This is a genomic window from Aromatoleum toluolicum, assembly GCF_012911005.2.
Lineage (GTDB): Bacteria > Pseudomonadota > Gammaproteobacteria > Burkholderiales > Rhodocyclaceae > Aromatoleum > Aromatoleum toluolicum.
In genome coordinates this window covers 1-54,335 of sequence record NZ_WTVS01000034.1, presented here as the reverse complement: position 1 = coordinate 54,335, position 54,335 = coordinate 1, and the positions used below count along the sequence as shown (strand labels likewise).

General features: G+C 66.8%; 61 protein-coding genes, 1 tRNA gene and 1 pseudogene (1 of these 63 running past the window's edge). 44 read left to right on the top strand and 19 right to left on the bottom strand.

Features of this window, described 5'->3' with window-relative positions; genetic code table 11:
* Together GPA27_RS16330 and GPA27_RS16325 are read right to left on the bottom strand one after the other, a co-directional pair.
* Positions 1-595, bottom strand: partial view of a transketolase family protein gene (locus GPA27_RS16330; protein ID WP_169141618.1) — the 5' portion only. Its footprint begins 407 nt before the window's first position; the window shows 595 of its 1,002 coding nt (coding positions 1-595); it begins with the start codon at positions 593-595; the stop codon falls past the left edge of the window.
* Positions 592-1,437 (bottom strand): transketolase, encoded by an 846-nt coding sequence (locus GPA27_RS16325; RefSeq protein WP_169141617.1) that lies wholly within the window; start codon positions 1,435-1,437, stop codon positions 592-594. Before GPA27_RS16325 ends, GPA27_RS16330 begins: the two co-directional genes overlap by 4 nt.
* A gap of 200 nt (positions 1,438-1,637) precedes the next feature.
* Here GPA27_RS16325 and gcvA point away from each other — a divergent pair, with 200 nt between their 5' ends.
* The 3 genes from gcvA (at position 1,638) to GPA27_RS16310 (ending at position 4,338) form a co-directional block, all read left to right on the top strand.
* Positions 1,638-2,537 (top strand): transcriptional regulator GcvA, encoded by a 900-nt coding sequence (gene gcvA / locus GPA27_RS16320; RefSeq protein ID WP_211165039.1) that lies wholly within the window; start codon positions 1,638-1,640, stop codon positions 2,535-2,537.
* Between the two features lie 171 nt (positions 2,538-2,708).
* Positions 2,709-3,260, top strand: coding sequence for a hypothetical protein (locus GPA27_RS16315; protein WP_169141615.1), 552 nt, complete (start codon positions 2,709-2,711; stop codon positions 3,258-3,260).
* A 67-nt stretch (positions 3,261-3,327) separates the two neighbouring features.
* On the top strand, positions 3,328-4,338 hold the full coding sequence (locus GPA27_RS16310) for a nucleoid-associated protein (protein WP_169141614.1): 1,011 nt from the start codon (positions 3,328-3,330) through the stop codon (positions 4,336-4,338).
* Between the two features lie 21 nt (positions 4,339-4,359).
* Here the strand turns inward: GPA27_RS16310 and GPA27_RS16305 are convergent, their stop codons facing one another.
* The 3 genes from GPA27_RS16305 to GPA27_RS16295 all read right to left on the bottom strand — a co-directional run bounded on the left by GPA27_RS16305 (position 4,360) and on the right by GPA27_RS16295 (position 6,686).
* Positions 4,360-5,511, bottom strand: a complete 1,152-nt coding sequence (locus tag GPA27_RS16305; protein WP_169141613.1) for a methyltransferase — start codon at positions 5,509-5,511, stop codon at positions 4,360-4,362.
* A gap of 48 nt (positions 5,512-5,559) precedes the next feature.
* A complete protein-coding gene (locus tag GPA27_RS16300) occupies positions 5,560-6,051 on the bottom strand; it encodes an acyl-CoA thioesterase (protein ID WP_169141612.1) in 492 nt (163 codons plus the stop codon).
* A gap of 149 nt (positions 6,052-6,200) precedes the next feature.
* Positions 6,201-6,686: a bacteriohemerythrin gene (locus tag GPA27_RS16295; protein ID WP_169141611.1), complete on the bottom strand. Its 486-nt coding sequence runs from the start codon at positions 6,684-6,686 to the stop codon at positions 6,201-6,203.
* A 247-nt stretch (positions 6,687-6,933) separates the two neighbouring features.
* On the opposite strand from GPA27_RS16295, the gene otnI reads away from it, so the two are divergent.
* The 3 genes from otnI (at position 6,934) to GPA27_RS16280 (ending at position 9,511) form a co-directional block, all read left to right on the top strand.
* Positions 6,934-7,713, top strand: coding sequence for a 2-oxo-tetronate isomerase (gene otnI, locus GPA27_RS16290; RefSeq protein ID WP_169141610.1), 780 nt, complete (start codon positions 6,934-6,936; stop codon positions 7,711-7,713).
* Positions 7,714-7,972: 259 nt separating this feature from the next.
* Positions 7,973-8,305 (top strand): hypothetical protein, encoded by a 333-nt coding sequence (locus GPA27_RS16285; protein WP_169141609.1) that lies wholly within the window; start codon positions 7,973-7,975, stop codon positions 8,303-8,305.
* 177 nt (positions 8,306-8,482) lie between these two features.
* Positions 8,483-9,511: a type I glyceraldehyde-3-phosphate dehydrogenase gene (locus GPA27_RS16280; RefSeq protein ID WP_169141608.1), complete on the top strand. Its 1,029-nt coding sequence runs from the start codon at positions 8,483-8,485 to the stop codon at positions 9,509-9,511.
* 64 nt (positions 9,512-9,575) lie between these two features.
* Here the strand turns inward: GPA27_RS16280 and GPA27_RS16275 are convergent, their stop codons facing one another.
* Complete coding sequence (locus tag GPA27_RS16275) at positions 9,576-10,343, bottom strand: transglutaminase-like domain-containing protein (protein WP_256222997.1); 768 nt, start codon at positions 10,341-10,343, stop codon at positions 9,576-9,578.
* A 201-nt stretch (positions 10,344-10,544) separates the two neighbouring features.
* On the opposite strand from GPA27_RS16275, the gene GPA27_RS16270 reads away from it, so the two are divergent.
* A complete protein-coding gene (locus GPA27_RS16270) occupies positions 10,545-10,943 on the top strand; it encodes a Rid family detoxifying hydrolase (protein WP_169141607.1) in 399 nt (132 codons plus the stop codon).
* 60 nt (positions 10,944-11,003) lie between these two features.
* Here GPA27_RS16270 and GPA27_RS16265 read toward each other — a convergent pair whose 3' ends face one another.
* Positions 11,004-12,203, bottom strand: a complete 1,200-nt coding sequence (locus GPA27_RS16265; protein ID WP_169141606.1) for a CaiB/BaiF CoA transferase family protein — start codon at positions 12,201-12,203, stop codon at positions 11,004-11,006.
* Between the two features lie 86 nt (positions 12,204-12,289).
* Between GPA27_RS16265 and GPA27_RS16260 the strand changes: the two are divergent.
* Positions 12,290-12,436 (top strand): annotated as a pseudogene (locus GPA27_RS16260) (transposase); the annotation flags it as partial.
* 16 nt (positions 12,437-12,452) lie between these two features.
* Here the strand turns inward: GPA27_RS16260 and GPA27_RS16255 are convergent.
* The gene (locus tag GPA27_RS16255) at positions 12,453-12,680 is read right to left on the bottom strand and encodes a DUF1127 domain-containing protein (protein ID WP_169141605.1); all 228 of its coding nucleotides are present in this window, start codon (positions 12,678-12,680) and stop codon (positions 12,453-12,455) included.
* Between the two features lie 120 nt (positions 12,681-12,800).
* Positions 12,801-13,634, bottom strand: coding sequence for a class I SAM-dependent methyltransferase (locus GPA27_RS16250; RefSeq protein ID WP_169141604.1), 834 nt, complete (start codon positions 13,632-13,634; stop codon positions 12,801-12,803).
* A 243-nt stretch (positions 13,635-13,877) separates the two neighbouring features.
* Here GPA27_RS16250 and GPA27_RS16245 point away from each other — a divergent pair, with 243 nt between their 5' ends.
* Positions 13,878-15,461 (top strand): winged helix-turn-helix domain-containing tetratricopeptide repeat protein, encoded by a 1,584-nt coding sequence (locus GPA27_RS16245; RefSeq protein WP_256222995.1) that lies wholly within the window; start codon positions 13,878-13,880, stop codon positions 15,459-15,461.
* Between the two features lie 391 nt (positions 15,462-15,852).
* Here GPA27_RS16245 and GPA27_RS16240 read toward each other — a convergent pair.
* Positions 15,853-15,929: transfer RNA gene (locus GPA27_RS16240), tRNA-Met, on the bottom strand.
* Between the two features lie 55 nt (positions 15,930-15,984).
* Here GPA27_RS16240 and miaB point away from each other — a divergent pair.
* The 11 genes from miaB to GPA27_RS16185 all read left to right on the top strand — a co-directional run bounded on the left by miaB (position 15,985) and on the right by GPA27_RS16185 (position 28,755).
* Positions 15,985-17,322: a tRNA (N6-isopentenyl adenosine(37)-C2)-methylthiotransferase MiaB gene (gene miaB / locus GPA27_RS16235; protein WP_169141602.1), complete on the top strand. Its 1,338-nt coding sequence runs from the start codon at positions 15,985-15,987 to the stop codon at positions 17,320-17,322.
* Entirely contained in the window at positions 17,323-18,306 is a 984-nt protein-coding gene (locus GPA27_RS16230; protein WP_169141601.1) for a PhoH family protein, read from the top strand.
* Positions 18,303-18,797 (top strand): rRNA maturation RNase YbeY, encoded by a 495-nt coding sequence (gene ybeY, locus GPA27_RS16225; RefSeq protein WP_169141600.1) that lies wholly within the window; start codon positions 18,303-18,305, stop codon positions 18,795-18,797. The genes GPA27_RS16230 and ybeY overlap by 4 nt, the downstream gene beginning before the upstream one ends.
* A gap of 12 nt (positions 18,798-18,809) precedes the next feature.
* On the top strand, positions 18,810-19,643 hold the full coding sequence (locus GPA27_RS16220) for a CorC family transporter (protein ID WP_169141599.1): 834 nt from the start codon (positions 18,810-18,812) through the stop codon (positions 19,641-19,643).
* Positions 19,640-21,184 carry an apolipoprotein N-acyltransferase gene (lnt, locus tag GPA27_RS16215; protein ID WP_256222993.1) on the top strand — a complete coding sequence of 515 codons (1,545 nt, stop codon included), beginning with the start codon at positions 19,640-19,642 and terminating at the stop codon, positions 21,182-21,184. Before GPA27_RS16220 ends, lnt begins: the two co-directional genes overlap by 4 nt.
* A gap of 130 nt (positions 21,185-21,314) precedes the next feature.
* Positions 21,315-22,238, top strand: coding sequence for a glycine--tRNA ligase subunit alpha (glyQ, locus tag GPA27_RS16210; protein WP_169141598.1), 924 nt, complete (start codon positions 21,315-21,317; stop codon positions 22,236-22,238).
* Positions 22,235-24,322: a glycine--tRNA ligase subunit beta gene (gene glyS / locus GPA27_RS16205; protein ID WP_169141597.1), complete on the top strand. Its 2,088-nt coding sequence runs from the start codon at positions 22,235-22,237 to the stop codon at positions 24,320-24,322. Before glyQ ends, glyS begins: the two co-directional genes overlap by 4 nt.
* A gap of 13 nt (positions 24,323-24,335) precedes the next feature.
* The gene (gene gmhB / locus GPA27_RS16200) at positions 24,336-24,875 is read left to right on the top strand and encodes a D-glycero-beta-D-manno-heptose 1,7-bisphosphate 7-phosphatase (RefSeq protein ID WP_169141596.1); all 540 of its coding nucleotides are present in this window, start codon (positions 24,336-24,338) and stop codon (positions 24,873-24,875) included.
* Positions 24,876-24,883: 8 nt separating this feature from the next.
* Positions 24,884-25,654: a lysophospholipid acyltransferase family protein gene (locus tag GPA27_RS16195; RefSeq protein WP_169141595.1), complete on the top strand. Its 771-nt coding sequence runs from the start codon at positions 24,884-24,886 to the stop codon at positions 25,652-25,654.
* Between the two features lie 53 nt (positions 25,655-25,707).
* Positions 25,708-27,417, top strand: coding sequence for a sensor histidine kinase (locus tag GPA27_RS16190; protein WP_169141594.1), 1,710 nt, complete (start codon positions 25,708-25,710; stop codon positions 27,415-27,417).
* A 126-nt stretch (positions 27,418-27,543) separates the two neighbouring features.
* The gene (locus GPA27_RS16185) at positions 27,544-28,755 is read left to right on the top strand and encodes a PilT/PilU family type 4a pilus ATPase (RefSeq protein WP_169141593.1); all 1,212 of its coding nucleotides are present in this window, start codon (positions 27,544-27,546) and stop codon (positions 28,753-28,755) included.
* A 251-nt stretch (positions 28,756-29,006) separates the two neighbouring features.
* Here GPA27_RS16185 and GPA27_RS16180 read toward each other — a convergent pair whose 3' ends face one another.
* The 5 genes from GPA27_RS16180 to GPA27_RS16160 form a co-directional block, all read right to left on the bottom strand.
* Positions 29,007-29,573 carry a phasin family protein gene (locus GPA27_RS16180; protein WP_169141592.1) on the bottom strand — a complete coding sequence of 189 codons (567 nt, stop codon included), beginning with the start codon at positions 29,571-29,573 and terminating at the stop codon, positions 29,007-29,009.
* Between the two features lie 329 nt (positions 29,574-29,902).
* Positions 29,903-30,679, bottom strand: coding sequence for an enoyl-CoA hydratase (locus GPA27_RS16175; RefSeq protein WP_169141591.1), 777 nt, complete (start codon positions 30,677-30,679; stop codon positions 29,903-29,905).
* 29 nt (positions 30,680-30,708) lie between these two features.
* On the bottom strand, positions 30,709-31,257 hold the full coding sequence (gene lptA / locus GPA27_RS16170) for a lipopolysaccharide transport periplasmic protein LptA (RefSeq protein ID WP_373322767.1): 549 nt from the start codon (positions 31,255-31,257) through the stop codon (positions 30,709-30,711).
* A complete protein-coding gene (lptC, locus tag GPA27_RS16165; RefSeq protein WP_169141590.1) occupies positions 31,254-31,835 on the bottom strand; it encodes an LPS export ABC transporter periplasmic protein LptC in 582 nt (193 codons plus the stop codon). Before lptC ends, lptA begins: the two co-directional genes overlap by 4 nt.
* A 51-nt stretch (positions 31,836-31,886) precedes the next feature.
* Positions 31,887-32,882, bottom strand: a complete 996-nt coding sequence (locus GPA27_RS16160; RefSeq protein WP_169141589.1) for a KpsF/GutQ family sugar-phosphate isomerase — start codon at positions 32,880-32,882, stop codon at positions 31,887-31,889.
* A 145-nt stretch (positions 32,883-33,027) separates the two neighbouring features.
* On the opposite strand from GPA27_RS16160, the gene GPA27_RS16155 reads away from it, so the two are divergent.
* From GPA27_RS16155 to murA, 11 genes are all read left to right on the top strand, one after another.
* Positions 33,028-34,998, top strand: coding sequence for a monovalent cation:proton antiporter family protein (locus GPA27_RS16155; RefSeq protein ID WP_169141588.1), 1,971 nt, complete (start codon positions 33,028-33,030; stop codon positions 34,996-34,998).
* Positions 34,999-35,157: 159 nt separating this feature from the next.
* Positions 35,158-35,976, top strand: a complete 819-nt coding sequence (locus tag GPA27_RS16150; protein WP_169141587.1) for an ABC transporter ATP-binding protein — start codon at positions 35,158-35,160, stop codon at positions 35,974-35,976.
* Positions 35,973-36,767 carry a lipid asymmetry maintenance ABC transporter permease subunit MlaE gene (mlaE, locus tag GPA27_RS16145; protein WP_169141586.1) on the top strand — a complete coding sequence of 265 codons (795 nt, stop codon included), beginning with the start codon at positions 35,973-35,975 and terminating at the stop codon, positions 36,765-36,767. Before GPA27_RS16150 ends, mlaE begins: the two co-directional genes overlap by 4 nt.
* Positions 36,764-37,237, top strand: coding sequence for an outer membrane lipid asymmetry maintenance protein MlaD (gene mlaD, locus GPA27_RS16140; RefSeq protein WP_169141585.1), 474 nt, complete (start codon positions 36,764-36,766; stop codon positions 37,235-37,237). The genes mlaE and mlaD overlap by 4 nt, the downstream gene beginning before the upstream one ends.
* A gap of 28 nt (positions 37,238-37,265) precedes the next feature.
* Complete coding sequence (locus GPA27_RS16135) at positions 37,266-38,042, top strand: MlaA family lipoprotein (RefSeq protein WP_169141584.1); 777 nt, start codon at positions 37,266-37,268, stop codon at positions 38,040-38,042.
* A 57-nt stretch (positions 38,043-38,099) separates the two neighbouring features.
* Positions 38,100-38,720 (top strand): MlaC/ttg2D family ABC transporter substrate-binding protein, encoded by a 621-nt coding sequence (locus GPA27_RS16130; protein ID WP_169141626.1) that lies wholly within the window; start codon positions 38,100-38,102, stop codon positions 38,718-38,720.
* Positions 38,717-39,001, top strand: a complete 285-nt coding sequence (locus GPA27_RS16125) for an STAS domain-containing protein (RefSeq protein WP_169141583.1) — start codon at positions 38,717-38,719, stop codon at positions 38,999-39,001. Before GPA27_RS16130 ends, GPA27_RS16125 begins: the two co-directional genes overlap by 4 nt.
* 13 nt (positions 39,002-39,014) lie before the next feature.
* The gene (locus GPA27_RS16120) at positions 39,015-39,911 is read left to right on the top strand and encodes an ABC transporter ATP-binding protein (protein ID WP_169141582.1); all 897 of its coding nucleotides are present in this window, start codon (positions 39,015-39,017) and stop codon (positions 39,909-39,911) included.
* Positions 39,904-40,671: an ABC transporter permease gene (locus GPA27_RS16115; protein ID WP_169141581.1), complete on the top strand. Its 768-nt coding sequence runs from the start codon at positions 39,904-39,906 to the stop codon at positions 40,669-40,671. Before GPA27_RS16120 ends, GPA27_RS16115 begins: the two co-directional genes overlap by 8 nt.
* An 11-nt stretch (positions 40,672-40,682) precedes the next feature.
* A complete protein-coding gene (locus GPA27_RS16110; protein WP_169141580.1) occupies positions 40,683-40,940 on the top strand; it encodes a BolA family protein in 258 nt (85 codons plus the stop codon).
* 10 nt (positions 40,941-40,950) lie between these two features.
* The gene (gene murA / locus GPA27_RS16105; RefSeq protein ID WP_169141579.1) at positions 40,951-42,213 is read left to right on the top strand and encodes a UDP-N-acetylglucosamine 1-carboxyvinyltransferase; all 1,263 of its coding nucleotides are present in this window, start codon (positions 40,951-40,953) and stop codon (positions 42,211-42,213) included.
* Positions 42,214-42,253: 40 nt separating this feature from the next.
* Here the strand turns inward: murA and rnk are convergent, their stop codons facing one another.
* Positions 42,254-42,661 (bottom strand): nucleoside diphosphate kinase regulator, encoded by a 408-nt coding sequence (gene rnk, locus GPA27_RS16100; protein WP_169141578.1) that lies wholly within the window; start codon positions 42,659-42,661, stop codon positions 42,254-42,256.
* 132 nt (positions 42,662-42,793) lie between these two features.
* Between rnk and hisG the strand changes: the two genes are divergently transcribed.
* On the top strand, positions 42,794-43,435 hold the full coding sequence (gene hisG, locus GPA27_RS16095) for an ATP phosphoribosyltransferase (protein ID WP_169141577.1): 642 nt from the start codon (positions 42,794-42,796) through the stop codon (positions 43,433-43,435).
* The gene (hisD, locus tag GPA27_RS16090; RefSeq protein WP_169141576.1) at positions 43,432-44,745 is read left to right on the top strand and encodes a histidinol dehydrogenase; all 1,314 of its coding nucleotides are present in this window, start codon (positions 43,432-43,434) and stop codon (positions 44,743-44,745) included. The genes hisG and hisD overlap by 4 nt, the downstream gene beginning before the upstream one ends.
* A gap of 62 nt (positions 44,746-44,807) precedes the next feature.
* Here hisD and hisC read toward each other — a convergent pair whose 3' ends face one another.
* Positions 44,808-45,878 carry a histidinol-phosphate transaminase gene (gene hisC, locus GPA27_RS16085; RefSeq protein ID WP_169141575.1) on the bottom strand — a complete coding sequence of 357 codons (1,071 nt, stop codon included), beginning with the start codon at positions 45,876-45,878 and terminating at the stop codon, positions 44,808-44,810.
* Between the two features lie 151 nt (positions 45,879-46,029).
* On the opposite strand from hisC, the gene hisB reads away from it, so the two are divergent.
* The 10 genes from hisB to tatC all read left to right on the top strand — a co-directional run bounded on the left by hisB (position 46,030) and on the right by tatC (position 51,555).
* Complete coding sequence (gene hisB / locus GPA27_RS16080; protein WP_169141574.1) at positions 46,030-46,617, top strand: imidazoleglycerol-phosphate dehydratase HisB; 588 nt, start codon at positions 46,030-46,032, stop codon at positions 46,615-46,617.
* Positions 46,618-46,671: 54 nt separating this feature from the next.
* Positions 46,672-47,310: an imidazole glycerol phosphate synthase subunit HisH gene (gene hisH / locus GPA27_RS16075; protein ID WP_169141573.1), complete on the top strand. Its 639-nt coding sequence runs from the start codon at positions 46,672-46,674 to the stop codon at positions 47,308-47,310.
* Positions 47,311-47,373: 63 nt separating this feature from the next.
* The gene (gene hisA, locus GPA27_RS16070; protein WP_169141572.1) at positions 47,374-48,123 is read left to right on the top strand and encodes a 1-(5-phosphoribosyl)-5-[(5-phosphoribosylamino)methylideneamino]imidazole-4-carboxamide isomerase; all 750 of its coding nucleotides are present in this window, start codon (positions 47,374-47,376) and stop codon (positions 48,121-48,123) included.
* Positions 48,123-48,881 carry an imidazole glycerol phosphate synthase subunit HisF gene (gene hisF, locus GPA27_RS16065; RefSeq protein WP_169141571.1) on the top strand — a complete coding sequence of 253 codons (759 nt, stop codon included), beginning with the start codon at positions 48,123-48,125 and terminating at the stop codon, positions 48,879-48,881. Before hisA ends, hisF begins: the two co-directional genes overlap by 1 nt.
* Complete coding sequence (hisI, locus tag GPA27_RS16060) at positions 48,878-49,279, top strand: phosphoribosyl-AMP cyclohydrolase (RefSeq protein WP_284440136.1); 402 nt, start codon at positions 48,878-48,880, stop codon at positions 49,277-49,279. Before hisF ends, hisI begins: the two co-directional genes overlap by 4 nt.
* Positions 49,276-49,602 (top strand): phosphoribosyl-ATP diphosphatase, encoded by a 327-nt coding sequence (locus tag GPA27_RS16055; protein ID WP_050414577.1) that lies wholly within the window; start codon positions 49,276-49,278, stop codon positions 49,600-49,602. Before hisI ends, GPA27_RS16055 begins: the two co-directional genes overlap by 4 nt.
* 7 nt (positions 49,603-49,609) lie before the next feature.
* Positions 49,610-49,957, top strand: coding sequence for a histidine triad nucleotide-binding protein (locus GPA27_RS16050; RefSeq protein WP_169141570.1), 348 nt, complete (start codon positions 49,610-49,612; stop codon positions 49,955-49,957).
* Between the two features lie 10 nt (positions 49,958-49,967).
* Positions 49,968-50,192: a Sec-independent protein translocase subunit TatA gene (tatA, locus tag GPA27_RS16045; RefSeq protein ID WP_050414578.1), complete on the top strand. Its 225-nt coding sequence runs from the start codon at positions 49,968-49,970 to the stop codon at positions 50,190-50,192.
* A gap of 104 nt (positions 50,193-50,296) precedes the next feature.
* Positions 50,297-50,797: a Sec-independent protein translocase protein TatB gene (tatB, locus tag GPA27_RS16040; RefSeq protein WP_169141624.1), complete on the top strand. Its 501-nt coding sequence runs from the start codon at positions 50,297-50,299 to the stop codon at positions 50,795-50,797.
* Positions 50,794-51,555, top strand: a complete 762-nt coding sequence (gene tatC / locus GPA27_RS16035) for a twin-arginine translocase subunit TatC (protein ID WP_169141569.1) — start codon at positions 50,794-50,796, stop codon at positions 51,553-51,555. Before tatB ends, tatC begins: the two co-directional genes overlap by 4 nt.
* A 19-nt stretch (positions 51,556-51,574) precedes the next feature.
* On the opposite strand, the gene GPA27_RS16030 is transcribed toward tatC, so the two are convergent.
* Positions 51,575-52,738, bottom strand: coding sequence for a Do family serine endopeptidase (locus GPA27_RS16030; protein ID WP_169141623.1), 1,164 nt, complete (start codon positions 52,736-52,738; stop codon positions 51,575-51,577).
* Positions 52,739-52,811: 73 nt separating this feature from the next.
* On the opposite strand from GPA27_RS16030, the gene GPA27_RS16025 reads away from it, so the two are divergent.
* A complete protein-coding gene (locus GPA27_RS16025; RefSeq protein ID WP_169141568.1) occupies positions 52,812-53,558 on the top strand; it encodes a Nif3-like dinuclear metal center hexameric protein in 747 nt (248 codons plus the stop codon).
* Positions 53,559-53,592: 34 nt separating this feature from the next.
* On the opposite strand, the gene GPA27_RS16020 is transcribed toward GPA27_RS16025, so the two are convergent.
* Positions 53,593-54,335: type IV pilus assembly protein FimV (locus tag GPA27_RS16020; protein WP_373322766.1), on the bottom strand; the 743-nt coding region annotated here is incomplete at its 5' end.

The window sequence follows — 54,335 nt, the reverse complement described above, 5'->3', positions numbered from 1 at the left end:
ACTTGTAGTCGTACTCGTCGAGCACCAGCGGCACCTGGCCGCGCAAGAGGCGCATGTACACCGGCCCCTTGTGTTCGGCCACCGCCGGCACCATCTGTTCGATGTCGAGTGCGTCGCACGGGTCGATCACGGTCATGCCGGGCATCGCGCGCATCAGCGCGAGGTCCTCGGCCGCCTGGTGGCTCGGGCCGTAGCCGGTCGTGAGGCCGGGCAGCGCGCAGGCGATCTTCACGTTGAGGTCGTCCTCGGCGATCGTCTGGTGCATGAAGTCGTAGGCGCGGCGCGTCGCGAACACCGCGTAGGTCGTCACGAAGGGCATCGCGCCTTCATGTGCGAAGCCGGCCGCGGCGCCCATCAGCAACTGCTCGGCCATCCCCATCTGGTAGAAGCGCTCGGGGTAGGCCTGCGCGAAGATGTGCAGGTCGGTGTATTTCGCGAGGTCGGCGGTCATGCCGACGATCTCGGGCCGCTCTGCGGCGAGCTTCACGAGCGCGTGGCCGAAGGGCGCGGCCTGGGTGCGCTGGCCCTCGCCGGCGATTGAGGCGATCATCGCCGAGGTCTTCAGCTTGGGCTTTTGTGCGGTAACGGTGCTCATGCTTTCCTCCCGGCGTCCAGCGCTTCGAGGGCCAGCTGCCACTCGTTCGGCTCGACGCGGATGAAGTGGTTCTTCTCGCGCGCTTCGAGGAAGGGCACGCCGCAGCCCATCAGGGTGTCGGCGATGATCATGCGGGGCTCGGGGCCGGGGTGGTTGCGCGCGGCGTCGAAGGCGGCGATCACGGCGTCTAGGTCGTTGCCGTCGATGCGCTGGGTGAACCAGCCGAAGGCCCGCATCTTCTCGGTGAGCGGCTCGAAGGCCATCACCTGCGACGAGGGGCCGTCGGCCTGCTGGTTATTGACGTCGACGATCGCGATCAGGTTGTCGAGCTTGTGGTGTGCGGCCGACATCAGGCCTTCCCACACGGCGCCCTCGTCGAGTTCGCCGTCCGAGAACAGCGTATACACGAAGGACTTCGAGCCCTTACGCTTCAGGCCCAGGCCGCGGCCGACGGCGATCGTCAGACCCTGGCCGAGCGAGCCGCCCGACATTTCCATGCCCGGCGTGTAGCTCGCCATGCCGGACATCGGCAGGCGGCTGTCGTCGCTGCCGTAGGTCTCCAGTTCTTCCTCGGGGACGATGCCGGCCTCGATCAGCGCCGCATACAGCGCGATCGCGTAGTGGCCGTTCGACAGCAGGAAGCGGTCGCGCTCTTCCCACGCCGGGTCTTCCGGCCGGTAGCGCATCGCATGAAAGTAGGCCGTCGCCAGCACGTCGGCGATGTCCAGCGCCTGGGCGATGTAGCCCTGGCCTTGAACTTCGCCCATCCGCAGCGCGTTGCGGCGGATGCGGTAGGCGTGCTCGGCGATCTTGGCGCGGGGGGCAGTAACGCTGGTATCCACGCAGTTCTCCTTGGTTGGGTCCGCTGCCCTGGGGGCGTTGGGACGAATCGTTGCTCTCTGTCAGGAGAGGGGGCTCTCCGCCTTCGCTCGGGCTGTCTGCACAACGTCCGGCGAGTGGGAGAAAGCGTATTCCCTTGATCGGTGTCGCTCAAACGAATAAATTAGCCTTATAGGTGAATTCAATTCATGTGGGTTTTGCGATGCAGCATCGAGTCCCTCTCAAGGCCATACAAGCGTTCGAGGCCGCCGCGCGGCTGTCGTCTTTCGCGCTTGCAGCAGAAGAACTGTTCGTGACCCCCTCGGCGGTGAGCCACCAGATCAAGCTGCTGGAGGACCAATTCGGGGTGCAGCTCTTCCATCGCGTGCATCGCGCGGTGGTGCTGACGGACTCGGGCCGGCGCTACGCGGAGGAGGTGTCGGCGGCCTTCGCGCGCATCGACCTCGCGACGCGCGAACTCGGGCGCACGGAAAAGAGCGACATCCTCACGGTGCATGCGACGCCCAGCTTCGCGACGCAGTGGCTGATGCCGCGCCTCGCGCGCTTCAGCTCGCTCAACCCCGACGTCGACGTGCGCCTCAACGCGTCGACCGATACCGTCGATCTGGTCGCGGAGACCGTGGATATCGATATCCGTTACGGCATGAAGCGGCTGCAGCCGGCCGGCACGATGGTGCTGACCTTCCCGCCCGAGACCATCGTGCCGATGTGCTCGCCGGCGTTGATGAACGGCCCGCACCCGATCCGCACGCCCGACGATTTGGTCCACCACACGCTGATCCACAGCGAGGTGTGCCTCGTCGGCTGGCGCGACTGGATGCGCCAGCACCGCAAGGTCAAGCTCGACATCTCGCGCGGCCTGCGCTTCGACCGCTCCTTCATGGCGCTCAGCGCGGCCGTGGACGGCCTCGGCGTGTGTCTGGAAAGCCTGCTGCTCGCGCAGCGCGAGCTCGAAACCGGACGGCTCGTCGCGCCGCTCGGGCTCGACGGGCCGAAGGTGCAGGGCTACACCTTCAATCTGCTGAAAGCGCGCGCCGAGCTGCCCAAGATCCGCAATTTCCAGGACTGGCTCTTCGGCGAACTGGAGAAGGCGTCCGCGTGAGCGGATGTCTGGCCCGGCCCGCTGGCGTGTCCTATTAATGAATGGGGGACTGCCCGGATGAGGAGGTTCCCGATGGCAAGGGAAGGCGCGGATTCAGGGGGCGAGGCGGCCGGGCCTTCAGGCGGCCGCCCGTCGCCGCGGGAACGTGGATCGAGGTTGGGAGCATGGATCATGTTCGACAAGGAGCGATTCATCCAGGACTGCACGCAGGCCGTGGCCGAAGGGCCGGCAGCCGTGCGCGAACTGGTGGCCGAGGCGGTCTCGGACGGCGCGGCGATCGTCGCGCAACTCGGTGAACCGAAGCACGCGGGCATCAACGCGCTGTACCGTTCGCCGGAACTCACGATCATCAACTTCGTATGGGCGCCGTGCATGAGCCTGATGCCGCACAACCACCAGATGTTCTCGGTGGTCGGGATCTACGCCGGGCGTGAGGACAACGTGTTCTGGCGGCGGACCGCGGGCAGCATCGAGGCGATCGGCGCAAGCTCGCTGGGCGTGGGCGACGTCACCGCGCTCGAACGCGACGCGATCCATTCGGTGCTCAACCCGATCGGCAAGATGAGTTGCGCGATCCACGTGTACGGCGGCGATTTCTTCGCCCCGCCGCAGCCGCGCAGCCTGTGGGACCACGAGACGCTGGCCGAGCAGGCGTGGGAAGTGGAGAAGGTGAAGGTGCTGTTCGAGCAGGCGGAAGCGCGCTTCAACGCTTGGCATCAGTGACGCGAAGGCGGTCCCGGGCGGGCCGGGGCGTGCGAGAATCGCGCCCCCGTCTGCACGAGATGCCGCCATGAGCCAGGTCCAGCACACCATCACCCACCTCGTCGTCCACAAGCTCCACCGCACCGGCGAGGGCCCCGCGAGCGCCGAGTTGCGCGACGGCGCCTGCCGCGTCGACGATGCCGCAGTGCGCCTGGTCGAACGCCTGTGCGGCCACTACGCGGACCGCAGCAGCCGGGGCTACGGGCGATTCGCGGAGGAGGGGGAGGCCGACTCGCCGCTGCCGCGTCTGGTGCGCGAGCACGTCGTCGACAAGAGTCTCGACTTCGCCGCGCTGTCGCTGCGCATGATGGACGCGCTGCGTCTGTGCGCGGACGAGGAAGGCGCGGAAGTGTCCGGCTACGTCGTGATCGCGCGCATCCTCGAAGGCGCGAACGACTGCCTGTGGATCGCCGTGGTCGGTGAGGCGGTCGGCAGCGCCGTCACCGGCGCGCTCGACATCGTCGACTGCCTGCATCTGGATTTCGCGGCGCTGCCCGCGGCCGGGCGCATCGACCTCACCGGCTGGCAGCGCGGCGACGAGCGCTACGTGAGCTTCCTCAAGGGGCGCAGCGACGTCGCGCCATGGTTCAAGCGCTTTCTCGGCTGCGGCGACGTCGTGATCGCGCTGAAGGAAACGAAGAAGCTCGTGCAGCGCCTGTCGGACTTCGCCGAGACGCAGCGCCTGGAGGCGCCTGCGCGCGACGCGATGCTCGAGCGCGCGCACGGCTACCTTGACGAACTCGGCGAGGCCGGCTCGCCGCTCGCGCTCGACGAGATCGCGCGCAAGGTGTGGCCCGAGCAGCCCGAACGCCTCGACGCGGCCCTCGCGTCAGGCGAGGCGCCGCTCGCCGGTGGCTTCGTCCCCGACCGCCGCGCGATCCGCCCGCTGGTGCGCTTCCGCGCCGCCGGCGAGCAGTGGAAACTGGAATTCGATCGCGCGAGCCTGCATTCGGGCGCCGTGCACTACGATCGCGCGAGCGACACGCTGGTACTGTCGGGCCTGCCCGAATACCTCAAGAAGCTGCTGCAGGAGGAATGACGCGCCGGCGCGCGCCGCCCCTCAACGTGCCGCGAGGCGCCACAGCGACGTGACTTCCGCGGCCCGCGCCGTGTGCAGTGGATCCTCCGCGTCGCTCGCCTTGCCATGCCGGGGACGGGCGTCTAGCCGCCCGAGCACCTGCAGGCCGCCGGCGTCGATCGCCGCGAGCAGCTCCTCGCGCGTGCGCAGGCCCAGATGTTCCGCGAGATCCGACAGGATCAGCCAGCCTTCGCCGCCGGGGGCGAGATGCGCCGCGAGGCCGCCGAGAAAGGCGTGCAGCATGCGGCTGTCCGGGTCGTAGACAGCGTACTCGACGGGCGAGCTCGGGCGCGCCGGCACCCACGGCGGATTGCACACGACCAGCGCGGCGCGGCCCTCCGGGAACATGTCGGCCTGTACCACCTCGACCTGCCCCGCATAGCCGAGGCGCGCGATGTTCTCGCTCGCGCAGGCCAGTGCGCGCGGATCCTGGTCGGTCGCGACGATGTGCGCGACCCCGCGGCGCGCAAGCACCGCCGCGATCACGCCCGTGCCGGTCCCCACGTCGAAGGCCGTCGCATCGCCTGCCAAGGCTGCGGGCAGGGGCGCCTGGGCGACGAGATCGACGTATTCGCCGCGCACCGGCGAGAACACGCCGTAATGCGGGTGGATCGCCGCGCCCAGCGCCGCGACCGGAACCCCTTTCTTGCGCCACTCGTGCGCGCCGATCAGGCCCAGCAGTTCGCGCAGCGACGCGACATACGGTTCGTCGGCGGCGCCGTAGGCTTCCATGCAGGCCTGCCGCACGTCCGGCGCGCGGCGCAGCGGCAGACCGTGATCGGCATCGAAGGGCAGCAGGAGCATGCCCAGCACCCGCGCGCGCTGCGCCTGCGCCTGGCGGTGCAGGTGGAAGGTCTCGGTCGCACTTTTCGCCGCGCCGGGCTTGGCGGGGCGGCGCGGCTTGCGGTCGATGCGCCGCGCCATCGCCTGCAGCAGCTGCTTCGCGTTGTGGAAGTCGCCGCGGTACAGCAGCGCCGTGCCTTCGCACGCGAGCCGGTAGGCCAGGTCGGCAGGCGTCTGGTCGTCGGCGAGCACGACCCGCCTGGGCGGCGGGCTGCCGCTTTCCGAGCGCCAGCGGGCCGAATGGGTGGCGCCGCTCTCGTCCTGCCAGACGATTTGCGGGTGATCTTGCATGCGGTTTCCTTTGAATGACTGCGCCACCCGCGGGGCGCAGGGGCGGGATCAGGCCTTGTCGGCCGAACCGTGGGTCTCGGCGAAGCGCCGTTCGTGTTCCAGCCGCAGCGTCTTGCGCGCCTCGGCCGCCTCGAAGCGCTGCTTCTCCTTCGGGCTGAAGGGGCGCAGCGCCGGCACCGCGACCGGCTTGCCGTCGTCGTCGACAGCGACCATCGTGAAGAAGCAGCTGTTGGCGTGGCGCACTTCCTGGGTGCGGATGTTCTCCGCAACGACCTTGATGCCCACTTCCATCGACGACTTGCCGGTGTAGTTCACGCTTGCGAGGAAGGTCACGAGTTCGCCCACCATGATCGGCTGGCGGAACATCACCTGATCCACCGACAGGGTGACGACATAGCGCGCGGCGTAGCGGCTCGCGCAGGCGTAGGCGACCTGGTCGAGCAGCTTGAGCACGGCGCCGCCGTGCACCTTGCCGGAGAAGTTCGCCATGTCCGGTGTCATCAGCACCGTCATCGTGAGTTGGTGTGCGGGAAGATCCATCTGTGTTCTCGTCGGGGGGAGATTCGGGAGGTTCGGGGGCGTGCCCTGTGTGCAGGGTCTGTCGGCGCGTTGGCGCTACCGGCGATTCTGAGCGCTCGCGCCGGGCGACGCAAACCCGTGCGTTTCCCCGTCTCCCCGCGACGCGCCGCTCACCAGAACTTCCACCACCACTTCTTTTTCTTCATCGTCGTCTTCACCTCTTCGGACCATTCCGAATAGCCCTTCAGGTCGGTGTTGCGGACGAAGTGGTTGCCGAAGCGCTTGTCGCTTTCGTTGATGTGTTTAGTAAGCCACACCTGCAGGAAGTGCAGCAACTCGAAGCTGATCGATGCCTGGCCGCTGTCGAGCTTGTCCTGCAGCGACCTGACCTGGGCGATAAGGTCTTCGTGCTGTTGCTTGTGCACGTCAAGGCCGGGGTAGTGCGATACGCGCATCAGGCTCTCTTCCAGCAGGAAGTGGGTGCGCGTGTATTCGGCCAGCTGGTCGAGGATCGCGCGACAGGCCTGACTGCCCTTGTGGTCGCGGATCGCGGCGTGCAACTGGTTGAGCAGGTCGACCAGGATGCGATGCTGTTCGTCGATTTCCTGGATGCCGACGTTGAAGCTGTCGGACCATTCGAACAGGACTTGGCTCATCGGTGTTCTCCGTGCGACTTTGGAACTGGTATGCGGTACCGGCCGCCGCCGGGGCGCGCTGCGGGTACCGGATTGGCATCGCCCGATTATGCGCCGCGGAAAGGTGCCTGTCATGACGCGGGTGGCGGCAGGGCTGCGACGCCGATGCTGGCGCGGTGCGGGGAAGTCCGCGACAATCGCCGGGCCGCGGGGCGCTCGCCCCGGTACCCGCTCTCACCTCATTCCGCCGTCCCGCGAGGAAGCCGCGATGCCCAAGTTTGCCGCCAACCTGACGATGATGTTCAACGAGCACCCGTTTCCGCTGCGTTTCGCCGCGGCGGCGCAAGCCGGGTTCAGGGCCGTCGAATTCCTGTTCCCGTACGAGCACGCGCCGGCGGAGGTCGCCGGGTGGCTGAAGGCGCACGGGCTCGTTAACGTCCTCTTCAACATGCCGCCGGGCGACTGGGCCGCGGGCGAGCGCGGCCTTGCAGCGCTGCCGGGGCGCGAGGCGGAATTCCGTGCGGGCGTCGTCCGTGCCCTGGAGTATGCGCAGGCGCTGGGAACCCCGCGCCTGCACGTGATGGCCGGCCTCGTCGTGCCCGGAGCGGCGCCCGGCATGCAGCGCGCCCTGTACGTCGACAACCTGCGGCACGCGGCTCGCGCGGCTGCGCAGCATGGCGTCACGGTGCTGATCGAGCCGATCAACACGCGCGACATGCCCGGCTACTTCCTCAGCACGCAGGCCGAGGCGCACGCGATCCGCGAGGAAGTCGGCGCGCCCAACCTGCTGGTGCAGATGGACCTCTATCACGCGCAGATCATGGAAGGCGACATCACCACCAAGCTGCGCCGCTACCTCCGTCACGTCGGTCACATACAGATCGCGGGCGTGCCGGCGCGCAACGAACCGGACGACGGCGAACTCGACTACCGTTACCTGTTCCGCCTGCTGGACGAACTCGGTTACGCCGGTTGGATCGGCTGCGAATACCGGCCCCGTGGCAGGACGGAGGACGGCCTGGCGTGGCTGAGGGAATTTGGGGCCTGACAGGCGGGGGCTGGTTGATATCCCCCATGCGGGTGGGGGGAATCGCGCAGCAGAGGGACGATGGGACGGCTGCCGGCGTGCGTCGCGGCGCCGCTCGAGATTGCTTTTGATTAAATAAAACAGGCTCTTGGCGACTGCTCGTCGGTGCGGCGACGGGCTGGCACATGCAGTGCATGTAGGGCGTGTCGGGCCGAACTCGACGACGTCAGACCGTACTGGGCGTTCCGGCCCGCGCCCCAACCCCGACAGGAGAAGCCAAATGAAAACCTTTCCCCGCAAGCTCGCCGCAGCGATCATCGTCCTCGGCTTTGCGACCTCCGCGAGCTACGCCGCCACCGTGTCCACGGCGGCGTCGCCGCAAGGCAGCCAGGAAGATGTGCCGGTAACGATGCTGGCCAAGAAGGGGGCCGACGATCCCAAGCCGCACCCCCGTCCCGACGACACCGGGTGCGACGACCATGGCACCGACATCTGCCGCTCGATCGTTGCCAAGAAGGGGGCCGACGACCCCCGTCCGGAGCCCGAGTCCGACGACGTCGGCTGCGATGACCACGGCAGCGACCGTTGCCGCGCGACGGTGAAGCAGGTCTGAAGTCCGCTTTCCCCCCCCCTTGCCGGAAGTGTCTCGCCCCAGTGCGGGCGCGTCCGGTGAGGGGGCAATGATTCTCGAACGGCGAGGCGGATCGGGCGAACGCGACGGGAGCCCCTATCTCCGGCTATGCTTCGGTCTGAACATTCAACCGCATGGCCATCCGTCCCGCTTCCCTGAATGAGCTTCCGCATCGTACTCAACGGCTACGGCCGCATCGGCCGCTGCTTCCTGCGCGCCCTCCACGAATCGCCGCTGCGCAATTCGCTGTCCATCGTCGCCATCAACGAACCGGCGGACATCGAGAGCATGGCCTATCTCACCCGCTTCGATTCGATCCACGGCTGTTTCCCCGGCACCGTCGGCATCCGTGACGGTCGCCTGCACATCGACGACCAGGACATCGCGGTCACCCATGCGACAACGCCCGACGGCGTCGACTGGCGGGCCCTCGATGCCGACCTCCTCGTCGAAGCTTCGGGGCGCTACCGTTACCGGCACGAACTCGAAGCCTTCCTCGACGCCGGCTGTCCGCGTCTGCTGCTGTCGCACCCCGGCCACAGCGCCGCCGACGTCGATCGCACCGTCGTGTTCGGGATGAACCACGACACGCTCGACGGCAGCGAACGCATCGTCTCGGCCGCCTCCTGCACCACCAACGCCGTCGTGCCCATCCTCGCGATCCTCGAACAGACGTTCGGCATCGAGCATGCGCTGACGACGACGCTGCACTCGGTGATGAACGACCAGCCCGTGATCGACGGCTACCACGCCACCGACCTGCGCATGACCCGCTCGGCGATGCAGTCGATGATCCCGGTACAGACCGGCCTGGCGAAGGGCATTTCCCGTCTGCTGCCGGCGCTCGAAGGGCGCATCGTGGCGAAGGCGATCCGCGTCCCGGTACCGAACGTCTCGGCCATCGACCTGACGGTGACGCTCCGGCGCAACGCCACGGTCGAGACCATCAACCGCCTCATGCGCCGCGTCGCCGAGGAGGACCGCCACGGCGTGCTCGCGTACTCGGACGGCCCGCACGCGTCGGTGGACTTCAACCACAACGGCTTCTCGGCCATCGTCGACGGCAGCCAGACTCACGCCAGCGGCGAGCGCCTGATCAACCTGATGCTGTGGTTCGACAACGAATGGGCCTTCTCGCGGCGCATGCTGGACGTCGCGGCGTTCTGGGCCGGACGCCTGCGGCGGTGAGCCGGCGCAGGCACTTCGGGCTGCGAGGCATCTCCGCAGCCCGGAGTTCCGTCAAATGTCGGCCTTACGCCTGAGGCTGAAGCTCGTCGATGAAGGCTTTCGCCCCGGCGTAATAACTTTCGTCGAGCATTCGCGGACTGTGAGTCCGCCAGGTCGCGACGATCGCGTCGAACGGGACATCGGCGTATTGGCCGCGGTCGAGCACATACTCCATGTGCTTGCGATTGCGCTGGTCATAGGGGTGAAAGACCGAGTCATCGCGGCCATCGAACCGCAGCGGCTGGATTTCCGCCCGTTCGCATAGCGCAAGGTCGAACGCCGGGGTCGCCTTCACCCATTTCCCGTCGAGATGCAGTTCCGCGTAGGCGTGCCAGCGGAAGACGTCGCCGTCGTTGGCCTCGAGCAGGCGCCGTGATGCCAGATGATTGCGCACATCGGCGAATCCCAATCGCCCCGGAATCCCCAGCGCCCGCGCGCAGGCAACCAGGAGCGCAGCCTTCGGGATGCAAAAACCGCGGCCGCGTGCGAGTGCACGCTTTGCCGAACAGGACTCCGCGTGCCCGAGCCGGTCATAGGGGTCGTAGGCGATGCGGTCCCGCACGGCTTCATACAGCGACACCGCCCGGCCGATATCGTCCGTAGCGGGGCCGGCGGCCTGTCGCGCGAAGGCGACGATCTCCGGTGCGTCGCTTTCGATACCGCGTCCGGGGTTCAGATACTGGTCAGCAATCACGGCGTCTCCTGCGAGGTTCGAGTCCTGTTGATGGTCGCGATAGGTGCGAAATGCGCTTTTCATCGTAAACGAAATATCGCCGGCGGCGCGGTTCTGCAAGACTGCCTGCATGAAGGCTCCCGCAGTAGGTGCCTATACTGCAGGGAAGCGTGCCCGGGGCGCAGCGACTTCCGTATGTGACAGGGGAATACGGGGTGCGGCTGCGTCGTGAGCTGCGGATGCATCGACCGGTGGGACGAATGGGGGGCGACCGGCATCAGCCGGGGTATGCTGGAACGCAATGTCACTGCGGAGGTGTGCATGAGCAAGCGGATCGTCCTCATCAAGGACGCACCCCTTCCTGTCGGCCCGTGTTCGCAGGGTGTCGTGATGGATGGGTGGGTGTGGACGTCCGGGCAACTGGGCCTGGATACCGCGACCGGCTCGCTGGTCGGTCCGGATGCCGTGACGCAGGCCAATCAAGCGCTGCACAACATCGAGGTGATTCTGCGATCGGCCGGATCCGCACTCAATCAGGTCGTCCGCGTCACCGTCTTCCTGACTGACATGGATGACTTGTCAGCCGTGGATGCGGTCTATGCCAACTACTTCCCGAATGACTTTCCGGCGCGCTCGTGCGTGGAGGTGACCCGGCTGCCGCTCGATGCGCGGATCGAGATCGACGCCGTGGCGAGGGTGAATCGCCTCGCTTCCCGTTAGGGCGTGACGCGACCTCCGGACCGGGCGCGTGCCACCCCTTGACGGTACGCCGGCAGCGTTTCAGATCGCACCGCCCTCCCTTAGCGCCTGGATCGCCGTCGCGTCGTATCCGAGCGCACCAAGCACCGCATCGGTGTGCGCGCCCAACGCGGGGCCGAGTGACTCCGCCGCGCCCGGCGTGAGCGAGAGCTTGGGCATGATGCCGGGCATGCGGCACGAGCGCCCGTCGGGCAAGGTCACCGTCTGCAACATCTCCCGCGCGAGGAACTGCGGATCCGCGAACATGTCCGCGACCGAATAGATGCGTGACGCCGGCACCTCGGCCGTGGCGAGCGCCTCCAGTACGGCAGCCTCGTCGTGATCGGCGACCCAGGCGTCGATCAGCGCGTAGATCTCCTCGCGCCGCGCGTCCCGCCCGGCGTTGTCGGCAAGCGCGGGGTCTTCGGCGAGATCGTTGCGGCCCATGGCCTGCATCAGCCGGCGGAAGATCGCATCCCCGTTCGCGCCGATTGCCACGTGCTTGCCGTCCTTCGTGGTGTGGGTGTTCGACGGCGTGATGCCGGGCATGATGTTGCCGGTGCGCTCGCGCACGAAACCGAACACGTCGAACTCCGGCACCAGCGATTCCATCATCGCGAACACCGCCTCGTACAGCGCCACGTCCACCACCTGCCCGCGGCCGCCATTCACCTCCTTGTGGCGCAATGCCATTAGCGCACCGAGCGCCCCCCACAACGCGGCAATCGAATCGCCGATCGAGATGCCGGTCTTCACCGGCGGCCGGTCCGGAAAACCGGTCACGTAGCGCAGCCCGCCCATCGACTCTCCGATCGCGCCGAAGCCCGGTTGCTGGGCCATCGGCCCGGTCTGACCGAAACCCGACAGGCGCAGCATGACGAGGCCGGGATTGATTGCCGACAGCGCCTCCCAGCCGAGGCCGAGCTTCTCGAGCACGCCGGGGCGAAAATTCTCGACCACGATGTCGGCTCCGGCCACCAGTTTGCGCACCACCTCCACGCCGTCGGGGTGCTTGAGGTTCACCGTCACCGACTTCTTGTTGCGCGACTGCAGGTACCACCACAACGAGGTCCCTTCGTACAGCTTGCGCCACTTGCGCAGTGGATCGCCGCCGTCGGGCGATTCGATCTTGATCACCTCCGCGCCGAACTCGCCAAGAATCCGCGCCGCGAAGGGGCCGGCGATCAGCGTGCCGAGCTCGATGACCTTGATGCCGGCGAGGGGTTTAGTGGTGGCGCTCATGGTGGCGTTCCTCATTTGTTGGCCCACAGGGTCGGGCGAGCGCGAAGGGTAACCCCATCTGGTAATGCTGGGTTTGGTCCAAGGTCGCCTCGCACCCGCTGCGCAAGCTTCGGGTGCTGGTCGATGCGGTGCTCGCTTCGATGGACGCCGAGTTCGATGCGAGCTACGCACGTGTGAGGCGTCCTTCGGTGCCGCCGGAGTGGCTGCTCAAGGTGCTGTTGCTGCAAATCCTCACCGTAAGCCGTGGCGTTACGGTTGCCAGAACGGCTTGCTTGCCTCGAAGTTGGCGTTGGCGCGCGCGACGCCAAGGTCGCGAAGCATCGCGTCATCGAGTTCGGCCAGCTCGCCGCGGGTGCGACTGCGACGCGCCCAAGCCCTAAGCGTAGCGATTGCCCGCGCCGCAAGACCGGCTGCGACGGCACGAACCGTATCGATGCGGACCCGTTCGGTGCCCGTTGAGCGTACTAGCGTGTTCATGGCGCCCTCCTAACCATTGATGGCGGCAACAACAACTTCAAAGTGACCCGCCTAGGCGTGATTCAGCAATCGAACGTCTTGGCCTGGCGGGTCGTTTCATTTCGTGTGCGGCGTCAAGTTTCAGCACCGCTCGATCACGATCTCCAGGTAGGCCGAGGGCGCGACCATGGTCCCGTCATCGGCGGTGTTGTAGCGGTCGATCAGACCCATCAGATCCGAGTGGAGGCCAGCCTGCCGCTCGCCGTCGAGCGCGGCGAAGGCCTTGTGGACCGGGCCGTAGTACGCGCGGAAGATTTCCATGAAGTGCTGCGGCGAGCGGTAGCGAAAGACGAAGTCCTTTTCCGTCACGCGGATCTCCCGCGCGCCAGCGCCGAACAAGACGTCCAGGTGTTCCCGCGTGCCCCACAGGGCCGGCGACTTCACGCCCTGCGGTGGCGGCAGGTAGCGACCGATGGCCTTGAAGATGCCCCCCACGAAACTATCCGGCGTCCAGTTGGCCAGCCCGATCCGGCCACCCGGGCGGCACACGCGCAGCATCTCGGCAGCGGCTTTTTCCTGATTGGGGGTAAACATCACCCCGTAGGTGGAGGCCACCACGTCGAACATGGCGTCGGTGAAGGGCAGATCCTCGGCGTCGGCGAAGTGGAAGGTCACCGGCAGGCGGTCGGCCTTCGCACGCTCGGCGCCACGCTCCAGCAGCGCAGGCACATAGTCGGTTGAAGTTACCTCTGCCCAGCGGCGGGCCGCGGCGAGGGTGAAGTTGCCGTTGCCGGCAGCGACGTCGAGCACCGACTGGCCAGCGCGCAAGTCCAACGCCTCGGCGAGCTGCTCGCCGACGATCTGCAGGGTGGTACCAACGATGGCGTAGTCGCCGGACGACCAGGCCGCGTTCTGCTTTGTCTTGATGGCTTCGAAATCGGGTGTTTCGGCGATGAGGGCAGCAGGGGTGTTCATGATGATCTCCTGTGGTGGGGTCGGGGTCCTGTGTCGCGCCTGTGTCGGCACGGCCTTTCGACCTGGGTCCAGCTTGCGCGCCATCGCTCCGCGATACTTGCAGGAACGCTGCATAAATCCTGCATATTCGCCGGTCAATGCCTGGAGGATGAGCGACACCTGCCGTCCGGGTGGTGACAGATTGGCGCCAGCGCGCGTACATTCGAGCCACGGAGGCACGATGTCTTGCGCGAAGGCGACCGCATGATTTTTCGTTTTGACGACATCGAGTTGGATACCGACCGCTATGAGCTGCGCTGCGGCGGCGTAGTGCGCCCCGTGGAACCACAGGTGTTCGCGCTGCTCGAATTGCTCGTCGCCAACCCCGACCGGCTGATCACAAAAGACGAGCTGAACGAGCGCATCTGGAACGGCCGGGTGGTGTCCGAGGCGGTGGTCAACAGCCGCATCCGCTCTGCGCGACAGGCAATCGGCGATGACGGCAAGGCCCAGCGCCGGATCAGGACGGTGCACCGACGGGGCTTCCGTTTCCTCGGCACGCCCGCAGTAGAGCATCCCAATGTGGTACAGGCCGTCGTCTGTGACCCCGCCGAAGCGCCACACCCCCGAGCAAGCACTGCCGCCCCACCGACCGAATCCGGCGGCCCGCCCTCGATCGCCGTGCTGCCGTTCCAGTGGCTGTCCGGCGACGGCGTCCGGGCCACGCTGGCGGACGCGGTCGCGCACGAGCTGATCGTGGAACTCTCGCGCCTGCACTGGTTGATCGTGATCGCGCGCGGCTCGTCCTTCCAGTTCCGGGATCCCGGGGTGGATCTGACAGCCGTCGGCGAACGGCTCGGCGCCCGCTACCTCCTTACCGGCACGGTCGCCGTCGACGGAAAGCGCAGCGCAGTCACCGTGGAACTGGTCCGCGCCGCCGACCAGCACCTGCTCTGGGCGGACCGCTTCGAAGGCCCGGTAGAAGACCTGCTCGGCCTGCGCTCGACCATGGCGCGCGACATCGTCAGCACCATCGACTACCGCATCCCCGTCGCCGAGGCCACGCGCGCGGTCACCGTGCCGACCGAGAGCCTCGACGCCTGGGCCGCCTACCACCGCGGCCTGTGGCACATGTACCGCTTCAGCGCCCACGACAACACCCAGGCCCAGCAACTCTTCGAACGCGCCGTTGCAGTCGATCCGCACTTCGCCCGGGCCCATGCGGCGCTGTCCTTCACCCACTTCCAGAACGCCTTTGTCGGCTACCGGAAGGACACGGCGGCTGAGCGCCGGTTGGCGCGCCAATTTGCCGAGAAGGGCCTCGCCCTTGACCCCCTCGACCCCTTCAGCAATCTGTGCATGGGGCGCGCGGACTGGTTGGACGGCGATATGGAGCGGGCCTTCCCCTGGTACGACCGTTGTATCGAGCTGAACCCCAACTACGCCCTTGCCCACTACAACCGGGCCTTGGCCGACGTGATCGCGCGCAGTGGCGAGCAGTGTGACGCCGGTGTCGACAAGGCCATGTCCCTCAGCCCGATCGACCCGCTGCGCTACGCTCATCTGGCTACGCGGGGTTTCGCGTGCCTGGTGCAGGGAGACTACGCCGCGGCCTGCGACTGGGCCGAGCGGGGCGCCCGCGCGCCGAACGCGCATGTGCACATCTTCGTCATCGCGGCGCTGGTCAACGAGCTCGCCGGCAACCACTCGGCCGCCGAGGTTTGGGCCACCGAGGTTCGGAAGCGCATGAGCACGTACCGGCAGGACCTCTTCTTCAAAGCGTTCCCGTTCCGGGACACCGGCACTCGCGACACGATCTGCAGAGCCCTGGATCGGCTGGGGATCTGAGGCCTGCGCGGAGCTTCACCGTGAGGACCGATCGTTTGCTAACGCTGCTCATGGCCGCGACGGTGCAAGCGATCGATACTGTCTGCGACAGTAAAAGTCAGAACATCCGCCGATCTATCAAGCGCTCGCCGCTGTCCGCATCGTGTCGGTGCTTGCGTTCGCCGAAGTGAGAATCAAGGCTGAACGACAGGTACGCAAAGCATTTGCCGCCCGATTTTGCGCAACACGCCAACGGCAGCAGGGGCCGACGGGCGATCGCTGACGTTTCGCGGGGAGGATTGGCGCGGTTCCGGATCTGGCAGCCGTGCTGGACTCGATCGCCCGGTGACCAGACATCGACCAGAAAGCAAAAAGCCCAGCCGGTGAAGACTGGGCTTTCGCTTGGAAATACTGGTGGTGATGGGCAGAATCGAACTGCCGACCTATGGGTTATGAATCCATCGCTCTAACCGTCTGAGCTACATCACCGCTCGAGCCTGCTAATATAGCGGTTTGGGAAACCGCGCGTCAACACCGAGTAACGATGAAGAAGCTTTACATTCGCACCTTCGGGTGCCAGATGAACGAGTACGACTCCGACAAGATGGCGGACGTGCTCGGCGCGACCGAGGAACTGGTCAAGACCGACAACCCGGAAGAGGCCGACGTGATCCTCTTCAACACCTGTTCGGTGCGCGAGAAGGCGCAGGAGCGGGTGTTCCACGACCTCGGGCGGGTGAAGCACCTGAAGCAGGCGAATCCGAACCTCATCATCGGCGTCGGCGGCTGCGTCGCGAGCCAGGAGGGGGAGGCGATCGTCGCGCGCGCGCCCTACGTCGACGTCGTGTTCGGGCCGCAGACCCTGCATCGCCTGCCGCAGCTCATCGCCGAGCGGCGCTACAGCGGCAAGTCGCAGGTCGACATTTCGTTCCCGGAGATCGAGAAGTTCGACAACCTGCCGCCCGCGCGCGTCGAAGGGGCGAGCGCCTTCGTGTCGATCATGGAAGGCTGTTCCAAGTACTGCACCTTCTGCGTCGTGCCCTACACGCGCGGCGAAGAGGTGTCGCGGCCGCTCGACGACATCCTGACCGAAGTCGCCGGCCTAGCCGACCAGGGTGTCAAGGAAGTGACGCTGCTGGGCCAGAACGTCAATGCGTGGCGCGGGCCGATCACGCGGAACAGCGCTGAGTTGGGCGACTTCGCCTTCCTGCTCGAATGCGTCGCCGAGATCCCGGGCATCGAGCGCATGCGCTACACCACTTCGCACCCGCGCGAGATGACGCAGCGCGTGTTCGATGCCTACGCCAACATCCCGAAACTCGTGAGCCATCTGCACCTGCCCGTGCAGTCGGGCTCGGACCGCATCCTCGCGGCGATGAAGCGCGGCTACTCGGTGCTGGAGTTCAAGTCGGTGGTGCGCAAGCTGCGCCCCGCCCGCCCCGATCTGTCGCTGTCCTCGGACTTCATCGTCGGCTTCCCCGGCGAAACCGAGGAGGACTTCGAGAAGACGATGAAGCTGATCGACGAGGTCGGTTTCGATGCGTCCTTCAGCTTCGTCTACAGTCCGCGCCCGGGCACGCCGGCCGCGGACCTGGAAGACCCGGTGCCGCAGGAGACCAAGCTGCGCTGGCTCGCCCGCCTGCAGAAGCGCATCGACGAGCAGGCGCAGGTGATCAGCCAGGCGATGGTCGGCCGAGTCGAGCGGGTGCTCGTCGAAGGGCTCTCGCGCAAGGACGGGAGCGAGCTCGCCGGACGCACCGACAACAACCGTGTCGTGAACTTCGCCGGCAATCCGCGCCTGATCGGGCAGTTCGTCGACGTGACGATCACCGCCGCCCTGCCGCACAGCCTGCGCGGCGAAATCGTGACGAGAGAAATCTGAATGGGCCGACCCACCGAAGTGGTGCTGGAGCCGCTGGACAATCAGCGACTCGCGAACCTGTGCGGCGTGCTCGACGAGAACCTGCGCCAGATCGAGACCGCATACGACGTGACGATCGCCCGTCGCGGCGAGCGCTTCACGCTGCAGGGCGCGGCCGCGCAGGCGGCGCTCGCGGCGAAGGCGCTGCGCGAATTCTACGAGCAGGCCAGCGAGCACCTCAGCGTCGATGACGTGCAATTGGGCCTGATCGAGATCGCCAACCGGCGCCAGTCCGACCAGGCCGCGCCGGCGCTGATGACGCGCAAGACCGAGCTGCACGGCCGCACGCCGCGCCAAGTCGAGTACCTGCGCCACATCCAGGCGCACGACATCACCTTCGGCATCGGCCCGGCGGGTACCGGCAAGACCTATCTCGCGGTCGCCAGCGCAGTCGATGCCTTCGAGCGCCAGCTCGTCGAGCGCATCATCCTGACGCGCCCCGCGGTCGAGGCGGGCGAACGCCTCGGCTTCCTGCCGGGCGATCTCGCGCAGAAGGTCGATCCGTACCTCCGCCCGCTCTACGACGCCCTCTATGACCTGATGGGGTTCGATCGCGTCGCCAAACTCTTCGAGCGCGGCAGCATCGAGATCGCGCCGCTCGCCTTCATGCGCGGGCGCACGCTCAACCACGCCTTCATCATCCTCGACGAGGCGCAGAACACCACGCCCGAGCAGATGAAGATGTTCCTCACCCGCATCGGCATCGGCGCGAAGGCCGTCGTCACCGGCGACCTCACGCAGGTCGACCTTCCGCGCGGCCATCGCAGCGGCCTGCTGGAGGCGCGCGAAGTGCTCGCCGCCGTGCGCGGCATCGCCTTCACCGAGTTCCAGAAGGAAGACGTCGTGCGTCATCCGCTGGTCGCGCGCATCGTCGAGGCCTACGACAACCAGGCGACGCGCGCGGCGATGCAGGCCGCGCTCGCCAAGAAGGATCAGGCGTCATGATCGACTCCCTCCCGCATCTCGCGCTGACCATCCAGAAGGCCATCGGCAAGGAGAATCGCGAGAACGCGCCGTCCTCCGGCGACATGCGCCGCTGGGCGCAGGCCGCCCTGCTGGGCAGCGATGCCGAAGTCACGGTGCGCCTCGTCGGCGCGACCGAGGGGCGCGAACTCAACCGCGACTTCCGCGGCAAGGACTACGCGACCAATGTCCTGACCTTCGTCTATGGTGAAGGCGAGGGCATGCCGGATCGGGATGGCGACGCGCCGCTCGCCGGCGATCTCGTGCTGTGCGTGCCGGTCGTCGTGCGCGAGGCCGCCGAGCAGGGCAAGCCGCTAGCCGCGCATTTCGCGCACCTCATCGTGCATGGCATGCTGCACCTGCAGGGCTACGACCACGAGGATAGCGACGAGGCCGAGGAAATGGAGGCGCTGGAAACACGGATTCTCGCCGAACTGGGCTATCCTGATCCCTACGCCGAACGCTCCGCCTGACCCGCCCGACATATGGACCCCGCATCACCCCGACCTAGTCTGCTCGAACGCCTCTCCGCGCTGCTGTCGCGCGAACCCGAGGACCGCGAGGAACTCCTGGCCCTGCTGCACGCGGCCTTCGAGCGCAACCTGCTCGATGCCGATGCGCTGGCGATCATCGAGGGCGCGCTGCAGATGTCCGAACTGCAGGTCGGCGACGTCATGATCCCGCGCGCGCAGATGGACATCATCCGCCTCGACGACCCGGTCGACAGCATCGCCGCGCACGTCGTTGACACCGGCCATTCGCGCTTTCCGGTCGGCAACAGCAAGGACGACATCGTCGGCATCTTCCTCGCCAAGGACCTGCTGCGCTACTACGCGGGTCGCGACTTCGACATGCCCTCGCTGCTGCGTCCGGCCGTATTCGTGCCCGAGTCGAAGCGCCTCAACGTGCTGCTGCGCGACTTCCGTGTCAGCCGCAACCACATGGCCATCGTCGTCGACGAGTACGGCAGCGTCGCCGGCCTCGTTACGATCGAGGACGTGCTCGAGCAGATCGTCGGTGACATCGAGGACGAGTTCGACCGGCTCGAGCCCAGCGACAACATCCAGCTCGACGCGGACGGCCGCTACCGCGTCCGCGCGACGACCGAAATCGGCGAATTCAATGCCGCCTTCGGCGCCGACTTCAGCGACGCCGAGGTCGACACCGTGGGTGGCCTGCTCATTTGCCAACTCGGCCGCCTGCCGCGGCGCGGCGAAGTGGTGATGCTCGGCAAGCTGCGCGTCACCGCGCTGCGTGTCGATGGCCGGCGCGTGCATACCCTGCTCGTGCAGCCTGTCGCCGGAACGGCCGAAGCGTGACCGACCGCGTGCGGGACTCGGGCGCCGCGCGGGCGCGCGGGCGGTTGGGCGGCGTGCTGGCGACGCTGGTCGCCGGCGGCGCATCGGTCTTCGCCTTCTCGCCCTTCGGGATCTTTCCGCTGGCGATGCTCAGCCTCGCCGTGCTGGCGGGCCTCGCCGCGCGCGAATCCCGCGCCCGTGGCGGGTTTGCGCTCGGATTCGCGTGGGGTCTGGGCGCTTTCCTGGCCGGCGTGTCGTGGCTCTATGTCGCCCTGAACCGCTACGGTGGCATGCCGATGCCGCTTGCCGCGTTTGCGATCCTGCTCTTCAGCGCCTATCTCGCGCTCTTCCCGGCCGCGGTCGGGGCGCTGTTCGTGCGCTTCGGCCGTGGCGCCGCGTGGCGGCGCGCGCTGCTCTTCGCCGGCCTGTGGATCGTCTCCGAGGCACTGCGCGGTTGGCTGTTCACGGGCTTTCCGTGGCTCGCGATCGGCTATTCGCAGACCCCGCCCAGCCCGCTCGCCGGGTACTTTCCCGTGCTGGGCGTGTATGGCGTCGGCGGTCTCGTCGCCTTCCTCGCGGCGCTCGTCGCCCTTGCCGCCTGGCGCCACGCGCGCGCGGCCGCGGCGACGCTCGGCGCGATCCTCGTCCTGAGCGGGCTCGGCTACGGCCTCGGCCGCATCGCCTGGACGGCGCCCGCCGGCAAGCCGATCGACGTCGCGCTGATCCAGACCAACATCGAGCAGGGGCTGAAGTGGCGCCCCGAACTCCTCTCCGACTGGCTGGAAGGCAACGCACGCCTCGTGCGCGAGCATCCCGCGGATCTCGTCGTGCTGCCCGAGACGACGCTGCCGCTGCTTGCCGACCGTCTGCCCGATGGCTACCTCGAAGAGCTCGCCGCACCGGTCACGGCGCGCGGCGGCGACCTGGTGTTCGGCGTGTTCCTGCGCGACGCCCGCGGCGCAATCTACAACGCCGCGCTGAGCCTCGGCGCCTCGCCCTCGCAGACCTACGCGAAGCAGCACCTCGTGCCCTTCGGCGAATACTCGCCGCCGCTCTTCGGCTGGTTCTACGAACTGGTCGACATCCCGATGTCCGACCAGACGCGCGGGGCGCCCGACCAGCCGCCGCTGCGCCTTGGCGACCAGCGCGTCGCGATCAACATCTGCTACGAGGACCTCTTCGGCCGCGAGCTGATCCGCAGTCTGCCGGAGGCGACGCTGATGTTGAACCTGTCGAACCTCGCGTGGTACGGCGACTCCTTCGCCCAGCCCCAGCACCTGCAGATCGCCCGCGTGCGCGCGATGGAGACCGGCCGGCCAATGCTGCGCTCGACCAACACGGGCATGACGGCTCTGGTGCAGCCCGACGGCCGCGTCGCAGAGGTGCTGCCCCCTTTCACGCAGGGGGCGCTGAGCATGTCGGTGCAGGGCTACGCAGGGCTCACCCCTTATGCGCGCTGGGGCGACTCTGGCGCGCTGCTGCTCGCCGTGCTGGCGCTCCTTGTCGCGGGGCGCCAGCACGGGAAGACGGGCGCCGGAAAGCGGCATCTGACCCCGGCGTGAGCGGCGTTTCGCCCGCGAGACGCGCAATTTCCGGCGGGGAACTTCGCCCTGTCGCCGGAATGCCATTAAAATCCACCCTTTGCGTCCGCCGCGCGGCGCCCTTGTCGTCGCCTACTGCTGTCGAGAGACCATGTCCCTGCACAAACCCACCTTCCAGCAAGTCATCCTGACGCTCCAGCAATTCTGGGGCGATCGCGGCTGCGTGCTGCTGCAGCCCTACGACCTCGAAGTCGGCGCCGGCACCTCGCACACCGCGACCTTCCTGCGCGCGATCGGCCCCGAGCCGTGGAACGCCGCCTACGTCCAGCCCTCGCGCCGCCCCAAGGACGGCCGCTACGGCGAAAATCCGAACCGCCTGCAGCACTACTACCAGTTCCAGGTCGTGCTCAAGCCTTCGCCGCTGAACATCCAGGAGCTCTACCTCGACTCGCTGCGCGCGCTGGGCATCGACACCAACGCCCACGATGTGCGCTTCGTCGAGGACGACTGGGAAAACCCCACGCTCGGCGCCTGGGGGCTCGGCTGGGAAGTGTGGCTCGACGGCATGGAGGTCACGCAGTTCACCTACTTTCAGCAGGTCGGCGGCCTCGACTGCAAGCCGGTGCTGGGCGAAATCACCTACGGCCTCGAGCGCCTCGCGATGTACCTGCAAGGGGTCGAGAACGTCTATGACCTCGTCTGGGCGGTCTACCCCGACGGTCGCAAAGTGACGTACGGCGACGTGTACCACCAGAACGAAGTCGAGCAGTCGACCTACAACTTCGAGCACGCCAACGTCGAGTTCTTCTTCTCGCTGTTCGGCAACTACGAATCCGAAGCGAAGCGCCTGATCGAAATCGGCCTCGCGCTGCCCGCCTACGAAATGGTGCTGAAGGCCGCGCACAGCTTCAACATGCTCGACGCCCGCGGTGCGATCTCCGTCACCGAGCGCGCCGCCTACATCGGCCGTATCCGCAACCTGTCGCGCGCCGTCGCGCAGGCCTATCACGACTCCCGCGAGAGCCTGGGCTTCCCGATGCTCAACACCGCTGCAACCAAGACGGAGGCCGCATGATGACCGCCTCCCTGCTCGTCGAACTGCTCACCGAAGAACTCCCGCCCAAGGCCCTGCCGCGCCTCGGTGAAACCTTTGCCGCGAAGATCTTCGAAGGCCTAAAGGCGCGCGACCTCGTCGCCGAGGACCGCGGCTTCCGCTGGTTCGCCGCGCCGCGCCGCCTGGCGATCACCGTGCCGCAGGTGCGCGCCGCCGCCCCGGCGCGCGAAGTCACCGAGAAGATCATGCCGGTGCAGGTCGCCCTCGACGCCGAAGACCGCCCGACCCCGGCGCTGCTGAAGAAGCTCGAAGCCAAGGGCATCTCGGCGGATGCCGTCGCGAGCTTCGAGCGCCGCATGGACGGCAAGGCCGAGGCGCTGTTCTACACCCGGAACGAGGACGGCGCCGCGCTCGACGCGGTGCTCGCCGAGATCGTCCAGGACGCCGTCAAGGCGCTGCCGATCCCCAAGCTGATGCGGTGGGGCGCGGGGGACGCGCAGTTCGTCCGTCCCGTGCATAAGCTGTCGATGCTGCACGGCGAGCGCGTCGTGCCGGGTCGCGTGCTCGACCTCGACTCCGACCGCGTCACGCGCGGCCACCGCTTCATGAGCCGCGGCGACATCGCGCTCGCGACCGCCGACGCCTACGAACCGACGCTGCTCGCCGAAGGTAAGGTGATGCCGGACTTTGCCGAGCGCCGTGCCGAGATCGAGCGCCAGCTCGTCGCGACCGCGGCACGCGAAGGCTCCAGCCTGGGCGAGTACGCCGACCTCCTCGACGAGGTCACCGCGCTGGTCGAGCATCCGACCGTGTACGTCGGCGAATTCGAAGCCGAATTCCTCGCCGTGCCGCAGGAATGCCTGATCCTGACGATGCGCGCGAACCAGAAGTACTTCCCGCTGTTCGACGCGGCCGGCAAGCTGCGCAACCGCTTCCTGATCGTCTCGAACATGCGCCTCGAGGACGCCTCCAACATCATCAAGGGCAACCAGCGTGTCGTGCGCCCGCGCCTGTCGGATGCGCGTTTCTTCTTCGAGCAGGACCGCAAGCACACCCTCGACAGCCGCCTGCCGCGCCTCGCGCCGGTCGTCTATCACAACAAGCTCGGCAGCCAGCTCGAACGCGTCGAACGCCTCGAGCGCCTCGCGAGCGCCATCGCCGGCAAGCTGCGCGGCGACGCCAGGGCGGCCGCACGTGCGGCGCGCCTCGCCAAGGCCGACCTCGTCACCGACATGGTCGGCGAGTTCCCCGAGCTGCAGGGCATCATGGGGCGCTACTACGCGCTCAACGACAACGAAGGCGAAGTCGTCGCCGACGCGATCCAGTCGCACTACCAGCCGCGCTTCGCCGGCGATGCGCTGCCCGCAGGCAACGTCGCCTGCGCGGTCGCGCTTGCCGACAAGCTCGACGCGCTGGTCGGCTTCTTCGGCATCGGGCAACTGCCGACCGGCGACAAGGATCCCTTCGGGCTGCGCCGCGCCGCGCTGGGCGTGCTGCGCATCCTGATCGAAACCCCGTTGCCGCTCGATCTGACCGAACTGGTCTCCGAAGCGGCCGCCGGCTTCAAGCCGGGCCTGCTGACCGCCGCCGGCTTCGAGGCGCAACTCCTCGACTTCATGTTCGAGCGCCTGAAGAACCTGCTGCGCGACGCCGGCCACGCGGTCGACGTCGTCGACGCGGTGCTCGCGCTGCGCCCGACGCGCATGGACCTCGTCCCCGCCAAGCTCGATGCTGTGCGCGTCTTCCGCGCCCTGCCCGAGGCCGAGGCGCTCGCCGCCGCGAACAAGCGTATTGTCAATATCCTCAAGAAGGTCGAAGGCGAACTGCCCGATCCGGACGTCGCGCTGCTGCAGGAAGAGGCCGAGAAGGCGCTGTTCCACCGCGTCGTCGAGGTCGCGCCGCTGGTGCGCTCGCACATGGCCAACGAGGACTACACCGACGCGCTGTGCGTGCTCGCGGGCCTGCGCGCGGCGGTCGACACCTTCTTCGACGAGGTCATGGTGATGGCCGAGGAACCGATGACGCGTCAGAACCGCCTCGCGCTGCTGCGCCAGCTCGCGGGCCTGATGAACCAGGTCGCCGACCTGTCGCGCCTGTCCGCCTGACCGAGACCCCTTCATGCCGCAGAAGCTGATCATCCTGGACCGCGACGGCGTCATCAACTTCGACTCCGACCAGTTCATCAAGTCGCCCGACGAGTGGAAGCCGATCCCCGGCTCGCTCGAAGCGATCGCGCGCCTCAACCAGTGGGGGTGGCGGGTCGTCGTCGCATCGAACCAGTCCGGCGTCGGGCGCGGGCTCTTCGGCATGGACACCCTCAACGCGATCAACGAGAAGATGGTGAAGAGCCTCGCCCAGGCCGGCGGTCGGCTCGACGCGATCTTCTTCTGCCCGCATCCGGCCGATTCCACCTGCGACTGCCGCAAGCCCAAACCGGGCCTGTTCCTGCAGATCGCCGAGCGCTTCAACGTGAATCTCGACCGCGTGCCCGTGGTCGGCGACAGCCTGCGCGACCTGCAGGCCGGCGTCGCGGTCGGCTGCAAGCCCTATCTGGTCCTCACCGGCAAGGGCATGAAGACGCGCGACGATCCCGCGCTGCCCGAAGGCACGCTCATCTACCCCGATCTCGCGGCCGTGGTCGCCGATCTCACCGCCTGAAGGTTACCGTGGTCGTCCTGCGCTCCCTGCTGTTCGCCATCATCCTGGCGATCTTCACCCCGCCGTTCGCACTGTTCGGCATCCTCGCCTATCCCCTCTCGCCGCGCACGCGTCACCGCATCGTCACGGCCTGGGCGCCGCTGATGATGTGGTTCATCCCGCGCATCCTGGGCATCCGCTACAAGGTCATCGGGCGCGAGAACATCCCCTCAGTGCCCTCCGTGATCCTCTCCAAGCACCAGTCGGCGTGGGAGACGATGGCCCTGCAGGTGATCTTCCCGCCGCTGTGCTTCGTGCTGAAACGGGAACTGCTCAAGGTGCCGTTCTTCGGCTGGGGGCTCGCGGCGATTCCCGGCATCGCGATCGATCGCGCCGCCGGCAAGGACGCGCTCGCCCAGGTCGTCGAGCAGGGGCGAGCCCGGCTGTCGGAAGGCTACTGGGTCGCGGTGTTCCCCGAGGGCACCCGCACCGCGCCCGGCGCCAAGCGCCGCTACAAGGCGGGCGGGGCGGCGCTCGCGCAGCAGGCGGGTGTGCCCGTCGTGCCCGTGGCGCATAATGCCGGGGAATTCTGGGGGCGCGACGCCTTTCTCAAGTATCCGGGCGAGATCACCGTCAGCATCGGTCCCGTGATCGATCCGACGGGGCTGGATGCCGCCGAGGTCAACCGCCGCTCTGCGGCATGGATCGAAGGCGAGATGCGCCGCCTGTTCCCGCACCACTACCGGAGCGGGCGCGACACTACCGGAGCCGTTTCCGGCGAGGTCGAAGAGGCGGAGTGAATCGGGCGGCTTCGGTCGTCCCGCAAGCCGCCCCTCGGGGCGCGGAGCGTGGAATGGAAGGGGCGGAAGAAATGCAGATGATGGATCGTCGTGGCAGGCTTTCGTCGCAGCCGGCGGAGCCGCAGGCGCGCGAAGCCGTCGGACATTTCCGCCTGATGCGCTATTTCACGCTCGCGAGCCTCGCCGCGTTCGTGATCGTCGCCATCGTGCTGTATTTCCTGCAACGCGGCGAGATCACGTTTTTCGCCCAGGTCCAGCGCGAACAGGGGGAATTCTTCGCCCGTGCCCAGACGAATCTGGCCGCGAAGCAGGACCAGGCCGCGCGCGCGAGCCTGATCTCCCTGCACGAGGCCAGCCATGTCACGCTCACCCGCGTGGTCGGCAACGTGCTGTGGGACTCCCACATCGCGCCCTTTGCCGCACGGGCGCAGGCCATTTCCGCCGCCCCCTGCCGCAGTCTGCCCGCGCCCGCGGCGGGCGAACCCGATCTGCGGCGCGCATGCTTTGCGGAGCTGGGCCGGACGATCATGGCCCTGCCGGGCTTCGCCGAGCTCGACGCCAAGGCCTACGAGACGATGCGGGCGAGCAGCGTGTTCAAGATCAAGGTCTTCGACCTGCGTGGCATCACGATCTATTCGTCGGAGCACGCACAGATCGGCGAGGACAAGGCGGACAACCAGGGCTGGAAGAACGCGGCGGCCGGCGTGCCCGCCAGCGAGATGACCCATCGCGAGCGCTTCAGCGCCTTCGAGGGCGTGGTCGAGAACCGCGATCTGATTTCGAGCTACATTCCCGTGCGCGAGCGCGGCGGCGACCGTGTCGTCGGCGTGTTCGAGATCTACTCCGACGTCACGTCCTTTCTCGAGCGCATGCAGTCGATTTCGGCCGAACTCGGCGGACTGGCGCATGCGAACCAGGAAGCGCTGGAGCGGACCCTCGCCGAGAACGAACACAAGGTGAGCGCCAGCTCGGAAGTCTTCCTGCTGATCGTCGGGGGCACCTTGGTCGTGCTCTATGGCGCCCTGTGGGCAATCGTGCGCATCGGCCAACGCATCATCGACGCGCAGGCAGCGGCGCAGGAGCGCGCGGCGGAGCGCGAAGAGCGCTGGCATCACGAGAAGATGGCCGCCCTTGCGACGATGGCAGCAAACGTCTCACACGAGGTCGGCAATCCGCTGGCAACGATTTCGATGCTCGCGCAGGAGATCCAGCTGAACAAGCAGCGCAACGGATGCGACACCTGCCAGCCGGCGCTGATTCTCGAGCAGACCCGTCGCATCGCCGGGATGACGCGCCAGATCTCGGAATTCGCCGCGGCGCGGCGCGAATCGCGCGAGCTCGTCGATATCAACGTGATGGTCAAGTCGATCCTCGATTTCCTCGGCTTCGACCGGCGTTTCCGGTCGATCCGTCTCGAATTCAGGGGCGGCGCCGATCTGCCCGCGGTCTCGGTGATCCCCGACTACCTCAACGAAGTGCTGATGAATCTGCTGCAGGCGTGCACGGAATGTCCGGCCGGCCCGGGCGGAAAGGGCGGCTCCATCGTCGTCGAGACGATTTCGAGCGGGGCCGAGCTACTCATCCGCATCAGCAGCGAATGCAAGGCCTATCCTGGCGTCTGCAGGGAGCATGTCCGTTTCGAGGACAGCCGCTTCGACGTCGTGCGACGGCGTGTCCGCAGCCTGGGCGGCCGGGTCACGCGCGAGCGTTCGTACTACGAGATCGCCCTGCCGGCCGACGTGCCGGTCGTGCCGGCCTCTTGAACCGCGGACCGATCGGCCCGCGGCACTGCATCCGGTTTCGCTGGGGATGTCCTAAAATTCCGCTTTCCGTGTCTGAATCCGGCGGTCTGGCACGCTCGCGCCGGGCCGCTCCCTGAAGGATCCCTTATGTCGTCCGTCCTGGGCATAGAAGAAGCCCGCACCTACATGCACAGGCTGCTCAACGCGATGCACCAGATGGACGGGTCCGACCTGTTCATCTCGGTGGATTTCCCTCCGACCGTGAAGGCGCATGGCACGATGAAGGCGCTCAGCCAGCAGCGGCTGACGCCCGACATCACGCGCTCGCTCGCGCTGAGCCTGATGAACGATCGCCAGCGCCAAGAGTTCGAGGCCGAGATGGAGTGCAATTTCGCAATCTCCATCCCCGGAATGTGCCGTTTCCGCGTGAACGTCTTCGTCCAGCAGCAGCACGTCGGCATGGTCATTCGCACCATCGCATCCGAGATCCCCACGCTTGCCAAGCTCGGCCTGCCGGAAGTGCTCAAGGAAATCATCCTGACCAAGCGCGGCCTCGTGCTGGTTGTGGGCGGCACGGGTTCGGGCAAGTCGACGACGCTCGCGGCAATGATCGATCACCGCAACAGCTCGGGGCCTGGCCACATCATCACCGTCGAGGATCCGGTCGAGTACGTCCATCGCAACAAGCAGTGCCTCGTCACACACCGCGAGGTCGGCGTCGATACGCATTCGTGGGAGCATGCGCTGAAGAACACGCTGCGCCAGGCTCCCGACGTGATCCTGATCGGCGAGATCCGCGACCGCGAGACGATGGAGCATGCGATCGCCTTCGCCGAGACTGGCCACCTGTGCCTGGGTACGCTGCACGCGAACAACGCGAACCAGACGATAGACCGGATCGTGAACTTCTTCCCCGAGGAGCGGCGCAACCAGCTGCTCATGGATCTGTCGTCGAACCTGCGCGCGATCGTGTCGCAGCGCCTGATCCGCACCGAGGATGGCAAGGGGCGCAAGGCAGCGATCGAGATCCTGCTCAACACGCCGACGATCGCCGAGATGATATTCAAGGGACAGTTCCAGTCCATCAAGGAGATCATGGCGAAGTCGCGCGAGCTGGGTATGTGCACTTTCGACCAGGCGCTGTTCGACCTCTACGACGCCGGATTCGTCAGCTACGAGGAGGCAATCCGCAACGCCGACTCGACCAACGAGCTGCGCCTGCAGATCAAGCTGAAGGCCGAGCGCGGCCAGCCGAAGACCTCTGCGGCCGCGGAGCTGAGCCTGTCGATCGAGGAGGAGAAGGGCGAGGAAGATGAGACGGAGGGGGCGGCCGTTCCGGGCGCCAAGGTCGCCGGCTAGGCGGGGAGTGGTCAATCCAGCAACCCGTACCGTTTGTGCTGAGCCTGCCGTGGCACTGCCACTGTCCTTCGCCGAGTTCAGCGCGAACAGTTGTCCCTAATGGATTGTCGGCGTGATGGTTCGCGGCCGCACGGACCTCCGCCCGCACGATTTCTGCCGTAAAGCAAAAAGCCCCGCAGATCGCTCTGCGGGGCTTTTTGTTGCCGCGCCGCCCCGAGCGGGGCTGGCGCGTCGATTCGATCAGACGGCGATCAGGCAGCCTTCTTCGACGAGGTCTTGGCGGTGGCGCTCACTGCCTTGACGGTGGCGTTGGTCGCTGCAGCGACGTTCGCTTCGGCGATCTCGGCGACCTGCTTGGCAGCCTTGCTGACGCTGTCGTAGGCGCTGTTGGCGGCGGCGATGGCCGACTTGACGGCGGCAACGGCGACGTCCGAACCGGCCGGAGCCGACTTGGCAGCCTTGTCGAGGGCAGCGGCCAGGCTCTTGTTCAGCTCGGCGATCTGGGCTTCGACCAGCTTCGAGACTTCTTCCTGACCTTGCGAAGCGATTTCATAGACGCTGCGGTTGTAGGCCACGGCCTTCTCGACCAGCGGCTGAACCAGCGCGGCCTGCAGACCCAGGAATTCCTGGGCGTCCTTGGCGCCGAGAAGGGCCTTGGAGTTGGCCAAGCCGTCTTCGAGGATCGAACGGGCGGTGTTCAGGTTCAGGGCGGCGAAACGCTCGGCGCTGGCGAAGGCGTTGTTGGCCAGGGTCAGCAGGGTCTCGACGTTGGCTTTGTTGGTGGCGGCGAACTGCTCGGGAGTTGCAAACATTTTCATCTCCTGATGAAGGTTACGTTTGGATTCGGTTTGCTTCGCAACGGCCGGAGTGCTTGGTGCGTCGCAGCATGGATTCGATTATAGGTGCACGCAACTGCGTGTCAAGCGGTTTTGTGCGTCGCACAATAAAATTTTTACAAATCGTGCGGATGTCTCTGGCTGTTCTATGTAGCTGTTTTTTATTTGTTTCATTATGAAACAAATGCCGAACGGAATATTGCAGCTCCGTGCCATTGGCATCAATGCCGCTACGCAGCATGCGCCGCGAAGGTTACACGAAAATTACCGGGGGAGGGCGTCGCCGCAGGATTGCGGCGACGCAAAAAGCATCAGCGATGCTTGAAGACCGGCTTGCGCTTCTCGACGAAGGCGGCCATGCCTTCCTTCTGGTCTTCCAGGCCGAAGGCCGAATGGAAGGTGCGGCGTTCGAACAGCAGGCCCTCGCTGAGGGGGCTTTCGAACGCGCGGTTGACCGATTCCTTGATCATTATGATGATCGGCAGCGAGAAGCCGGCGATGACCGCGGCGGCCTCGATCGCCTCGTCGACGAGCCGGTCCGCTGGAACGATGCGCGCAACGAGGCCGGCACGTTCGGCCTCGGCGGCGTCCATCATGCGTGCTGTGAGGCACATGTCCATCGCCTTCGCCTTGCCGATCGCGCGCGGCAGGCGCTGCGTGCCGCCGGCGCCGGGCAGGATGCCGAGCTTGACCTCGGGCTGGCCGAACTTCGCGGTGTCGGCGGCGAAGATCATGTCGCACATCATCGCCAGTTCGCATCCGCCGCCCAGCGCGAAGCCGGCGACCGCCGCGATGATCGGCTTGCGGCAGCTCTTCAGGCGCTCCCAGTTGCGCGTGATGTAGTCGCCCTTGTAGGCGTCCATGTGCGAGTAGTTGGCCATCGCGCCGATGTCCGCACCTGCGGCGAACGCCTTTTCCGAGCCGGTGATGACGATCGCGCCGATGCCCTCGTCCTTCTCGAAGGCGTCGAGCGCGTCGCCGACTTCATCGATCAACTGGTCGTTGAGGGCGTTCATCGCCTTCGGGCGATTGAGCGTTATCAGTCCGACTCGTCCGCGCGTTTCGACGATGATGTTGCTGTACTCCATGCAGTCTCCTCCGTAGCAGGGTGAAGCGGTCAGTTGGACTTCTCGGTGCCGGAATTCTTGGGCTGGATCACCGCGCGCACGCGCCCGTCGCCGGTTGCGCGCGTCTCGGTCTTGCCGGGCTGGTTTGTGACCAGATAGTTCTCGCTCAGCGAGTCGTACTCGATGTAGTGGCCGCGCACTTCGTCGGCGCCGGACTTCACGTGGGCCTGGTTGAACAGGCGGGCCCGTTCGGCGCGGCTGTCGTACTCGATACGCTCGGCCTCGCCTTCGACGTATTCGTTGCTGCCTTCGCGCTTCTGGCGGAAGTTCGCGAGCCGTTTCTCGCTGCCGGTCGCGACGCCCGACTGGAAGCCGTCCGGGCCTTGGGTCACGACCAGCTTTGCGCCCTTGATCACCAGGGTGCCCTGGGTCAGGACGACATCGCCTTCGAAGACGTGGACCTTGTTGCGGTCGTCGACGGTGACGCGGTTGGCCTCGATGTTGACGGGCTGGTCACGGTCGGCGCGCTCGGCGAGTACGGGTTGCGACAGCAGGCCGAGAGCGAGCGCCAGCAGGGCGGGGAGGGAGGTGCGCATCATGGTGGGTTCCGGTTGGAGCGCGGGATATGCACGCGCGCATTGCCGATGAGTTCGAGCGAGCCGAAGATGTTGTCGGATTTCATGCCGTTCGCGTGGGCCGTGCTCGCGCCCTGGGTGATCGCGACCGGGTCGGACGTCGCGGCACGTTCCTCTTCGGGCCAGATCGTGAGCGAGGCGGACGCGAGGGTCATTTCCGGGCTGCCTGCGACCGCATCGCGCCGCGCACGCACGTCGCCGGCCAGGCGTACCTCGTCGCCCTCGCGGAGCACTTCGCCCTGTTGCGAACTGAGGTGCAGTTCGCGCCCGTCGACCTCGTAGCGCAGGCGGGGGCGCTCGAGCGCCGTGGCATCCGTCTGCGGGTGGTGTGTGATCTTGTCTGCGAGCAGTTCGTAGTGCTGGCGCCCGTTGCGGTCGAAGGCGATGAGGCGCGTCTGTTCGGCGACGAAGTCCGGTTCCTGGCGCGTCCGCGACGACGGGCGGGTCTCGTCGTCAGTGGTGACCCGCTCCAGCCAGAGCGACGCACCGGCCACGATGATCAGGCCGGCGAGGGGATAGAGTTGCTGGATGGACGGTTTCACGGCTGGGGCGTCAGACGGTGCAGGTCGTACGGGCGGGCAGGGCGGCGCGCATCAGATCACCTTCGCCAGCATGAGGTCGTGGGTCGTCAACGCCCCGGCGAGGGCGCCGTGATGATCCACCACGAGCAGTTGGTTGATGCGTTGCCGTTCCATCACCTCCGCGGCCGCCGCGGCGAGCGCGTCCGGGCCGATGCTGCGCGGGTTGCGCGTCATCACCTCGGCGATCGTGGCGCTGCGCGCGTCGCAGCCGCGTTCCAGCGCCCGGCGCAGGTCGCCGTCGGTGAAGATGCCGATTGGGCGGCCGTCGGCGCCGACCACGGCGGTCATGCCCATGCCGCCGCGCGACATCTCGATCAGCGCGGCCATCATCGAGGCGTCTTCGGATACCTGCGGCACGCCCTCGCGCGGGCGCATCACGTCGCTGACGTGAGTCAGCAGGCGGCGGCCCAGGCTGCCGCCCGGATGCGAGCGTGCGAAATCGTCCGCGCCGAAGCCGCGCGCGTCGAGCAGCGCCACCGCAAGGGCGTCGCCGAGCGCGAGCGCCGCGGTGGTGCTCGCCGTCGGGGCAAGGTTCAGCGGGCAGGCTTCCTCGGCCACGGCGGCGTCGAGATGCACGTCGGCCTCGCGTGCGAGCGGCGATTCCGGCCGGCCGGTGATCGAGATGAGCTTTGCGCCCTGGCGCTTGACCAGCGGCACGATGGTGAGCACTTCCTCGCTCGCGCCCGAGTTCGACAGCGCGATCACGATGTCTTCGGGCGTGATCATCCCGAGGTCGCCGTGCGCGGCTTCCGCCGCATGCACGAAATAGGCCGGGGTGCCGGTGCTGGCGAGGGTGGCCGCGAGCTTGCGGCCGATGTGGCCCGACTTGCCGATGCCGGTGACGATGACGCGCCCGCGGCGCTGCAGGATCAGGTCCACCGCCTGCTCGAATTCGGCGCCGAGACGGTCAGCGAGGGCGATGACAGCATCGGCCTCGATGCGCAGCACGCGCCGCGCGAGGGAGATGGCGCCGGCGTCCCGCGCGGATTTGGGCAGGGGTGGGTTCATGGCGTTCGGAGCGGTTACACTTTTCTTTTATAGATGGCGCTGCGCAGTATGAGTCGTCGATAATCGGGCGACGCTGCAGCGCACCAAGGCGGATGAGTATACCTGAAGCGGGGTCCGCCGAACCCGATGCACAACGCGGAGCCCCATGCCGAATACCCTGGAGTTGGTTCTCCTCCTGCTGGCCGCGGCGGTCGTCACGGTGGCGATCTTCCGCAGCCTGAATCTGCCGCCCGTGCTCGGTTATCTGCTGGTCGGCGCGGCGGTGGGGCCGCACGCGCTGAAGCTGGTGCCGGCCTCGGACGGTGCGAGCCATCTCGCCGAGTTCGGTGTCGTGTTCCTGATGTTCTCGATCGGTCTCGAATTCTCGCTGCCGCGCTTGCTGGCGATGAAACGGACGGTGTTCGGGCTCGGCTCTGCCCAGGTGCTCGGTTGCATCGCGCTGGTGATGTCGGTGGGGCACCTGTTCGGTCTCGGCTGGGGGGCCTCCCTCGCACTGGGTGGCACGCTGGCGATGTCGTCGACCGCGATCCTGTCCAAGCTCCTTTCCGACCGGATGGAGCTCGACAGCAAGCACGGGCGCGAGACCATGGGTGTGCTGTTGTTTCAGGACATTGCCGTGGTGCCGCTGCTGATCCTGATCCCGGCGCTGTCGCAGCCGGCCGAGGCGCTGGCGGAAACGCTTGGGATCGCGGCCCTGAAGGCCGTCGTTCTGCTCACCTTGGTGCTCGGCTTCGGCCAGCGGCTGATGCGCGCGTGGTTCACCATCGTCGCGCGGCGCCGCTCGGGCGAACTCTTCATGCTCAATGTGCTGCTGATCACGCTGGGGCTGGCATGGCTCTCGCAACTGGTCGGTCTGTCGCTCGCCCTCGGTGCCTTTCTTGCCGGCATGCTGATTTCCGAGACCGAGTTCCGCTATCAGGTCGAGGAGGACATCAAGCCTTTCCGCGACGTGCTGCTGGGGCTGTTCTTCGTCACGGTCGGCATGTTCCTCGATGTCCATGTGATCGCGAGCCACCTGTTCGCGGTGCTGGGCATGGTCGCAGCGCTGCTGGTCGTGAAGTGCGCGATCGTGTTCGCGGCCTCGCGCGCCTTCGGCTCCTCCGCCGGGACGGCGCTGCGCACCGGCCTGTGGCTGTGCGCGGGTGGCGAATTCGGCTTCGTGCTGGTGTCGCAGATCGACGGTCTCGGCCTGGTGGCGCCGGAGCTGCTGCAGACCACGGTCGCCGCACTGGTCGTGTCGATGCTGCTCGCGCCCCTGGTCGTGCAGGCGAGCGACCGGATCGTGCTGCGCTTCGTCGCGTCCGAATGGCTGCTGCGCTCGATGGAGCTGACGCGCGTCGCGGCGCAGTCGATGAATACCAGCAAGCACATCATCGTCTGCGGCTACGGGCGCAGTGGGCAGTACATGGCGCGCTTCCTCGAGCAGGAGGACGTCAGCTACGTCGCGCTGGATCTCGACCCCGAGCGTGTGCGCGAGGCAGCGGCGGCCGGCGACACGGTGGTCTACGGCGACGCTTCGCGCCACGAGACGCTGATGGCTGCCGGCATCATGCGCGCGAGCGCGCTGGTGATCTCCTTCGGCGAGGTCGAGGCTGCGTTGCGCGTGCTCCATCGCGCGCTCGCGCTGCGGCCGGACCTGCCCGTCGTCACGCGCGCCTCGGACGAGAAGGACATGGATCGGCTGTCGCAGGGCGGCGCTGCCGAAGTCGTGCCGGAGGCGTTCGAGGGCAGCATCATGCTTGCGTCGCACGCCCTCGCGCTCGTTGGCGTGCCCCTCAATCGCGTCGTGCGGCGCATCCGCGACGTGCGCAACCAGCGCTACGCGCTCATGCGCGGCTTCTTCCATGGCACTTCCGATGCTGCGGATGGTCCCGAGTCGCGCCAGGTGCGGCTGCATCCGGTGACGCTGCCGGCCGGTGCGCACGCGGTCGGTCGCACCCTGGGGGCGATGTCGCTCGACGAGTTCGGCGTGACCGTGTCGGCCGTGCGCCGACGCAACATCCGCGGTCTCGCGCCGAGTGCGGAAACGCTGATGCAGGCGGGCGATGTCGTCGTCCTGATGGGCGTGCCCGCCGACCTCGAGCAGGCCGAAGGGCGGTTGCTGCGGGGGCGGTGAGCCGCAGCGGCTCCGCAGCCGGCGTCCGCGCCCGCGATGTGCAGTGAAGCGCAACACTGTGTTCGTGTATTCGTTCCGCGTCCGGTCGGTGCCGATGGCTGCCGATTCCGGCCCGTCTGCTAAACTAACCGGTTTTGAAGATCCCCGAGGGGCGTCGACTTGGTTTCCGAAACCGACAATCTGCTGGTGAGCCTGAAAGATGTCCGCTTCGCTTATGGCGAGCGCGAGATCCTGCGCGGCGTCAACCTGAAGGTGCCGCGGGGCAAGGTCGTTGCGATCATGGGTGGCAGCGGTTGCGGCAAGACCACCCTGTTGCGCCTGATCGGCGGCCAGCTGCGTGCGACGGCCGGTACCGTTGACGTCGCCGGCCGCGACGTCTCGTCCCTGGACACCGCCGAACTCTACGAGATGCGCCGGCGCATGGGCATGCTGTTCCAGTTCGGCGCGCTATTCACCGACATGTCGGTGTTCGACAACGTCGCTTTCCCGCTGCGCGAACACACCGATCTGCCGTTCGGCCTGATCCGCGACATGGTGCTGATGAAGCTCAACGCGGTCGGGCTGCGCGGTGCGGCGGATCTCATGCCGGCGGAGCTGTCGGGCGGCATGGCCCGCCGCGTCGCGCTGGCGCGGGCGATCGCGCTGGACCCGATGCTGATCATGTACGACGAGCCCTTCGCAGGCCTCGACCCGATCTCGCTGGGCGTCATCGGCCAGCTGATCCGCAAGCTCAACGACGCGCTCGGTGCGACGACGATCATGGTGACGCACGACATCATGGAGTCGCTGCAGATCGTCGATTACATCTATTTCGTCTCCGAAGGCGGCATCGTCGCGGAAGGCACGCCCGACGAGCTGCGCGCCTCGAAGGATCCGTGGGTGTACCAGTTCATCCACGCCGAGCCCGATGGTCCCGTGCCTTTCCACTACCCGGCCGAAGCGCTGGAAGAGAGCCTCATTGGCGGGAGGGCCGCGTGAACGGCCTGCTGAACTTCATTCGCCGCCTCGGCGCGGCGGCGGTCGAAGGCGTGTGGCGCATCGGGTTCGCCGCGCGCTTCTTCGTGCTGCTGCTGCGCCATTCGGGGCAATCGCTGACGCGCATCCACCTGACGGTGCGCGAGATCTACTTCAGCGGGGTACTCTCGCTGCTGATCATCGTCGTTTCAGGGCTCTTCGTCGGCATGGTGCTGGGTCTGCAGGGCTACGAGACGCTGCAGCGCTACGGTTCGGGCGATGCGCTCGGCGTGCTCGTGTCGCTGTCGCTGACGCGCGAGCTCGGTCCCGTCGTCGCCGGACTCCTCTTCGCCAGCCGCGCCGGCCTCGCCGTGACGGCCGAGATCGGGCTGATGAAGACCACCGAGCAGCTCGACGCGATGGACATGATGGCGGTCAATCCCATCGCCCGCGTCGTCGCGCCGCGTTTCTGGGGCGGCGTGATCTCGATGCCGCTGCTGGCGGCGCTGTTCTCCGCGATGGGTGTGTTGGGCGGCTGGCTGATCGGCGTGGTGTTCATCGGCGTCGATAACGGCGCGTTCTGGTCGCAGATGCAGGCGGCCGTGGACTTCCGTTTCGACATCATGAACGGCGTGATCAAGAGCTTCGTGTTCGGCGCCACGGTCGCGCTGATCGCCGTGTTCGAGGGCTACGACTGCACGCCGACCGCCGAGGGGCTGTCGCGTGCGATCACCCGCACCGTCGTGACCTCCGCGCTGGCGATCCTGGCGCTCGATTTCGTGCTTACATCTCTAATGTTCCGAGGGCAGTCATGAGGCGTACAACGCTCGACCTGTGGGTCGGTTTCTTCGTCATCATCGGCATGGCCGCGCTGATATTCCTCGCATTCAAGGTCGGCAACCTGGGCGCGGCGAACGGCGGGGAGACCTATGTCGTGAACGGGCAATTCGACAACATCGGCGGCCTGAAGGTGAGGGCGCCGGTCAAGAGCGCCGGCGTGGTCGTGGGGCGGGTCAAGGAGATCCGCTTCGATCCCACGACCTATCGTGCCGTCGTCGCCCTGTCGCTCGACGCGAGTTACAAGTTCCCGCGCGACACGATCGCGACCATCCTGACCTCCGGCCTGCTCGGCGAGCAGTACGTCGGGCTCGAGCCGGGGGGCGACGAGGCGATGCTGCAGACGGGCGACGCGCTGCAGATCACCCAGTCCGCGGTTGTCCTGGAGAAGCTCATCGGCCAGTTCATGTTCGACAAGGCTGCCGAAGGGTCGACGCCCGCGAACTGATCCGGTCGCACGCGATCTGAATCACAAAATGCAAAAAACTACGTCCCCCAAGATCGTCAAGGCACTCGCCGTTGTGTCCGCCTGTTTCGCGCTGGCCGGTTGCACGGCGCGCGTCGCCAATCCGGACGATCCGCTCGAAAGCTACAACCGCGCGATGTTCACCTTCAACGAGAAGGTGGACAAGGCCGCAATCGAGCCCGTTGCCAAGGCCTACGACAAGGTCACGCCGCTGCCGCTGCGCACCGGTGTCGGCAACTTCTTCGGCAACGTCGGCGACGTGTGGATCGGCGGCAACAACCTGTTGCAGGGCAAATTTAGTGATGGCCTGAGCGACCTGCTACGCTTCGCGATCAACTCGACGGTGGGCATCCTCGGCTTCTTCGACGTTGCGAGCGAACTCGATCTGGCCAAGCACGACGAGGATTTCGGCCAGACCCTGGGCTGGTGGGGCGTGGGCGAAGGGGCTTATTTCGTCGTGCCGTTCTTCGGCCCGCGCACGGTGCGCGACGCGGCGGTCCTGCCGATCGACCTGTACGGCGACGACGTGTGGGGCATCAGGGACGTCCCGACGCGCAACAGCCTTACGGCGCTGCGTCTGGTGCATGCGCGCGCCAACCTGCTCGGCATCGACAAGACGCTCGACGAAGGCACGCTGGACAAGTATGCCTATGCGCGCGACTTCTATCTGCAGCAGCGCCGCTATCGCGTGTTCGATGGCAATCCGCCGCTCGAGGAGATCGATTTCAACGGCGCCCGGCGGCAACAGGATGACGCCGATGTGGTCGCGGAAACCGGTGCGCAATAACTTTCTGACGGACAACTGGGACACCTGCATGCGTGCCGGTGCCCACGAGGAGTGATGATGAAGAAGTTCCTGCTTTCCCTGTGCCTGATGTTCGCGGTGCTGCCGGCGCTCGCCGCTGACACGTTCAAGGGGCCCGATGCGCTCGTGCGCGAAGTCAGCGACGACGTCCTGACCATCGTGCGCAAGGACAAGGCGATCCAGTCCGGCGACACGCGCCGCGTGATCGACCTGGTCGAGGAGAAGGTCCTGCCGCACTTCAACTTCCGTCGCATGACAATGCTGGCGGTCGGCAAGGACTGGCGCCAGGCCAGCCCCGAACAGCAGGGCAAGCTCGTCGAAGCCTTCCGCACCCTGCTCGTGCGCACCTACTCCAACGCACTGACGCAGTACCGCGACCAGACCATCGGCTACAAGCCCGCCAAGTTCGGCGAGGCCGATACCTCGGTGCGCGTGCAGACCGAAGTCCGTCAGGCCGGTGCGCAGCCGGTTAACATCGACTACACGCTGGAAAAGACGCCCGAGGGCTGGAAAGTCTTCGATGTGGTCGTCGCCGGCGTGAGCCTCGTCACCAACTATCGCGGCACCTTCGCGCAGGAAATTCGCGCCGGTGGCGTGGATGGACTGATCCGCTCGCTCGAGCAGAAGAACCGCGACCTCGCGGCGCCGGCCCATTCATGAACGCTGACACGGGCAAGGTCCTCGCCATCGAGGGCGAGCTGACGATGGCGACTGCCGCGCAATGGATCGAGCGCGGCCGTGCCGTGGCGCGCGCCGAGGATCTCGTCGTCGACCTGTCCGGTGTGACCGCGGCGGATTCGTCGGCCCTTGCGCTGCTGTTCGACTGGATACGCATCGCCCGGGTCAGCGGGCACAGGGTTCGCCAGGCCGGCATGCCGGCGGGGATGCGCAGCCTCGCCGCGCTCTATGGTGTCGACGAGCTGTTGCCCGCCGAAGCCTGACCCGCTGCCGTCGATGAATCCTCCCGCAATCAGGGTCGTTGCTGCGAGCAAGCGTTACGGTTCGCTCCAGGCGCTCGCCGGCGTCGACCTCGAGGTCGCGCAGGGCGAATTCTTCGGCCTGCTCGGACCGAATGGCGCGGGCAAGACGACGCTCATCTCGGCCCTCTCCGGCCTCGCGCGCCCGGACGGCGGCGTCTTCGAGATCATGGGCTACAACGTCGTCTCGGACTACCGCAAAGCCCGCCGCAACCTCGGTGTCGTGCCGCAGGAACTGGTCTTCGATCCCTTCTTCTCGGTGCGCGAGCTGCTGCGCATCCAGTCCGGCTACTTCGGCATCCGCAACAACGACGACTGGATCGACGAGATCCTCGAGAATCTGGATCTGACCGCCAAGGCCGGCGCCAACATGCGCATGCTTTCGGGTGGCATGAAGCGACGCGTGCTCGTCGCGCAGGCGCTCGTGCACCGTCCGCCGGTGATCGTGCTCGACGAGCCGACCGCCGGGGTCGACGTCGAGCTGCGCCAGGGCTTGTGGCAGTTCATCCGCAAGCTCAATCGCGACGGCCATACCATCGTGCTGACGACGCACTACCTCGAAGAAGCCGAGGCGCTGTGCGGGCGCATCGCGATGCTCAAATCCGGCAAGGTCGTCGCGCTGGACACAACCGAGAACCTGTTGCGGCGCTTCGCCAGCCATTCGCTCGCGGTGCGCCTCGATCGCCCCGAACTGGCGGCGGCCACGGGCGGCGTGCTCGCTGCCAACGGATGGGCGGAGTTTCCCCTCGATCGCTACGACGATCTGGAGCCCCTGCTCGCGCGCTTGCGCGAGGCGGGTGCGAAGATCCTCGAAATGCGCGTGGGCGAGGCCGATCTCGAGCGCGTGTTCGTGGAGGTAATGAGCCGTGCATGAGCGCCTGGTCGGGTTCCGCACCCTGCTGCAGAAGGAGGTGCTGCGCTTCTGGAAGGTGAGCTTCCAGACCGTCGGTGCGCCGGTGCTCAACGCGCTGCTGTACCTGCTGATCTTCTCGCATGTGCTCGACCGGCACGTCACGGTGTATGGCGACGTCGCCTACACGGCCTTCCTCGTGCCGGGGCTCGTGATGATGTCGCTGCTGCAGAACGCCTTTGCGAACAGCTCCTCGTCGCTGATCCAGAGCAAGATCACCGGCAATATCATCTTCGTGCTGCTGCCGCCGCTGTCCTACCGCGAGTTCTATGCCGCCTATGTGATCGCGTCGGTGCTGCGCGGGCTGTTCGTCGGCGTCGGGGTGCTGATCGTGTCCTTTCCCTTCGTCGACTTGCCGATGGCAGCACCGGGCTGGATCTTCGCGTTCGGTCTGATGGGCGGCGCGATCCTCGGCTCGCTGGGCGTGATCGCGGGCATCTGGGCGGACAAGTTCGACCAGCTCGCGGGCTTCCAGAACTTCCTGATCATGCCGCTGACGATGCTGTCCGGCGTGTTCTACTCGATCCACTCGCTGCCGGCGTTCTGGCAGAAGGTCTCGCACATCAATCCGTTCTTCTTCATGATCGACGGCTTCCGCTACGGCTTCTTCGGTCAGTCCGACGTCTCGCCGTGGCTGAGCCTTGCGGTCGTGAGTCTTTGTTTCGTGTTCCTCGCAGTGCTGACCCTGGCGATGCTCGCCCGGGGCTACAAGCTGCGGGCTTGAGGGTAGTCAAAATGTTCGAAGCAGCAGAAATCAAGCGTCTCATCGAGCAGGGCATGGCCTGCGAGTTCGTCGAGATCCAGGGCGACGACGGGGTCCATTTCACCGGCATCGTCGTCAGCGCCGAATTCGAAGGCAAGCCCAAGGTGCGCCAGCACCAGGCCGTGTATGCGACGCTCGGCAGGTTGATGGGCAACGAGATCCACGCGCTGCAGCTGCAGACCTACGCCCCTGCCAAGTGGGCCGAAGTCCGCTCCGACCTGGGCTTCTGAGCGGGACACGATGGATAAGCTTCTGATCGAAGGCGGCGCCCGCCTCACGGGCGAGACCGCCATTTCCGGTGCGAAGAACGCGGCGTTGCCCATCCTGTGCGCGGCGCTCCTGACGAGCGAGCCGGTCACGTTCACGAACGTGCCGCAACTCAACGACATCGGCACGCTGTTGAAGCTCCTCGCGCAGATGGGCGTGAAGGTCAGCCGCGGCAGCGGTAACGACGCCGATACCGTCACGCTCGACGCGTCGGCGCTCGACAACCCGGTCGCGACCTACGAAATGGTCAAGACCATGCGGGCGTCGATTCTCGTGCTCGGCCCGCTGGTCGCGCGCTGCGGCGAGGCGAAGGTGAGCCTGCCCGGCGGCTGCGCGATCGGCGCGCGGCCCGTGGATCAGCACATCAAGGGCCTGCAGGCGATGGGTGCGCAGGTCGCGGTCGAGCACGGCTACGTGCACGCGAAGGTGCCGCGCCTCAAGGGGGCGCGCCTGTTCACCGACATGGTTACCGTAACCGGCACCGAAAACCTGATGATGGCGGCCTGTCTCGCCGACGGCGAGACCGTCATCGAGAACGCGGCGCGCGAGCCCGAGGTCGTCGATCTGGCGAACTGCCTCGTCGCGATGGGCGCGCGCATCTCGGGCGCCGGCACCGACGTGATCCGCATTCGCGGCGTGGAGAGCCTGTCGGGCACGACCCACCGCATCATGCCGGACCGCATCGAGACCGGCACCTACCTGTGCGCCGCGGCCGCGACGGGCGGCGAGATCCGCCTCACGCACACCTCGTCGGCCTATCTCGACGCGGTTATTGACAAGCTGATGGACGCCGGCTGCGACATCGTCTCCGAGCGCGACGCGATCCGCCTGAAGGCGCCGCAGCGCCTCACCGCGGTGAGCATCCGCACGTCGCCGTACCCGGCCTTCCCGACGGACATGCAGGCGCAGTTCATGGCGATCAACGCGGTCGCGAACGGTGCCGCGGTGATCCGCGAGACGATCTTCGAGAACCGCTTCATGCACGCGGTCGAACTGCAGCGCCTCGGCGCCGACATCCGCATCGACGGCAACACTGCGATGGTTCAGGGTGTCGAGCGCCTGCAGGGCGCGACCGTGATGGCCACCGACCTGCGCGCGTCGGCGAGCCTCGTGATCGCCGGACTTGTCGCCGACGGCGAGACCGTGATCGAGCGCATCTACCATCTCGACCGCGGCTACGAGCGCCTCGGGCACAAGCTCGCCGACCTCGGCGCGCGGGTGCGCCGGCTCGCCTGAGTGCGAGGGGCGCCGGTCGTCGTGCCGGCGCCCTCTTCGGTCAAAGGTCGAAGCGTCCCGCAGCCTCCGGCTGCCACATGACGTCCAGCACCTCCAGCGTGATCGGCTGTCTGGTGGAGTTCCCCCAGTCGATCGTCTGGCCGACCGACAGTCCCAGCAGGGCGCTGCCGGCCGGCGTGAAGACCGAGACCTTGCCGGCGTCCGGCGCGGCGTCGCCGGGATAGACCAGCGTCAGCTCGTGCTCGCGGCCATCGGGCAGTTCGCGGAAGCGTGCGCGGCTGTTCATCGTGATGACCTTGGCCGGCATGTCATGGGGTTCGCGCACGTCCGCGCGCGCGAGCTCGTCCCGCAGGCCGTTCAGGTCGCTGCGGTTGCGTGCGGCCGGTGCGGCCAGCAGGCCCTCGAGGCGATCGAGGTCCTGCGAGGAGATCACGATTTCGGGTTTCATGGCGTTTCGACTCCCTGCGTCGGGCAAAAAGTAAAAAAGGCCGAACCGCAGCGCGGTTCAGCCAGTCGCCAAAGGCTATCAGAAGGGCGGGCAGGTTACAATGTCAGCCCGATTTTTCCCGAGGCACCCTTCGTGTCCAGCATCACCCTTGCCCTGTCCAAGGGCCGCATCTTCGAGGAAACGCTGCCGCTGCTCGCGGCCGCCGGCATCACGCCGACCGATAATCCGGAGACCTCGCGCAAGCTCATCATCGGCACGAACCGTCCCGACGTGCGCCTCGTGATTGTGCGCGCGACCGACACGCCGACCTATGTCCAGTACGGTGCGGCCGACCTCGGTATCGCGGGCAAGGACGTGCTCCTCGAGCATGGCGGGGCGGGCCTGTACCAGCCGCTGGACCTCAATATCGCGAAGTGCCGCCTGTGCGTCGCGACGCAGAAGGGGTTCGACTACGCCGCCGCAACGCGCCCCGGCGGGCGCATCCGCGTCGCGACGAAGTACATCAACAGCGCCAAGGCGCATTTCGCGGCGAAGGGCGTGCATGTCGACCTGATCAAGCTGTACGGCTCGATGGAGCTCGCGCCGCTGGTCGGCCTCGCGGATGCGATCGTGGACCTCGTCTCGAGCGGCAACACGCTGCGCGCGAACAACCTCGAGGAGGTCGAGGAGATCATGCAGATCAGCTCGCGCCTGGTCGTGAACCAGGCGTCGCTGAAGCTGAAGCGCGAACTCATCCAGCCCGTGCTGGAGGCCTTTGCCGGAGCCGTGAAATGAGCGATTCGGAACGCAGCATCCGCCGCCTTGACGCGCGCGATCCCGAGTTCCTGTCCACGCTGGACGCGCTGCTCGCCTTCGAAGGCAGCGCCGATGCGCGCATCGACGCGGCCGTCACCGAGATCCTGAGTGCCGTGCGCACCACCGGCGACGCCGCGGTGATCGAATACACGCGCCGCTTCGACCGCCTCGACGTGAAGTCGATGGCCGGGCTGGAGCTGCCGAAGTCCGAACTGAAGGCCGCACTCGACAGCCTCTCCGTCGAGCAGCGCGAAGCGCTGCGCATCGCCGCCGACCGCGTGCGCATCTACCACGAACGCCAGCGTGCCGAGTCGTGGGACTACGTCGAGGCCGACGGCACGCGCCTCGGCCAGAAGGTCACGCCGCTCGACCGCGTCGGCCTGTACGTGCCCGGCGGGCGCGCGTCCTACCCCAGCTCGGTACTGATGAACGCCGTGCCGGCCAAGGTTGCCGGCGTCGGCGAGCTGATCATGGTCGTGCCGACGCCGAACGGCGAGAAGAACCCGCTCGTGCTCGCCGCCGCCGCCATTACCGGCGTCGATCGTGTATTCACGATCGGCGGCGCGCAGGCGGTCGCCGCGCTGGCCTATGGCACGCAGACCCTGCCGCAGGTGGACAAGATCGTCGGTCCCGGCAATGCCTACGTCGCCGAGGCCAAGCGCCGCGTGTTCGGCACGGTCGGCATCGACATGGTTGCCGGGCCGTCCGAGGTGCTGATCATCTCCGACGGCAGCGGCCACTCCGACTGGGTCGCGATGGACCTCTTCGCGCAGGCCGAGCACGACGAGCTCGCGCAGTCCATCCTGCTGTGTACCGATTCCGCGTTCATCGATGCGGTGGAGGCCTCGATCGAGCGCCTGCTGCCGACCATGCCGCGGCGCGAGACGATCGCCGCCTCGCTCGCCAACCGCGGGGCGCTGATCCACGTCGAGAGTCTCGAGCAGGCCTGCACGATCGCGAACCGCATCGCGCCGGAGCACCTCGAACTGTCGCTCGATGAGCCCGAGCCGTGGATCGGTCGCATCCGTCACGCTGGTGCGATCTTCGTCGGGCACTGGTCGGTGGAGGCGCTGGGCGACTACTGCGCCGGCCCCAACCACGTGTTGCCGACGATGCGCAGCGCGCGCTTCTCGTCGCCGCTGGGCGTGTACGACTTCCAGAAGCGCACCAGCATCATCCAGATCTCGGAGGCCGGCGCGCAGACGCTGGGTCGCGTCGCCTCGACGCTCGCCCACGGCGAGGGGCTGCAGGCGCACGCGCGCTCGGCGGAGATGCGGCTGCACAAGTGAGCCGCGGCGCCGCTGGCAGGTGAATCGCGGAAGGGCGTCCCGAGCGGGCGCCCTTCCTGCGTTTACGCGAGGATCTCGCGCAGCGCGCCGATCAGGGCGCCGCACTGCTCGTCGGTGCCCACGGTGATGCGCAGGAACTGATCGATGCGCGGCTGGCGGAAGTGGCGCACGATGATCGCGCGCTTGCGCAGCTCGGCCGCGAGCTCGCCCGCGTCGCGCGTCGGGTGTGTCGTGAACACGAAGTTCGCCGCCGACGGCAGCACTTCGAAGCCGAGCGCGGACAGGTCGGAAACGAGCTGGCCGCGCGTGCGGATCACCGCCTGGCGCGTGCGCTCGAAATACTCCTCGTCCTCGATCGCCGCGACGGCGCCGACGATCGCCAGCCGGTCGAGCGGGTAGGAGTTGAAGCTGTCCTTCACGCGCACGAGCGCCTCGATGAGGTCCGGGTGGCCGATCGCGAAGCCCACGCGCAGCCCCGCGAGCGAGCGCGACTTGGACAAGGTCTGCACCACCAGCAGGTTCGGGTAGCGGGCGGTGAGCGCAATGGCGGACTCGCCGCCGAAGTCCACATAGGCCTCGTCGATGACGACCACGCACTGCGGATTGCCGGCGACGATGCGCTCGATCTCGGCGAGCGGCAGCACGCGCCCCGTCGGCGCGTTCGGATTCGGAAAAATGATGCCGCCCGCGGCCTGGTCGCCGGTCGGCAGGTAGTCGTCGGGGCGGATCGCGAGGCCTTCATCGAGCGGCACCGTCTCGAACTCGATCCCGTACAGCCCGCAATACACCGGATAGAAGCTGTACGAGATGTCCGGGAAACGCAGTGGCCGATCGTGCTTCAGCAGCGCCAGGAAGGCGTGTGCGAGCACCTCGTCGGAGCCGTTGCCGACGAACACCTGCTGCGTCGTGATGCCGTGGCGTGCGGCGATCGCGGCGCGCAGCCGTTCCGAGGTCGGGTCGGGATAGAGGCGCAGCGCGTCGGATGCCTCGGCACGGATCGCCTCGATCGCCTTCGGCGAGGGGCCGTACGGATGCTCGTTGGTGTTGAGCTTGACCAGGTTGGCGATCTTGGGCTGTTCGCCCGGAACATAAGGGGTCAGGCCGTTAACGACGGCGCTCCAGTATTGGCTCATCGGCAGATCGGATGCAGGATTGTCGGAAGGGGGCCCGCGCAGGCGCGGCGGCCGCTACGGCCGGCATTGCGGCGGGACAGTCAGGCGATGGTATCATGCCCAAGAGTGACGCCCGTGCGCGTCCGAACCCTACATTTCGAAGCAGATCCTCATGCGGCAAGCCGAAGTAACTCGCGACACCCTGGAAACCCGGATCACCGTCCGCATCGACCTGGACGGCAGCGGCAAGGCCAGTCTCGCCACGGGCGTGCCCTTCTTCGATCACATGCTCGACCAGATCGCCCGTCACGGCGCAATCGATCTCGACGTCAAGGCCGAGGGCGATACCCACATCGACGACCACCACACCGTCGAGGACGTCGGCATCACGCTGGGGCAGGCCTTCGCGAAGGCCCTCGGCGACAAGAAGGGGATCTTCCGCTACGGCCACGCCTACGTGCCGCTCGACGAAGCGCTGTCGCGTGTGGTCGTGGACTTCTCCGGCCGCCCGGGGTTGCACTACTTCGTGAATTACACGCGTGCGCGCATCGGCAATTTCGATGTGGACCTCGCGCGCGAATTCTTCCAGGGCTTCGTCAATCATGCCGGCGTAACCGTGCATATCGACAACCTGCGCGGCGACAATGCCCATCACCAGTGCGAGACCATCTTCAAGGCCTTCGGTCGCGCGTTGCGCATGGCCGCCCAGCGCGACGAGCGCGCGGCCGGCGTGATCCCCTCGACCAAGGGCGCCCTCTGAGTTTCCGCCAGACTCCCCGCCCAACCTTCTGATTTTCCAGCGAGCGATTCCGCGATGAGCGACGTAGCCATCATCGACTACGGCATGGGCAACCTGCGTTCGGTTGCCAAGGCGGTCGAACACATAGCGCCCGGCAAGACCGTGGTCGTGACCTCCGACCCCGCGGTGGTCGCGGCGGCTGGTCGGGTGGTGTTTCCGGGCCAGGGCGCGATGCCCGACTGCATGCGCGAACTGGATCTGCGCGGACTGCGCGTAGCGGTGCTCGAGGCGGCTGCGTCCAAGCCCTTCCTCGGCATCTGCATCGGCGAACAGATGCTTTTCGGTCACAGCGAGGAGGGCGACGTCCCCGGCCTCGGTATCCTCCCCGGCAATGTCGTGCGCTTTCCCGACGCGAACATGGTTGCGGCCGACGGCTCACGCCTCAAGGTGCCGCACATGGGCTGGAATCGCGTGCATCAGCGCATCGCGCACCCGTTGTGGGAAGGCATTCCCGATGGCGAACGCTTCTATTTCGTGCACAGCTATTTCGTCCGGCCGGACGTGCCGTCGCTGGTCGCGGCCGAGACCGACTACGGTTTGATGTTTACCAGTGCGGTAGCGCGGGATAACATCTTCGCGGTTCAGTTCCATCCCGAAAAGAGTGCGCAGGCGGGCCTGCGGATGCTTGCGAATTTCATTTCCTGGGCACCCTGACGAACGCCGTCCGGACCCCGTCTGTAGCTTCCCTTCCACTCCTCTGATGCCACTCATCCCCGTATGCTGCTGATTCCCGCTATCGATCTGAAGGACGGCCATTGCGTCCGCCTCAAGCAGGGCGAAATGGACGACGCCACGGTGTTTTCCCAGGACCCGGCCGCGATGGCGCGGCACTGGATCGACCTCGGCGCACGCCGCCTGCACCTTGTCGACCTCAACGGCGCCTTCGCCGGCAAGCCGAAGAACGGGGCCGCCATCCGCGCAATCGCCGATGAAGTCGGTGACGACATCCCGGTCCAGCTCGGCGGCGGCATCCGCGATCTCGACACCATCGAGCACTACCTCGACAACGGCATCACCTACGTCATCATCGGGACCGCCGCGGTGAAGAATCCGGGCTTCCTGCATGACGCGTGCGGCGCCTTCCCGGGCCACATCATCGTCGGCCTCGACGCCAAGGACGGCAAGGTCGCCGTCGACGGCTGGTCGAAGATGACCGGACACGACGTCGTGGATCTCGCGAAGAAGTACGAGGACTACGGCGTCGAAGCCGTGATCTACACCGACATCGGTCGCGACGGCATGCTCTCGGGCGTGAACATCGAAGCGACCGTGCGCCTTGCACAGGCCCTGCGCATTCCGGTCATCGCCAGCGGCGGCATCGCCACACTGACGGACATCGACGCGCTGTGTGCGGTCGAATCCGAAGGCATCACCGGCGCGATCACTGGCCGTGCGATCTACGAAGGCACGCTGGACTTCGCCGCCGCGCAGGCGCGCGCGGACGAACTCAGCGGCGAAACGGCCTGATGCTCGCCAAGCGCATCATCCCCTGTCTGGACGTGAATGCCGGGCGTGTGGTCAAGGGCGTCAATTTCGTCGAACTGCGCGACGCCGGCGATCCGGTCGAGATCGCGCGCCGCTACGACGAGCAGGGCGCCGACGAGATCACCTTCCTCGATATCACCGCGAGCTCCGATGCGCGTGACACGATCATCCACGTTGTCGAGCAGGTCGCCGAGCAGGTCTTCATTCCGCTGACGGTGGGCGGCGGCGTGCGCACGGTCGAGGATGTGCGGCGCCTCCTCAATGCCGGCGCCGACAAGGTCAGCATCAACACCGCCGCGGTGAATAACCCGCAGGTCGTCGCCGACGCGGCGGGCAAGGTCGGCAGCCAGTGCATCGTCGTCGCGATCGACGCCAAGCAGACCGCTCCCGGCAAGTGGGAAGTGTTCACGCACGGCGGGCGCAACAACACCGGACTCGATGCGATCGAGTGGGCGAAGACGGTCGCCGCGCTTGGCGCCGGCGAAATCCTGCTTACCAGCATGGACCGTGATGGCACCAAGATCGGCTTCGATCTTGCCCTCACGCGTGCGGTGTCGGATGCCGTCCCGATCCCGGTGATCGCCAGCGGCGGCGTCGGTACGCTGGAGCATCTGGCCGAAGGCGTGTCGGAAGGCCGCGCTGACGCCGTGCTCGCTGCGAGCATCTTCCATTTCGGCCAGCATACGGTGCGTGAGGCGAAGGAGCTGATGCGCAGCCGCGGCATCGAGGTACGACTGTGAGCAACGCCATTTCCGCCCGCTGGCTCAACGAGATCAGCTGGGACGACCAGGGTCTCGTGCCGGTGATCGCCCAGGAGGCCTCGACTGGCGACGTGCTGATGTTCGCGTGGATGAACCGCGACGCCCTGCAGCGCACCGCCGAGACGGGCGAGGCGATCTACTGGTCGCGCTCGCGCCGCAAGCTGTGGCACAAGGGCGAGGAGTCCGGCCACGTGCAGAAGGTGCACGAGATCCGCATCGATTGCGACAACGACGTGGTCCTGCTCAAGGTCGAGCAGGTCGGCGGTATCGCCTGCCACACCGGTCGCCACAGCTGCTTTTTCCAGCGTTATCTGAGCGCGGGTTCGTGGGAGGCCGTGGACCCCGTGCTGAAGGATCCCAAGGACATCTACAAATGATCGACATCGAAGTGCTGCACCGCGTCGCCGCGACCCTCGCGGAGCGCAAGAAGGCCGACCCCGATTCCTCCTATGTGTCCAGCCTGTACGCCAAGGGCACCGACGCGATCTGCAAGAAGGTCGCCGAGGAGGCCGCCGAGACCATCATGGCGGCCAAGGACAAGGACATGCTGCACATCGTCTGGGAGGTCACCGACCTGTGGTTCCATTCGATGGTGCTGCTGTCGCACTTCGGCCTGTCGGTCGACGACGTGCTCGCTGAATTCCGGCGCCGCGAGGGTGTCTCAGGAATTGACGAGAAGAAGGCCCGTACGACGGCCTGAGGTGACGATGAGCGACTGCATCTTCTGCCGGATCGCGGCCGGCGAGATTCCCGCGAAAAAACTGTACGAGGACGAGCATGTGCTCGCGTTCCACGACATCAATCCGGTCGCGCCGGTGCACTTCCTCGTGATTCCGAAGCTGCACGTTCCGTCGATGGCGGAACTCGGGCCCGAGCACGTCGAGGTGATGGGCCAGGTGATGACCACGGTGGCGCGGCTCGCGCGAGAGAACGGGTGCGGCGAAGGCTTCCGCACCATCATCAATACCGGAAGGGTGGGGCGGCAGGAAGTGTATCATCTGCACGTTCACGTCCTCGGTGGCCCGGATGTGCTTCCGGCCATGTTGAAGCGTTAAGGAGAGCGGTATGGGTTCATTCAGCATCTGGCACTGGCTGATCGTCCTGGTGATCGTGGTTCTGGTGTTCGGTACCAAGAAGCTGCGCAACATGGGCCAGGATCTCGGCGGTGCGGTGAAGGGTTTCAAGGACGGCATGAAGGAGTCGGAGAAGTCCGACGACGTGCAGCAGAAGATCGGCGGCGAAACCATCGACGCCCAAGCGCGGGAAAAGTCCGACAAGCTGCATTCCTGAGCCTGTCCGGGCGATGTCGGCGGCAAGGGGCGCGGCGTCAGTGCGCCCCTTCGTTTTGATGCCGTCACCGTATGCTCGACCCGGCCGGCAAAGGCTTCTACATCATGTTCGATCTAGGTTTTTCTGAACTCATCGTCATAGCGGTGGTGGCGCTCATCGTCGTCGGGCCGGAGCGGCTGCCGAAGGTCGCGCGGACCGCAGGCCATCTCCTGGGGCGGCTGCAGCGCTACGTCAGCGACGTCAAATCGGACATCCAGCGCGAGATGCAGCTCGAGGAGCTGAAGAAGTTGCAGCTGCAGGTCGAGCAGCAGGCGCGCGAACTCGAAACGTCGATGCGCGGGCAGGTCCAGAGCGTGGAGGCGGATCTCGCGCAGACAGCTGCCGAGGCGAAGAGCGGGCTCGACGGCCTGGCTGCGCCGGAGGCTGCAGCGAGCGCCGTTCCCGTGGCGGAGGCCACGCCGGCCGTACCCGCCGCAATCCCGGTGGAGGTCGCGCACCTTCCGGACGCGCAGCTCGGCGAGCCCGTCGTCGATAACCGTCAGCTCGAACTCGGACTCGCTCCGGCTGCCGCGCCGCTCGCGAACACGACCACGGACAAGGCATGAGCGCTGTGCAGGAAACCTTCATTTCGCATCTCGTCGAGCTGCGCGACCGCCTGTTGCGCGCGATGCTGGCCGTACTCGTCGTGTTCCTGTGCCTGATGCCGTGGGCGGGCGACGTCTACGATCTGCTGGCATTGCCGATGATGCAGACCCTTCCCGAGGGGACGCACATGATCGCGACCGGCGTGATCACGCCCTTCTTCGTGCCGGTGAAGGTGACGATGATGGCGGCCTTCGTGATCGCGCTTCCGGTCGTCCTCTATCAGGCCTGGGCCTTCGTCGCGCCCGGCCTGTACGCGCACGAAAGGCGGCTGGGGCTGCCGCTCGTGCTCGGCAGCACGATCCTGTTCGTGCTCGGGATGGCGTTCTGCTACTTCTTCGTGTTCGGGACGGTGTTCAAGTTCATCGCCGAGTTCGCACCGAAGAGCATCACGCCGGCGCCTGACATCGAGCAGTACCTGTCCTTCGTGATGACGATGTTCATCGCCTTCGGTCTGACCTTCGAGGTGCCGGTGGCGGTGATCCTGCTCGCCAAGACGGGCGTGGTCAGCGTGGCGAAGCTGGCCGCGGCACGTCCCTATGTGATCGTCGGCGCGTTCGTCGTCGCCGCGGTCATCACTCCTCCGGACGTGGTGTCGCAGTTGCTGCTGGCGATCCCGATGTGCCTGCTCTACGAGGTGGGTGTGATCATCGCGCGCCTGCTCGTCAAGGATCGGCCCGACGGCGGCGACGAAGCGCTCGAGCGCATCGAGAATAACTAAGCCCGCGGCGGGCTAGCGATCAGCGCTGCACGGAGGGGGCCGGACGGCGCCCGATTTCCACCTTCAGATCGATCTCGCTGTCGGCGCGGCGCACGCGGAAACTCGCGCTGTGGCCCGGCATCAGGCCGGCGACCAGTTCCAGCATGCCCTTCGGGTCGAGGACCGGCTTGCCGTCGACGCCGATCAGGATGTCTCCCGGGCGGATGCCGGCGTGCTCGGCCGGGCTGTCGCGCAACACTCCGGCGATGAGGGCGCCCTCGGTGCCCCGAATGCCGAAGGATTCGGCGAGTTCGGGCGTGATCTCCTGGATTTCGACGCCGATCCAGCCGCGCGTGACCTGGCCGGTCGCGATGATCTGTTCGAGCACGTCGCGCGCGGTCGACGCAGGGATCGCGAAGCCGATGCCGAGCGAACCGCCCGAGCGCGAATAGATCGCCGTGTTGATACCGACGAGGTTGCCCTGGCTGTCGACCAGCGCGCCGCCCGAATTGCCCGGATTGATCGCCGCGTCGGTCTGGATGTAGTTTTCAAAGGTGTTGATGCCGAGCTGGCTGCGCCCGAGGGCCGACACGATGCCCATCGTTACGGTCTGGCCGACGCCGAAGGGATTGCCGATGGCGAGGACGACGTCGCCGACCTGCAGCGCATCCTGTTTCGCGAAGGCGATCGCCGGCAGCTTGCCGTTGCCCTGCAGGCGGAGCACTGCGAGATCGGTCTCGGGGTCGCGGCCGACGAGGCGCGCGGGGAACTTGCGCCCGTCGTTGAGTGCGATCTCGATCTCGTCCGCGCCCTCGATGACGTGGTTGTTGGTCAGGACCAGTCCGTCGGGGCTCGCGATGACGCCCGAGCCCAGCCCCGATGCGCGCTGCGACGGTGCGTTGCCCTGCCGGTCACCGAAGAAATGGCGGAAGATGGGGTCGTCGAGCAGGGGGTGGCGCGGGCGCGCGATGTCCTTGGCGGTGTAGATATGGACGACGGCCGGCATCGAGCGCCGGGCCGCATCGGCATAGGAATTCGGCGCCGGGGCGGGCGCCGTGGAGTCGGTTTCGGGGGCCTCGAGGATGGAGACGACCGCAGCGGGGGCAGCGTTCTTGAACCATTCGGGTTTCAGGGTGTTCAGTACAAACAGGACCGCGACGCTCACCGTCACGGCCTGCGCGAAGATCAGCCACAGGCGGCGCATAATGTTGCTCGAATTGGGCGTGCGCTCGGTGTCGCGCTCGCCATGAGGCCCGGAAAACAGGAGTGGAGACCGCATGCAACTCGCCGAACTGCAAGCCCATCTGGATGAACTGCTGGAAGTCCCGCGGTTCCGGGATTATTCCCCAAACGGCCTGCAAGTGGAAGGACGCGCCGAGGTGCATCGCGTGCTGTGCGGCGTCACCGCGAGCCAGGCGCTGCTCGACCGTGCCGTCGAGGAAGGGGTTGATGCCATCGTCGTGCATCACGGCTGGTTCTGGCGCGGCGAGGACGGGCGCATCACCGGTATCCGCAAGCGCCGCATCGCGAGCCTGCTGCGTCATGACATCAGCCTGCTCGCGTATCACCTGCCGCTCGACGCCCACCCGCAGCTCGGGAACAACGCGCAGCTTGCGGCGCTCGCGGGCTGGGTCGGCGAAGGGCGCTTCGGCGACCAGGACATCGCGTGGATCGGCCGTCCCGAACGGCCCGGAACCGCGGGTCAGCTTGCGCGCTCGCTCGCCGCGCGGCTCGGGCGCGAGCCGCTGCTGGTGGGGGATGGCGATCGGCCGGTGAGCCGCGTCGCGTGGTGCACGGGCGGCGCGCAGGGCTATTTCGAACAGGCGATCGCGGCGGGCGCGGATCTCTACGTGTCGGGGGAGATCTCCGAGCAGACGGTGCATCTCGCGCGCGAATCGGGCGTGCCCTATCTAGCCGCGGGACATCACGCGACCGAGCGCTACGGCATCCACGCGCTGGCGCAATATCTGGAACAGACCTTCGGCATCGAGGCGCGTTTCGTCGATCTCGACAATCCGGTATAGAGCAGGCCTTGGGCGGAACCGCGTTCGTTCCGACTTATACGAGCTGAGGCGGCGTCGCGCGGGACGTGTCGCCGTCCGGGAGCGGCGGAGTGGTCTCGGGGCGATAGGTGCCAAGCTGGTCCTCGAGAAGCAGCTCGAGCATCAGGATCTCGTCGATCACGCTGAGCGGGAAGCCTTCGCGCGTTCCGTCGCGATTGTCGCGCAGCAGATGCTCGAGGTAGGCCTGGCATTCGCGCGTGCCCCACATCTGCTGGACGTTCTTGGTCACGTGCGCCATCTGCTCCATCGAGTTCGTCGCCAGGCGCGCTTCGTCGAAGCTCTCCCAGGTGACGGCCTTGACGTTGAAGGTCTTGTTGAGCTGTTTTGCGAGGGCGTCGAACTCCTCGCGCAGGTCGGCGGCCCGGTATACCTCCATGAGCTTGAGCCAGGGCGTGATCGCCTTCTTCGGATTCGAGGCGATGAACTCGGCGAGCGTGTCGGCTGCGCCGCGGATGCGGCCGAACCCCATCATGATCTCGGCAAGCTCGATTGCCGATTCGTGCTCTTCTGCGGATTCCTCGACCGCGATGGGCGAGATCGGTGCAATGGGGTCGATCGGCGCTATCGGGGCGAGCGATATCGGGTGCGCGAAGATGTCTTCCTCCGTCTCCCATCCGAGCGCCGAATGCTCGGGGGGGCGTCCGGATGCGGACGTGTCCGCCACGTCGGGTGGCAGCTCGGGGGCGGCGGCCGGCCCGGCGCTCGCCACTCGACTGGTGGAGGCGACCGGAGTGGCGG

Bases quoted from the DNA above. Each gene is read 5' to 3' on its own strand.
- rnk (WP_169141578.1), bottom strand. From the start codon at position 42,661: ATGAAACCCGAAATCGTGATCTCCTCGCAGGACCTCGATCGCCTCGAG.
- miaB (WP_169141602.1), top strand. From the start codon at position 15,985: ATGAAGAAGCTTTACATTCGCACCTTCGGGTGCCAGATGAACGAGTAC.
- GPA27_RS16025 (WP_169141568.1), top strand. From the start codon at position 52,812: ATGCAACTCGCCGAACTGCAAGCCCATCTGGATGAACTGCTGGAAGTC.
- murA (WP_169141579.1), top strand. From the start codon at position 40,951: ATGGATAAGCTTCTGATCGAAGGCGGCGCCCGCCTCACGGGCGAGACC.
- GPA27_RS16160 (WP_169141589.1), bottom strand. From the start codon at position 32,882: ATGAACCCACCCCTGCCCAAATCCGCGCGGGACGCCGGCGCCATCTCC.
- GPA27_RS16295 (WP_169141611.1), bottom strand. From the start codon at position 6,686: ATGAGCCAAGTCCTGTTCGAATGGTCCGACAGCTTCAACGTCGGCATC.
- GPA27_RS16130 (WP_169141626.1), top strand. From the start codon at position 38,100: ATGAAGAAGTTCCTGCTTTCCCTGTGCCTGATGTTCGCGGTGCTGCCG.
- GPA27_RS16135 (WP_169141584.1), top strand. From the start codon at position 37,266: ATGCAAAAAACTACGTCCCCCAAGATCGTCAAGGCACTCGCCGTTGTG.
- hisC (WP_169141575.1), bottom strand. From the start codon at position 45,878: ATGAGCCAATACTGGAGCGCCGTCGTTAACGGCCTGACCCCTTATGTT.
- GPA27_RS16110 (WP_169141580.1), top strand. From the start codon at position 40,683: ATGTTCGAAGCAGCAGAAATCAAGCGTCTCATCGAGCAGGGCATGGCC.
- hisA (WP_169141572.1), top strand. From the start codon at position 47,374: ATGCTGCTGATTCCCGCTATCGATCTGAAGGACGGCCATTGCGTCCGC.
- GPA27_RS16185 (WP_169141593.1), top strand. From the start codon at position 27,544: ATGTCGTCCGTCCTGGGCATAGAAGAAGCCCGCACCTACATGCACAGG.
- gmhB (WP_169141596.1), top strand. From the start codon at position 24,336: ATGCCGCAGAAGCTGATCATCCTGGACCGCGACGGCGTCATCAACTTC.
- GPA27_RS16315 (WP_169141615.1), top strand. From the start codon at position 2,709: ATGTTCGACAAGGAGCGATTCATCCAGGACTGCACGCAGGCCGTGGCC.
- GPA27_RS16270 (WP_169141607.1), top strand. From the start codon at position 10,545: ATGAGCAAGCGGATCGTCCTCATCAAGGACGCACCCCTTCCTGTCGGC.
- GPA27_RS16030 (WP_169141623.1), bottom strand. From the start codon at position 52,738: ATGCGCCGCCTGTGGCTGATCTTCGCGCAGGCCGTGACGGTGAGCGTC.
- GPA27_RS16190 (WP_169141594.1), top strand. From the start codon at position 25,708: ATGGAAGGGGCGGAAGAAATGCAGATGATGGATCGTCGTGGCAGGCTT.
- GPA27_RS16310 (WP_169141614.1), top strand. From the start codon at position 3,328: ATGAGCCAGGTCCAGCACACCATCACCCACCTCGTCGTCCACAAGCTC.
- glyQ (WP_169141598.1), top strand. From the start codon at position 21,315: ATGTCCCTGCACAAACCCACCTTCCAGCAAGTCATCCTGACGCTCCAG.
- GPA27_RS16250 (WP_169141604.1), bottom strand. From the start codon at position 13,634: ATGAACACCCCTGCTGCCCTCATCGCCGAAACACCCGATTTCGAAGCC.
- hisF (WP_169141571.1), top strand. From the start codon at position 48,123: ATGCTCGCCAAGCGCATCATCCCCTGTCTGGACGTGAATGCCGGGCGT.
- gcvA (WP_211165039.1), top strand. From the start codon at position 1,638: ATGCAGCATCGAGTCCCTCTCAAGGCCATACAAGCGTTCGAGGCCGCC.
- hisB (WP_169141574.1), top strand. From the start codon at position 46,030: ATGCGGCAAGCCGAAGTAACTCGCGACACCCTGGAAACCCGGATCACC.
- lptA (WP_373322767.1), bottom strand. From the start codon at position 31,257: ATGATGCGCACCTCCCTCCCCGCCCTGCTGGCGCTCGCTCTCGGCCTG.
- GPA27_RS16050 (WP_169141570.1), top strand. From the start codon at position 49,610: ATGAGCGACTGCATCTTCTGCCGGATCGCGGCCGGCGAGATTCCCGCG.
- GPA27_RS16255 (WP_169141605.1), bottom strand. From the start codon at position 12,680: ATGAACACGCTAGTACGCTCAACGGGCACCGAACGGGTCCGCATCGAT.
- GPA27_RS16120 (WP_169141582.1), top strand. From the start codon at position 39,015: ATGAATCCTCCCGCAATCAGGGTCGTTGCTGCGAGCAAGCGTTACGGT.
- hisH (WP_169141573.1), top strand. From the start codon at position 46,672: ATGAGCGACGTAGCCATCATCGACTACGGCATGGGCAACCTGCGTTCG.
- GPA27_RS16245 (WP_256222995.1), top strand. From the start codon at position 13,878: ATGATTTTTCGTTTTGACGACATCGAGTTGGATACCGACCGCTATGAG.
- GPA27_RS16180 (WP_169141592.1), bottom strand. From the start codon at position 29,573: ATGAAAATGTTTGCAACTCCCGAGCAGTTCGCCGCCACCAACAAAGCC.
- GPA27_RS16280 (WP_169141608.1), top strand. From the start codon at position 8,483: ATGAGCTTCCGCATCGTACTCAACGGCTACGGCCGCATCGGCCGCTGC.
- ybeY (WP_169141600.1), top strand. From the start codon at position 18,303: ATGATCGACTCCCTCCCGCATCTCGCGCTGACCATCCAGAAGGCCATC.
- hisD (WP_169141576.1), top strand. From the start codon at position 43,432: ATGAGCGATTCGGAACGCAGCATCCGCCGCCTTGACGCGCGCGATCCC.
- tatB (WP_169141624.1), top strand. From the start codon at position 50,297: ATGTTCGATCTAGGTTTTTCTGAACTCATCGTCATAGCGGTGGTGGCG.
- GPA27_RS16285 (WP_169141609.1), top strand. From the start codon at position 7,973: ATGAAAACCTTTCCCCGCAAGCTCGCCGCAGCGATCATCGTCCTCGGC.
- glyS (WP_169141597.1), top strand. From the start codon at position 22,235: ATGATGACCGCCTCCCTGCTCGTCGAACTGCTCACCGAAGAACTCCCG.
- GPA27_RS16055 (WP_050414577.1), top strand. From the start codon at position 49,276: ATGATCGACATCGAAGTGCTGCACCGCGTCGCCGCGACCCTCGCGGAG.
- GPA27_RS16175 (WP_169141591.1), bottom strand. From the start codon at position 30,679: ATGGAGTACAGCAACATCATCGTCGAAACGCGCGGACGAGTCGGACTG.
- GPA27_RS16305 (WP_169141613.1), bottom strand. From the start codon at position 5,511: ATGCAAGATCACCCGCAAATCGTCTGGCAGGACGAGAGCGGCGCCACC.
- GPA27_RS16220 (WP_169141599.1), top strand. From the start codon at position 18,810: ATGGACCCCGCATCACCCCGACCTAGTCTGCTCGAACGCCTCTCCGCG.
- tatC (WP_169141569.1), top strand. From the start codon at position 50,794: ATGAGCGCTGTGCAGGAAACCTTCATTTCGCATCTCGTCGAGCTGCGC.
- GPA27_RS16155 (WP_169141588.1), top strand. From the start codon at position 33,028: ATGCCGAATACCCTGGAGTTGGTTCTCCTCCTGCTGGCCGCGGCGGTC.
- tatA (WP_050414578.1), top strand. From the start codon at position 49,968: ATGGGTTCATTCAGCATCTGGCACTGGCTGATCGTCCTGGTGATCGTG.
- GPA27_RS16230 (WP_169141601.1), top strand. From the start codon at position 17,323: ATGGGCCGACCCACCGAAGTGGTGCTGGAGCCGCTGGACAATCAGCGA.
- otnI (WP_169141610.1), top strand. From the start codon at position 6,934: ATGCCCAAGTTTGCCGCCAACCTGACGATGATGTTCAACGAGCACCCG.
- GPA27_RS16125 (WP_169141583.1), top strand. From the start codon at position 38,717: ATGAACGCTGACACGGGCAAGGTCCTCGCCATCGAGGGCGAGCTGACG.
- GPA27_RS16300 (WP_169141612.1), bottom strand. From the start codon at position 6,051: ATGGATCTTCCCGCACACCAACTCACGATGACGGTGCTGATGACACCG.
- mlaD (WP_169141585.1), top strand. From the start codon at position 36,764: ATGAGGCGTACAACGCTCGACCTGTGGGTCGGTTTCTTCGTCATCATC.
- GPA27_RS16265 (WP_169141606.1), bottom strand. From the start codon at position 12,203: ATGAGCGCCACCACTAAACCCCTCGCCGGCATCAAGGTCATCGAGCTC.